This window comes from Aeromicrobium sp. UC242_57 (genome assembly GCF_044452305.1).
Classification (GTDB): domain Bacteria; phylum Actinomycetota; class Actinomycetes; order Propionibacteriales; family Nocardioidaceae; genus Aeromicrobium.
On record NZ_JBIOAM010000001.1, the window covers coordinates 276726 to 328677 of the forward strand.

The 51952-nt window shown below is 67.4% G+C and carries 58 protein-coding genes, 4 tRNA genes and 19 pseudogenes (1 of these 81 running past the window's edge); 52 read left to right on the forward strand and 29 right to left on the reverse strand.

Going from position 1 to position 51952, the window contains the following annotated elements; translation table 11 throughout:
• Together ACHMWU_RS01815 and ACHMWU_RS01820 are read left to right on the forward strand one after the other, a co-directional pair.
• Positions 1 to 146: pseudogene (locus tag ACHMWU_RS01815) on the forward strand (VOC family protein) (it extends 987 nt beyond the left edge of the window).
• Positions 49 to 288, forward strand: coding sequence for a 2-oxoadipate dioxygenase/decarboxylase family protein (locus ACHMWU_RS01820; protein ID WP_396041420.1), 240 nt, complete (start codon positions 49 to 51; stop codon positions 286 to 288). The pseudogene ACHMWU_RS01815 and the gene ACHMWU_RS01820 overlap by 98 nt, the downstream one beginning before the upstream one ends.
• Here the strand turns inward: ACHMWU_RS01820 and ACHMWU_RS01825 are convergent.
• Entirely contained in the window at positions 241 to 903 is a 663-nt protein-coding gene (locus tag ACHMWU_RS01825) for a DUF429 domain-containing protein (RefSeq protein ID WP_396041421.1), read from the reverse strand. The genes ACHMWU_RS01820 and ACHMWU_RS01825 overlap by 48 nt on opposite strands.
• 50 nt (positions 904 to 953) lie before the next feature.
• Here ACHMWU_RS01825 and ACHMWU_RS01830 point away from each other — a divergent pair.
• The 5 genes and pseudogenes from ACHMWU_RS01830 to ACHMWU_RS01850 form a co-directional block, all read left to right on the forward strand.
• Positions 954 to 1142 (forward strand): annotated as a pseudogene (locus tag ACHMWU_RS01830) (VOC family protein); the annotation flags it as partial.
• A pseudogene (locus ACHMWU_RS01835) lies at positions 1084 to 1389 on the forward strand (VOC family protein); the annotation flags it as partial. The pseudogenes ACHMWU_RS01830 and ACHMWU_RS01835, both read left to right, overlap by 59 nt.
• 235 nt (positions 1390 to 1624) lie before the next feature.
• Entirely contained in the window at positions 1625 to 1780 is a 156-nt protein-coding gene (locus ACHMWU_RS01840) for a hypothetical protein (protein WP_396041422.1), read from the forward strand.
• A gap of 140 nt (positions 1781 to 1920) precedes the next feature.
• A pseudogene (recO, locus tag ACHMWU_RS01845) lies at positions 1921 to 2575 on the forward strand (DNA repair protein RecO).
• 92 nt (positions 2576 to 2667) lie between these two features.
• A pseudogene (locus tag ACHMWU_RS01850) lies at positions 2668 to 3334 on the forward strand (isoprenyl transferase).
• On the opposite strand, the gene ACHMWU_RS01855 reads toward ACHMWU_RS01850, so the two are convergent.
• Entirely contained in the window at positions 3319 to 3753 is a 435-nt protein-coding gene (locus tag ACHMWU_RS01855) for a MerR family transcriptional regulator (RefSeq protein WP_396041423.1), read from the reverse strand. The pseudogene ACHMWU_RS01850 and the gene ACHMWU_RS01855 sit on opposite strands and share 16 nt — an antisense overlap.
• A 53-nt stretch (positions 3754 to 3806) precedes the next feature.
• Between ACHMWU_RS01855 and ACHMWU_RS01860 the strand changes: the two genes are divergently transcribed.
• Positions 3807 to 4667: an NAD(P)/FAD-dependent oxidoreductase gene (locus ACHMWU_RS01860; RefSeq protein WP_396041424.1), complete on the forward strand. Its 861-nt coding sequence runs from the start codon at positions 3807 to 3809 to the stop codon at positions 4665 to 4667.
• A 49-nt stretch (positions 4668 to 4716) separates the two neighbouring features.
• On the opposite strand, the gene ACHMWU_RS01865 is transcribed toward ACHMWU_RS01860, so the two are convergent.
• The gene (locus tag ACHMWU_RS01865) at positions 4717 to 4947 is read right to left on the reverse strand and encodes a hypothetical protein (RefSeq protein ID WP_396041425.1); all 231 of its coding nucleotides are present in this window, start codon (positions 4945 to 4947) and stop codon (positions 4717 to 4719) included.
• Between the two features lie 125 nt (positions 4948 to 5072).
• Here ACHMWU_RS01865 and ACHMWU_RS01870 point away from each other — a divergent pair, with 125 nt between their 5' ends.
• The 8 genes and pseudogenes from ACHMWU_RS01870 (at position 5073) to ACHMWU_RS01905 (ending at position 11468) form a co-directional block, all read left to right on the forward strand.
• Positions 5073 to 6425 carry a hypothetical protein gene (locus ACHMWU_RS01870; RefSeq protein WP_396041426.1) on the forward strand — a complete coding sequence of 451 codons (1353 nt, stop codon included), beginning with the start codon at positions 5073 to 5075 and terminating at the stop codon, positions 6423 to 6425.
• A 120-nt stretch (positions 6426 to 6545) separates the two neighbouring features.
• Positions 6546 to 7328, forward strand: coding sequence for a fumarylacetoacetate hydrolase family protein (locus tag ACHMWU_RS01875; protein WP_396041427.1), 783 nt, complete (start codon positions 6546 to 6548; stop codon positions 7326 to 7328).
• Positions 7321 to 8811 (forward strand): annotated as a pseudogene (gene gltX / locus ACHMWU_RS01880) (glutamate--tRNA ligase). The gene ACHMWU_RS01875 and the pseudogene gltX overlap by 8 nt, the downstream one beginning before the upstream one ends.
• A gap of 71 nt (positions 8812 to 8882) precedes the next feature.
• A tRNA-Gln gene (locus ACHMWU_RS01885) sits at positions 8883 to 8954 on the forward strand.
• 74 nt (positions 8955 to 9028) lie between these two features.
• Positions 9029 to 9104: transfer RNA gene (locus ACHMWU_RS01890), tRNA-Glu, on the forward strand.
• Positions 9105 to 9486: 382 nt separating this feature from the next.
• Positions 9487 to 10194, forward strand: a complete 708-nt coding sequence (locus tag ACHMWU_RS01895; protein WP_396041428.1) for a hypothetical protein — start codon at positions 9487 to 9489, stop codon at positions 10192 to 10194.
• Between the two features lies 1 nt (position 10195).
• On the forward strand, positions 10196 to 10933 hold the full coding sequence (locus tag ACHMWU_RS01900) for a hypothetical protein (RefSeq protein WP_396041429.1): 738 nt from the start codon (positions 10196 to 10198) through the stop codon (positions 10931 to 10933).
• Positions 10934 to 10964: 31 nt separating this feature from the next.
• A complete protein-coding gene (locus ACHMWU_RS01905; protein ID WP_396041430.1) occupies positions 10965 to 11468 on the forward strand; it encodes a hypothetical protein in 504 nt (167 codons plus the stop codon).
• Between the two features lie 20 nt (positions 11469 to 11488).
• On the opposite strand, the gene ACHMWU_RS01910 is transcribed toward ACHMWU_RS01905, so the two are convergent.
• Positions 11489 to 12244, reverse strand: coding sequence for a hypothetical protein (locus ACHMWU_RS01910; RefSeq protein WP_396041431.1), 756 nt, complete (start codon positions 12242 to 12244; stop codon positions 11489 to 11491).
• A 124-nt stretch (positions 12245 to 12368) separates the two neighbouring features.
• Here ACHMWU_RS01910 and ACHMWU_RS01915 point away from each other — a divergent pair, with 124 nt between their 5' ends.
• The 5 genes and pseudogenes from ACHMWU_RS01915 to ACHMWU_RS01935 all read left to right on the forward strand — a co-directional run bounded on the left by ACHMWU_RS01915 (position 12369) and on the right by ACHMWU_RS01935 (position 14264).
• Positions 12369 to 13097, forward strand: a complete 729-nt coding sequence (locus tag ACHMWU_RS01915; RefSeq protein ID WP_396041432.1) for a bifunctional transcriptional activator/DNA repair enzyme AdaA — start codon at positions 12369 to 12371, stop codon at positions 13095 to 13097.
• Positions 13025 to 13233 (forward strand): annotated as a pseudogene (locus ACHMWU_RS01920) (AlkA N-terminal domain-containing protein); the annotation flags it as partial. The gene ACHMWU_RS01915 and the pseudogene ACHMWU_RS01920, both read left to right, overlap by 73 nt.
• A 99-nt stretch (positions 13234 to 13332) precedes the next feature.
• Positions 13333 to 13806, forward strand: a complete 474-nt coding sequence (locus tag ACHMWU_RS01925) for a DNA-3-methyladenine glycosylase family protein (protein ID WP_396041824.1) — start codon at positions 13333 to 13335, stop codon at positions 13804 to 13806.
• Positions 13806 to 13934, forward strand: a complete 129-nt coding sequence (locus tag ACHMWU_RS01930; RefSeq protein ID WP_396041433.1) for a hypothetical protein — start codon at positions 13806 to 13808, stop codon at positions 13932 to 13934. The genes ACHMWU_RS01925 and ACHMWU_RS01930 overlap by 1 nt, the downstream gene beginning before the upstream one ends.
• Before the next feature lie 153 nt (positions 13935 to 14087).
• The gene (locus ACHMWU_RS01935; RefSeq protein WP_396041825.1) at positions 14088 to 14264 is read left to right on the forward strand and encodes a methylated-DNA--[protein]-cysteine S-methyltransferase; all 177 of its coding nucleotides are present in this window, start codon (positions 14088 to 14090) and stop codon (positions 14262 to 14264) included.
• 103 nt (positions 14265 to 14367) lie between these two features.
• On the opposite strand, the pseudogene ACHMWU_RS01940 reads toward ACHMWU_RS01935, so the two are convergent.
• Positions 14368 to 15084 (reverse strand): annotated as a pseudogene (locus ACHMWU_RS01940) (IclR family transcriptional regulator).
• 91 nt (positions 15085 to 15175) lie between these two features.
• Here ACHMWU_RS01940 and leuC point away from each other — a divergent pair.
• Positions 15176 to 16602: pseudogene (gene leuC, locus ACHMWU_RS01945) on the forward strand (3-isopropylmalate dehydratase large subunit).
• 1 nt (position 16603) lies between these two features.
• A complete protein-coding gene (gene leuD / locus ACHMWU_RS01950) occupies positions 16604 to 17203 on the forward strand; it encodes a 3-isopropylmalate dehydratase small subunit (RefSeq protein ID WP_396041434.1) in 600 nt (199 codons plus the stop codon).
• 91 nt (positions 17204 to 17294) lie between these two features.
• Here leuD and ACHMWU_RS01955 read toward each other — a convergent pair whose 3' ends face one another.
• A complete protein-coding gene (locus ACHMWU_RS01955) occupies positions 17295 to 17483 on the reverse strand; it encodes a hypothetical protein (protein WP_396041435.1) in 189 nt (62 codons plus the stop codon).
• 44 nt (positions 17484 to 17527) lie between these two features.
• Between ACHMWU_RS01955 and ACHMWU_RS01960 the strand changes: the two genes are divergently transcribed.
• The 3 genes from ACHMWU_RS01960 to ACHMWU_RS01970 are packed head-to-tail and all read left to right on the forward strand — an operon-like array spanning position 17528 to position 19228.
• The gene (locus tag ACHMWU_RS01960; RefSeq protein WP_396041436.1) at positions 17528 to 18256 is read left to right on the forward strand and encodes a lysophospholipid acyltransferase family protein; all 729 of its coding nucleotides are present in this window, start codon (positions 17528 to 17530) and stop codon (positions 18254 to 18256) included.
• 23 nt (positions 18257 to 18279) lie between these two features.
• Entirely contained in the window at positions 18280 to 18384 is a 105-nt protein-coding gene (locus ACHMWU_RS01965) for a 2-dehydropantoate 2-reductase N-terminal domain-containing protein (RefSeq protein ID WP_396041437.1), read from the forward strand.
• Positions 18344 to 19228 (forward strand): NAD(P)H-dependent glycerol-3-phosphate dehydrogenase, encoded by an 885-nt coding sequence (locus tag ACHMWU_RS01970; protein ID WP_396041438.1) that lies wholly within the window; start codon positions 18344 to 18346, stop codon positions 19226 to 19228. Before ACHMWU_RS01965 ends, ACHMWU_RS01970 begins: the two co-directional genes overlap by 41 nt.
• A 57-nt stretch (positions 19229 to 19285) precedes the next feature.
• Here the strand turns inward: ACHMWU_RS01970 and ACHMWU_RS01975 are convergent, their stop codons facing one another.
• The 9 genes and pseudogenes from ACHMWU_RS01975 to ACHMWU_RS02015 all read right to left on the reverse strand — a co-directional run bounded on the left by ACHMWU_RS01975 (position 19286) and on the right by ACHMWU_RS02015 (position 24639).
• On the reverse strand, positions 19286 to 20260 hold the full coding sequence (locus tag ACHMWU_RS01975) for a trans-sulfuration enzyme family protein (RefSeq protein WP_396041439.1): 975 nt from the start codon (positions 20258 to 20260) through the stop codon (positions 19286 to 19288).
• Positions 20261 to 20399: 139 nt separating this feature from the next.
• Complete coding sequence (locus tag ACHMWU_RS01980) at positions 20400 to 21074, reverse strand: hypothetical protein (RefSeq protein WP_396041440.1); 675 nt, start codon at positions 21072 to 21074, stop codon at positions 20400 to 20402.
• 27 nt (positions 21075 to 21101) lie between these two features.
• Positions 21102 to 21380: a hypothetical protein gene (locus ACHMWU_RS01985; protein ID WP_396041441.1), complete on the reverse strand. Its 279-nt coding sequence runs from the start codon at positions 21378 to 21380 to the stop codon at positions 21102 to 21104.
• A gap of 209 nt (positions 21381 to 21589) precedes the next feature.
• A complete protein-coding gene (locus tag ACHMWU_RS01990; protein WP_396041826.1) occupies positions 21590 to 22252 on the reverse strand; it encodes a glutamate ligase domain-containing protein in 663 nt (220 codons plus the stop codon).
• A 4-nt stretch (positions 22253 to 22256) separates the two neighbouring features.
• Positions 22257 to 23117 (reverse strand): annotated as a pseudogene (locus tag ACHMWU_RS01995) (Mur ligase family protein); the annotation flags it as partial.
• Positions 23114 to 23263, reverse strand: coding sequence for a hypothetical protein (locus ACHMWU_RS02000; RefSeq protein ID WP_396041442.1), 150 nt, complete (start codon positions 23261 to 23263; stop codon positions 23114 to 23116). The pseudogene ACHMWU_RS01995 and the gene ACHMWU_RS02000, both read right to left, overlap by 4 nt.
• A complete protein-coding gene (locus tag ACHMWU_RS02005) occupies positions 23239 to 23892 on the reverse strand; it encodes an alpha/beta fold hydrolase (protein WP_396041443.1) in 654 nt (217 codons plus the stop codon). The genes ACHMWU_RS02000 and ACHMWU_RS02005 overlap by 25 nt, the downstream gene beginning before the upstream one ends.
• 50 nt (positions 23893 to 23942) lie before the next feature.
• Entirely contained in the window at positions 23943 to 24338 is a 396-nt protein-coding gene (locus ACHMWU_RS02010; RefSeq protein WP_396041444.1) for a DUF3515 family protein, read from the reverse strand.
• Between the two features lie 64 nt (positions 24339 to 24402).
• Entirely contained in the window at positions 24403 to 24639 is a 237-nt protein-coding gene (locus ACHMWU_RS02015; protein ID WP_396041445.1) for an Lrp/AsnC family transcriptional regulator, read from the reverse strand.
• A gap of 97 nt (positions 24640 to 24736) precedes the next feature.
• Between ACHMWU_RS02015 and ACHMWU_RS02020 the strand changes: the two genes are divergently transcribed.
• Positions 24737 to 25693, forward strand: a complete 957-nt coding sequence (locus tag ACHMWU_RS02020; RefSeq protein ID WP_396041446.1) for a thiamine-phosphate kinase — start codon at positions 24737 to 24739, stop codon at positions 25691 to 25693.
• Positions 25694 to 25703: 10 nt separating this feature from the next.
• Here ACHMWU_RS02020 and ACHMWU_RS02025 read toward each other — a convergent pair whose 3' ends face one another.
• Positions 25704 to 27125, reverse strand: coding sequence for an amidase (locus ACHMWU_RS02025; RefSeq protein ID WP_396041447.1), 1422 nt, complete (start codon positions 27123 to 27125; stop codon positions 25704 to 25706).
• 67 nt (positions 27126 to 27192) lie between these two features.
• Positions 27193 to 27378, reverse strand: coding sequence for a 50S ribosomal protein L28 (gene rpmB, locus ACHMWU_RS02030; RefSeq protein ID WP_108577479.1), 186 nt, complete (start codon positions 27376 to 27378; stop codon positions 27193 to 27195).
• Between the two features lie 158 nt (positions 27379 to 27536).
• Between rpmB and ACHMWU_RS02035 the strand changes: the two are divergent.
• The 7 genes and pseudogenes from ACHMWU_RS02035 to coaD all read left to right on the forward strand — a co-directional run.
• Positions 27537 to 28388, forward strand: a pseudogene (locus ACHMWU_RS02035) (DAK2 domain-containing protein); the annotation flags it as partial.
• Positions 28389 to 28614: 226 nt separating this feature from the next.
• Entirely contained in the window at positions 28615 to 29121 is a 507-nt protein-coding gene (locus ACHMWU_RS02040; protein WP_396041448.1) for a hypothetical protein, read from the forward strand.
• The gene (locus tag ACHMWU_RS02045) at positions 29121 to 29774 is read left to right on the forward strand and encodes a hypothetical protein (RefSeq protein ID WP_396041449.1); all 654 of its coding nucleotides are present in this window, start codon (positions 29121 to 29123) and stop codon (positions 29772 to 29774) included. The genes ACHMWU_RS02040 and ACHMWU_RS02045 overlap by 1 nt, the downstream gene beginning before the upstream one ends.
• The gene (locus tag ACHMWU_RS02050) at positions 29683 to 30579 is read left to right on the forward strand and encodes a DEAD/DEAH box helicase (RefSeq protein ID WP_396041450.1); all 897 of its coding nucleotides are present in this window, start codon (positions 29683 to 29685) and stop codon (positions 30577 to 30579) included. Before ACHMWU_RS02045 ends, ACHMWU_RS02050 begins: the two co-directional genes overlap by 92 nt.
• Complete coding sequence (locus ACHMWU_RS02055) at positions 30521 to 31051, forward strand: helicase-related protein (RefSeq protein ID WP_396041451.1); 531 nt, start codon at positions 30521 to 30523, stop codon at positions 31049 to 31051. Before ACHMWU_RS02050 ends, ACHMWU_RS02055 begins: the two co-directional genes overlap by 59 nt.
• Before the next feature lie 203 nt (positions 31052 to 31254).
• Positions 31255 to 31800 carry a 16S rRNA (guanine(966)-N(2))-methyltransferase RsmD gene (gene rsmD / locus ACHMWU_RS02060; RefSeq protein ID WP_396041452.1) on the forward strand — a complete coding sequence of 182 codons (546 nt, stop codon included), beginning with the start codon at positions 31255 to 31257 and terminating at the stop codon, positions 31798 to 31800.
• 15 nt (positions 31801 to 31815) lie between these two features.
• Positions 31816 to 32289 carry a pantetheine-phosphate adenylyltransferase gene (gene coaD / locus ACHMWU_RS02065; RefSeq protein ID WP_396041453.1) on the forward strand — a complete coding sequence of 158 codons (474 nt, stop codon included), beginning with the start codon at positions 31816 to 31818 and terminating at the stop codon, positions 32287 to 32289.
• 171 nt (positions 32290 to 32460) lie between these two features.
• Here the strand turns inward: coaD and ACHMWU_RS02070 are convergent.
• The 4 genes and pseudogenes from ACHMWU_RS02070 to ACHMWU_RS02085 form a co-directional block, all read right to left on the reverse strand.
• Positions 32461 to 32616, reverse strand: a pseudogene (locus ACHMWU_RS02070) (DNA polymerase IV); the annotation flags it as partial.
• A gap of 26 nt (positions 32617 to 32642) precedes the next feature.
• Positions 32643 to 32822: a hypothetical protein gene (locus tag ACHMWU_RS02075; protein WP_396041454.1), complete on the reverse strand. Its 180-nt coding sequence runs from the start codon at positions 32820 to 32822 to the stop codon at positions 32643 to 32645.
• Between the two features lie 10 nt (positions 32823 to 32832).
• On the reverse strand, positions 32833 to 33111 hold the full coding sequence (locus ACHMWU_RS02080; protein WP_396041827.1) for a hypothetical protein: 279 nt from the start codon (positions 33109 to 33111) through the stop codon (positions 32833 to 32835).
• Positions 33080 to 33430 (reverse strand): annotated as a pseudogene (locus tag ACHMWU_RS02085) (DNA polymerase IV); the annotation flags it as partial. The pseudogene ACHMWU_RS02085 and the gene ACHMWU_RS02080, both read right to left, overlap by 32 nt.
• 53 nt (positions 33431 to 33483) lie before the next feature.
• On the opposite strand from ACHMWU_RS02085, the gene ACHMWU_RS02090 reads away from it, so the two are divergent.
• From ACHMWU_RS02090 to ACHMWU_RS02155, 14 genes and pseudogenes are all read left to right on the forward strand, one after another.
• Positions 33484 to 34149 (forward strand): YceD family protein, encoded by a 666-nt coding sequence (locus ACHMWU_RS02090; protein WP_396041455.1) that lies wholly within the window; start codon positions 33484 to 33486, stop codon positions 34147 to 34149.
• A 3-nt stretch (positions 34150 to 34152) separates the two neighbouring features.
• Positions 34153 to 34338 (forward strand): 50S ribosomal protein L32, encoded by a 186-nt coding sequence (gene rpmF, locus ACHMWU_RS02095; protein ID WP_396041456.1) that lies wholly within the window; start codon positions 34153 to 34155, stop codon positions 34336 to 34338.
• 10 nt (positions 34339 to 34348) lie between these two features.
• Positions 34349 to 35049 (forward strand): annotated as a pseudogene (gene rnc / locus ACHMWU_RS02100) (ribonuclease III).
• 8 nt (positions 35050 to 35057) lie between these two features.
• Positions 35058 to 35264 (forward strand): DNA-formamidopyrimidine glycosylase family protein, encoded by a 207-nt coding sequence (locus ACHMWU_RS02105; RefSeq protein WP_396041457.1) that lies wholly within the window; start codon positions 35058 to 35060, stop codon positions 35262 to 35264.
• Positions 35200 to 35334: pseudogene (locus ACHMWU_RS02110) on the forward strand (DNA-formamidopyrimidine glycosylase family protein); the annotation flags it as partial. The gene ACHMWU_RS02105 and the pseudogene ACHMWU_RS02110, both read left to right, overlap by 65 nt.
• 163 nt (positions 35335 to 35497) lie before the next feature.
• A complete protein-coding gene (locus ACHMWU_RS02115) occupies positions 35498 to 35929 on the forward strand; it encodes a hypothetical protein (RefSeq protein WP_396041458.1) in 432 nt (143 codons plus the stop codon).
• Between the two features lie 567 nt (positions 35930 to 36496).
• Entirely contained in the window at positions 36497 to 36889 is a 393-nt protein-coding gene (locus tag ACHMWU_RS02120) for a hypothetical protein (RefSeq protein WP_396041459.1), read from the forward strand.
• 47 nt (positions 36890 to 36936) lie between these two features.
• The gene (gene dgt / locus ACHMWU_RS02125; RefSeq protein ID WP_396041460.1) at positions 36937 to 38388 is read left to right on the forward strand and encodes a dGTP triphosphohydrolase; all 1452 of its coding nucleotides are present in this window, start codon (positions 36937 to 36939) and stop codon (positions 38386 to 38388) included.
• A 96-nt stretch (positions 38389 to 38484) separates the two neighbouring features.
• The gene (locus ACHMWU_RS02130; RefSeq protein ID WP_396041461.1) at positions 38485 to 38637 is read left to right on the forward strand and encodes a hypothetical protein; all 153 of its coding nucleotides are present in this window, start codon (positions 38485 to 38487) and stop codon (positions 38635 to 38637) included.
• Between the two features lie 22 nt (positions 38638 to 38659).
• Positions 38660 to 40474: pseudogene (locus tag ACHMWU_RS02135) on the forward strand (CHC2 zinc finger domain-containing protein); the annotation flags it as partial.
• 180 nt (positions 40475 to 40654) lie between these two features.
• On the forward strand, positions 40655 to 41017 hold the full coding sequence (locus tag ACHMWU_RS02140) for a sigma factor (protein ID WP_396041462.1): 363 nt from the start codon (positions 40655 to 40657) through the stop codon (positions 41015 to 41017).
• Positions 41010 to 41249, forward strand: coding sequence for a sigma factor-like helix-turn-helix DNA-binding protein (locus ACHMWU_RS02145; RefSeq protein ID WP_396041828.1), 240 nt, complete (start codon positions 41010 to 41012; stop codon positions 41247 to 41249). Before ACHMWU_RS02140 ends, ACHMWU_RS02145 begins: the two co-directional genes overlap by 8 nt.
• Positions 41240 to 41312 (forward strand) — tRNA-Asn (locus tag ACHMWU_RS02150). The genes ACHMWU_RS02145 and ACHMWU_RS02150 overlap by 10 nt, the downstream gene beginning before the upstream one ends.
• A gap of 190 nt (positions 41313 to 41502) precedes the next feature.
• Positions 41503 to 42447: pseudogene (locus ACHMWU_RS02155) on the forward strand (FAD-dependent monooxygenase); the annotation flags it as partial.
• A gap of 266 nt (positions 42448 to 42713) precedes the next feature.
• Here ACHMWU_RS02155 and ACHMWU_RS02160 read toward each other — a convergent pair.
• Both ACHMWU_RS02160 and ACHMWU_RS02165 read right to left on the reverse strand, forming a co-directional pair.
• The gene (locus ACHMWU_RS02160; RefSeq protein ID WP_396041829.1) at positions 42714 to 43454 is read right to left on the reverse strand and encodes a PIG-L deacetylase family protein; all 741 of its coding nucleotides are present in this window, start codon (positions 43452 to 43454) and stop codon (positions 42714 to 42716) included.
• A 45-nt stretch (positions 43455 to 43499) separates the two neighbouring features.
• A complete protein-coding gene (locus tag ACHMWU_RS02165) occupies positions 43500 to 44168 on the reverse strand; it encodes a pentapeptide repeat-containing protein (protein ID WP_396041463.1) in 669 nt (222 codons plus the stop codon).
• Between the two features lie 95 nt (positions 44169 to 44263).
• Here ACHMWU_RS02165 and ACHMWU_RS02170 point away from each other — a divergent pair.
• Positions 44264 to 44336, forward strand: a tRNA-Ile gene (locus ACHMWU_RS02170).
• On the opposite strand, the gene ACHMWU_RS02175 is transcribed toward ACHMWU_RS02170, so the two are convergent.
• The gene (locus ACHMWU_RS02175; protein WP_396041464.1) at positions 44334 to 44489 is read right to left on the reverse strand and encodes a hypothetical protein; all 156 of its coding nucleotides are present in this window, start codon (positions 44487 to 44489) and stop codon (positions 44334 to 44336) included. The two genes, ACHMWU_RS02170 and ACHMWU_RS02175, sit on opposite strands and share 3 nt — an antisense overlap.
• Positions 44490 to 44731: 242 nt before the next feature.
• On the opposite strand from ACHMWU_RS02175, the gene ACHMWU_RS02180 reads away from it, so the two are divergent.
• Positions 44732 to 45166 carry an HAD family acid phosphatase gene (locus ACHMWU_RS02180; protein WP_396041465.1) on the forward strand — a complete coding sequence of 145 codons (435 nt, stop codon included), beginning with the start codon at positions 44732 to 44734 and terminating at the stop codon, positions 45164 to 45166.
• Between the two features lie 13 nt (positions 45167 to 45179).
• Here the strand turns inward: ACHMWU_RS02180 and ACHMWU_RS02185 are convergent, their stop codons facing one another.
• Complete coding sequence (locus ACHMWU_RS02185; protein ID WP_396041466.1) at positions 45180 to 45362, reverse strand: GNAT family N-acetyltransferase; 183 nt, start codon at positions 45360 to 45362, stop codon at positions 45180 to 45182.
• Between the two features lie 250 nt (positions 45363 to 45612).
• Between ACHMWU_RS02185 and ACHMWU_RS02190 the strand changes: the two are divergent.
• A pseudogene (locus ACHMWU_RS02190) lies at positions 45613 to 46123 on the forward strand (DUF3145 domain-containing protein).
• A 3-nt stretch (positions 46124 to 46126) separates the two neighbouring features.
• Here the strand turns inward: ACHMWU_RS02190 and ACHMWU_RS02195 are convergent.
• Positions 46127 to 46900, reverse strand: coding sequence for a phosphopantetheine-binding protein (locus ACHMWU_RS02195; RefSeq protein WP_396041467.1), 774 nt, complete (start codon positions 46898 to 46900; stop codon positions 46127 to 46129).
• A 149-nt stretch (positions 46901 to 47049) separates the two neighbouring features.
• Between ACHMWU_RS02195 and ACHMWU_RS02200 the strand changes: the two genes are divergently transcribed.
• Positions 47050 to 48003, forward strand: a complete 954-nt coding sequence (locus ACHMWU_RS02200) for an alpha/beta fold hydrolase (RefSeq protein ID WP_396041468.1) — start codon at positions 47050 to 47052, stop codon at positions 48001 to 48003.
• Between the two features lie 4 nt (positions 48004 to 48007).
• Here the strand turns inward: ACHMWU_RS02200 and ACHMWU_RS02205 are convergent, their stop codons facing one another.
• The 3 genes and pseudogenes from ACHMWU_RS02205 to aceE all read right to left on the reverse strand — a co-directional run bounded on the left by ACHMWU_RS02205 (position 48008) and on the right by aceE (position 51913).
• Positions 48008 to 48805, reverse strand: a complete 798-nt coding sequence (locus ACHMWU_RS02205; protein WP_396041469.1) for a phosphatase PAP2 family protein — start codon at positions 48803 to 48805, stop codon at positions 48008 to 48010.
• A 125-nt stretch (positions 48806 to 48930) separates the two neighbouring features.
• On the reverse strand, positions 48931 to 49107 hold the full coding sequence (locus tag ACHMWU_RS02210) for a hypothetical protein (protein WP_396041470.1): 177 nt from the start codon (positions 49105 to 49107) through the stop codon (positions 48931 to 48933).
• A gap of 50 nt (positions 49108 to 49157) precedes the next feature.
• Positions 49158 to 51913, reverse strand: a pseudogene (gene aceE, locus ACHMWU_RS02215) (pyruvate dehydrogenase (acetyl-transferring), homodimeric type).
• Positions 51914 to 51952 lie beyond the last annotated feature (39 nt).

Consider the following 51952-nt stretch of genomic DNA (forward strand, 5'->3'; position numbering starts at 1 on the left):
TGCGATGCCGCCGACCTCGCCTACTTCATCCGCTCGTCCGACGGCACGTTGGCGCCGATCGTCTACGAGGACTTCCTGCCCAAGTCGGCAGCCGGCATCTTCGCCTCGAACCTCACGAGCGATGGCACGATCGACGCGACCCGTGAGGCGGCTGCGCGCGATGCCAGGTGGATGCAGGACGTCCTTGGACGGACGCTCCACGACCCGTATGCGCTCTACGAGGCCGAGCGTCTCGCCGGGTCAGGCCCAGATCGCGGGGCGGAGGACGTGACGGGGTTCCTCCGGTAGGCGGTCGGCGGCCCCATCGGCAAAACGGCGTGCCGTCCAGGCGACGGCTGCCGCGTCGAGGACGTCGTCGGTCGCGGCACCCAGGACCCTACGGGTTGGCACGTCGATGCCGACGTCGAGCAGCAACCGGCGCCGGATCGCGACGCCGGCAGTCGTCTTCTTGGGCTCCCGGACCACCGAGCCGTTCATGGTCGCGAAGCAGAGCTCCGGATGAGCCTCGATCACCGGGGGCGCCGGACCCGCGGAGACGTAGTCGTGGGCGTCGACGATCTTGGGCAGGAGCGAGTAGGCCTGTCGGCTGAGGCCCTTGCCAACGGACGTGCGGTTCATGGCATTGGCGACCTCGTACGACGGTGCGTGCAGGGCCGCGAGCGCGGGGGCGTTGAACACCGTCGACGCCCGACCCGGCAGGCGTGCGCGAGCGAGTGCCTCAGGACCTCGATCGGTGCCGTCGACGAGCCCGATCGGGATGTCGACCGCGACAGCGTCCACGTCGCCTGCCTGCGCGACGAGCGAACCGAGATCGAGCGCGACCAGCACCTCGACCGCATCGCGCCGCCACAGCACGCCGACCCAGCCGCCCTTGCACCCGTCCACACCGAGAACAGCACCCATGCCTCGATCCTGCCCTGGAAAATGTCAGCAGGCAGCGGCACCCTGGAATCATGAGCAAAGAGATACAGATCACCTTCGACTGCGCCGACCCCGGCGCCCTGGCCGAGTTCTGGGCAGCCGCGCTCGGCTACGGCTCCAGCACCCCCCGAAGGATTCGACTCGTGGGAGGCGGCCCTCGAAGCGTTCGGAGTGCCCCAGAGCGAGTGGAACTCCAAGTCGGCCATCCTGCCGACGGGCGGCTCAGGCCCACGCATCTTCTTCCAGCGGGTGCCCGAGGGCAAGACCGTCAAGAACCGCGTGCACCTCGACGTCCGCGCCGCTCCCGATGCGCAGGGCGACGACCGGATGGCGGCGCTGGAGGTCGAGGCCGACCGCTTGGGCGCGCTTGGCGCGACCGTTGCGTACCGGGTCGAGCCGCAGCCGCCGATGGAGCTCGGGTTCATCACGATGCGCGATCCCGAGGGCAATGAGTTCTGCCTTGACTGAGGATCTCTCGTATCCTGTCTCCCGTGATCGCACTCGTCCGACGGGCAGTCGTTGTCGCTGCCGCAGTGGTAGTTCTGACGGCATGCTCGGGCGGTGATGGTGTGGGTTCGGGGCGGCTCGCTCGGCCGTCCCTCTGCCGACGACATCGCCGAGGCGATGAAGGACGGCGTCTCCGGGCTGGGAGTGTCGCCGTCGCAGGCCGACTGTGCAGCCCAGCTCGCCCGTGGCCTCCGACATGTCCGACCAGGCAATCGGACGTTACCTGCCCGAAGATCACCCGCTCTACGTCGACGCCGACGACTACGCATTCACCGAGGCCGACGAGCAGGGCTTCGACGAGCTGTTGGCGGGCCTGAAGTCCGAGTGCGGCTACGTGCAGCCTGGAGGCTGAGTCTCCAGCGCGCCGCGCTGACGATTGCGCCGCAATCGTCAGTGCGGCACGGCACAATGGAGGCGTGAGCCTCTACCGCGACACCGGCATCGTGCTGCGGGTCCACAAGCCGCGGTGAAGCCGACCGCATCATCACGCTGCTGACCCGTCAACGCGGCATCGTCCGAGCCGTTGCCAAAGGGGTCCGCAAGACCACGTCACGGTTCGGCGGACGGCTCGAGCCGTTCATGCACGTCGACCTGCAGCTGGCCGAGGGGCGCTCGCTCGACATCATCACGCAGGCCGAGACGGTCAACGCCTTCTCCAAGAGCCTCGGTGCCGACTACGCGGCCTACACCGCTGGCACCGCGATGCTCGAGACGGCCGAACGGCTCGTGCAGGAAGACGGCGAACCGGCCGTCACCCAGTTCCAGCTGCTCACCGGTGCGTTGCGGGCGTTGACCGAGGGGCGCATGACTCCGAGCCTGATCCTCGACTCCTACCAGCTGCGAGCGCTGTCGATCGCCGGCTACGCGCCGACCTTCGACGGCTGCGCCCGGTGCGGCGAAGAGGGCCCGCACCGCAACTTCCACGCCGCCTCCGGGAGGGATGCTGTGCGACGACTGCCGGGTTCCCGGTTGCGCGGCCCCGTCACCGTTCACCGTGACGTTGCTGGCCGGCCTGCTCAGCGGCGACTGGCCGACCGTCGCGACGTCTGACGACCGTTCCCGCCGCGAGGCCAGCGGCATGGTCAGCGCCTACCTGTCCTGGCACCTCGAGCGCGGTCTCCGCTCCCTGAGCCACGTCGACCGGTGAAGCGCACCGTCCGCGCGCCGTTCCCGCACCCGTCGGGAGCCACCGCGCCGCAGATCCCCCTGGCGCAGGTCCCGCACCACGTCGCGATCGTCATGGACGGCAACGGCCGGTGGGCCAAGCAGCGCGGTCTTCCCCGCACAGCTGGCCACGAGATGGGTGAGGCCGCCCTGTTCGACGTCGTCGAGGGCGCCATCGAGATCGGGGTCAAGGCCATCTCGGCCTACGCCTTCTCGACCGAGAACTGGAAGCGTTCACCCGACGAGGTGCGCTTCCTGATGGGGTTCAACCGCGATGTCATCCGGCGACGCCGCGACGAGATGCACGGCTGGGCGTCCGGGTGCGCTGGGCGGGTCGACGTCCACGGCTGTGGCGCAGCGTCATCCGTGGCTGGAGGCCGCCGAGAAGCTCACCCAGAACAATGACGTCCTGACCCTCACGATGTGCGTCAACTACGGTGGCCGCGCCGAGATCGCCGATGCTGCGGCGGCACTGGCCCGCGACGTGGCCGCAGGCAAGGTCAATCCCGACAAGGTCACCGAGAAGCTGTTCGCGCGCTACCTCGACGAGCCCGACATGCACGACGTCGACCTGTTCTGGCGCACGTCAGGCGAGCAGCGCACCAGCAACTTCCTGCTGTGGCAGTCGGCCTACGCCGAGATGGTGTTCAGCGACATCGCCTGGCCAGACGTCGATCGTCGCGCCCTGTGGGCAGCGATCGAGACCTACGCCGAGCGCAACCGCCGCTACGGCAGCGCCTGAGCTGCATCGATCGACCAGGGGCGGGTGCCGTCCAGCATGTCCTGGATCGTGGCCCTGAATCCGGGGCACCGGGTGACGTCGTGCGCCTCGCAGTCGAAGGCGTGCTGAGTCATCTCGCGGGCCAGGTGCATCTCGGCCATCCGTCGGTCGAGCTCGGCGAGATGTTCCTGCAGGACGCGGTGCCGTTGCGGGCCGTGATCGTCGTCGAGCAGCACACCGATCTGCTCGAGAGTCATCCCAGCGGCCTTGCTGCGCAGGATCGTGGCAATTCGGACGATGTCGTCGTCGCCGTACAGGCGTCGGCCTGCCGGGTCGCGTTCGGGCCGCAGCAGCCCGCTGTCCTCCCAGTGCCGCAGCACGTGGGTGGCCAGCCCGAACTGTGCCGCCGTGTCGCCGATCGACCTCAGACTTGACTTCATGTTGACATGAACTCACACCATGGAGGCACATGCAAACAGCGAAAGGCCTCACCATGGATCACCCCACCACTTCAACCGTCAGAGCCACCTACGACGTCATCGTGATCGGCGCAGGTCCGGCCGGTCTGCAGGCCGCACTGACCCTCGGACGCATGCACCGAGACGTTCTCGTCCTCGACTCCGGCCAGTACCGCAACGGCACGGTCGAGCACGCGCACAACTACGCGACCCACGACGGCATCGCCCCGCAGGAGTTCCGGCGCCTCGCACACGTCGACCTGGCTGCCTACGACACCGTCGAGGTCCGTGAGGTCTCTGCCGAACGCGTCGAGCGTGACGGCGACGGGTTCATCGTCCACCTCGACACGAGCACCGAGAGGGCAGCAGCGCTGGTCCTCGCGACGGGAGTCCGCGACGCACTTCCGGACGTTCCCGGCCTGGCGGCCGCGTGGGGCAAGGAGATCGCCCACTGCCCGTTCTGCCACGGCCACGAGTTCGCGGGCCGCACTGTCGCGCTCGATGTCGAGGGTGCCCACGCCGAGCGCCTGACGGCGATGCTGGGTCGCATCGGCGCCGAGCTGGTGCCGGTCTTCGGTCGGGTCCAGCGCGTCGAGCGTCGCGACGGTGGACTCGACCTCACGCTCGACGACGGCATGATCCGGGTCGACGGGATGTTCATCGGTCCGTCCTTCAGCCAGTCGGCGCCGTTCGCCGAGCAGCTCGGGCTGGAGCTCAACGACTCCGGGTGCATGGTGGTCGATGCCTTCCAGAGCACCTCGCTGCCGGGCGTCTTCGCAGCCGGGGACGCTGCGCATGTGCGTGAGCTTGCCGATGCCGATGTCGTCGATCCTGACCTCGCAGGCAGCCGGCCTGGTGGCGGGCGCGGCCTGCCTGCAGTACCTGCTCATGGCTGACGGTCACGAGTACGTACTGCGAACTCAGTGGAGATGATCCGTGGTCGGTCTAGACTTCGTGGCGCGATTGTTCGAGCGGGCGTCTACCCGTGAGGCGCGAAGATCTGAGGGGACTCCTGCCAATGCGCGCAGCCACATCGATCACCACCTTGATCACCACACTGCGCGCCAAAGCTGTTGCGGCCACGACGGCCACCGTGCTGGTGATGGTCGGCAGCGTGGCCGTGGTGCCTGCGGTCGCGTCAGCGGAGAGCGGCGCGTCGGTCGCCGATGCCGCCATCGAGACCATCACCCTCGATGGAGGCCCCGGAAACGTGGGCGTGGACTTCGACCTGGAGGCGTACGAGGTGTACGCGGTGTCGGGGACCGCCTCCTGGAGCTTCCGGGTCGACCGGGACCTTCACGGTGTATGCGACGAAGGCAGGCGAGACCGAGCCCGTCAACGAAACCGTCAGCAACCCTTTCGGCCAGTACAGCATCAATCTGAGGCCGGGCGCCTACACCCTGACGTTCTGGGACAACATGGGGCGCGTCCTGGACAAGTCGTTGGACGTCGAGGTCGTGGACGCCGACCTTCCGGGCAAGGACATCGAGTTCGCTGAGCCGCCTGTATCCACTCCCGAGTGGGGCAAGGTCACGGGCACGTTGAGACACAACGGATTCCCCGCCAACGGGAGCAATGTGTTGCTGTTCGAGTACTCTCCCGAATGGTCCACCTGGATGCAGCGGGAGGGAGCCGTGGCGGACGACGACGGAAGGTTCGTGCTCGACGACGTCCAGGCGGGCAAGACCTACACACTGCAGGCGAAGTGGTACGACAACGGCAACCGGTACATGTACTACGGCGGCCAGACCAGTGGATCAGACGAACCGGGCGCGCTTGCGGCCACGAACCTGAACAGCTTCGTGGTACGCAAGGGACAGACGTTCGACGCCGGAGAGATGAACCTGACGGCAGACGGAGTGCCGTTCAGGTCGGCCGAGACGCCGACGATCACTGGCCGGGCCGCGGTGGGCTCGAAGCTGACGGCGACGACGAACACGTCGCTGTGGGACCCGACGTACCCCACGCTGACGTACCGGTGGCTGCGCAACGGGGCATCGATCCCGAACGCGACGACCTCGGCCTACGTCCTGGGTGCGGCCGATCTCGGCGCGACCATCAGCGTCATGGTGACAGCGACAGCGCCCTGGGGCGGTGAGACGTACCTGCCGGCCAGGGTGTTCAGCGCAGAGACTGCGCCGGTGGAGCCTGGGACCCTGACCGTGCCCACACCCACGGTCACGGGCACCGCAGCCGTAGGAAAGGCCTTGAGCGCCTCGACCGGCGGATGGACGCCGGGAACCGCACTGACGTACCAGTGGTACCGAGGATCATCCGTGATCTCGGGTGCCAGGTCGAGAACGTACTCCCTGGCTGCCTCCGACCTCGGCAAGACGCTCGCGGTCAGGGTCACGGGAAAGAAGGCCGGATACACCACGGCCTCGAAGATCTCGCGAGCGACCAGACCGGCCGTGGCAGGCAAGTTCAGCGCAGCGCCCACCCCGAAGATCACAGGCAAGGCAAAGGTCGGCAAGACTCTCAAGGTCTCCACCAAGGCATGGAGACCCTCCGGGACGAAGCTGAAATACCAATGGTTCGCCAACGGCAAGAAGATCGCCAGAGCGACGAAGGTGAAGTACAAGGTCTCGGCGAAGATGCGCGGCAAGAAGATCACGGTGAGAGTGACAGGCTCCCAACGTGGATACGCGGCTTGACCAAGAAGTCGAGGGCAACGAAGAGCGTGCAGTCCTAGCGAGATCTGTTCCACGCACGGCCGCGTCGCCGTCGAACGGGCGTGTGCGGGGATGCCGGAATCACCGATACTCTGGTGCCCTATGCGTATCGCCAGGTTTGCAGGGGACGACGATCCCCGTTTCGGAGTCATCGGGGACGACAACGGCGTCCCCACCATCGCCGTGCTGAACGGGGATCCGCTGTACGCGGGTCTCCACCTCACCGGCCAGAAGATCCCGCTCGCGGATGCGCGGCTGCTCGCGCCGGTCATCCCGCGCAGCAAGGTCGTGTGCGTCGGCAAGAACTACGCCGCGCACGCCGCCGAGATGGGTGGGGCAGTTCCAGAGGAGCCTCTGATCTTCCTCAAGCCCAACACCTCGGTGATCGGGCCCGGCGAGCCGATCTTCTATCCCGAGCAGAGCAACGACGTCCACTTCGAGGGCGAGCTCGCAGTCGTGATCGGGCGTATCTGCCGCGACATCTCCGCCGAAGACGCCTCCAAGGTCATCTTCGGCTACACGATCGCCAACGACGTCACGGCTCGCGACCTGCAGGCCAAGGACGGCCAGTGGGCTCGCGCGAAGGGCTTCGACACGTTCTGCCCCCTCGGCCCGTGGATCGAGACCGACTTCGATCCTTCGAACGTCCGCGTCACGACCCGCCTCGGCGACGATCTCAAGCAGGACGGGCAGACCTCCGACATGGTCTTCGACGTGCCGGCGATCATCGAGTACGTCTCATCCTTCATGACGTTGCTGCCTGGCGACGTCATCCTCACCGGCACTCCAGAGGGTGTTGGTCCCATGCAGGTCGGCGATCAGGTCAGCGTGACCGTCGAAGGCCTCGGAACCCTGACCAATCCCGTAGTGAGCGCGAATGACTGACCGTCCCGTAGTTGCCCGTTTCTGCCCCAGCCCGACCGGCAATCCGCACGTCGGCATGGCCCGCACGGCCCTGTTCAGCTGGGCATTTGCCCGCCACCACGGCGGCAAGTTCGTCTTCCGCATCGAGGACACCGACACCTCTCGTGACAACGAGGAGTCGTACCACCTGCTCGTCGAGGTCATGCGCTGGCTGGGCCTCGACTGGGACGAGGGCCCCGAGGTCGGTGGCCCGAACGGCCCCTACCGCCAGTCCGAGCGCATGGGCATCTACGCCGACGTCGCACAGCAGCTGCTCGACGCAGGGTTCGCCTACAAGGCGTACGACTCCGCCGAAGAGCTCGAGGCGCGTCGTAACGCCGCCCGGGCGGCCGGCAAGCCCAGCGGCTACGACGGGCTCCACCGAGACCTGACGCCCGAGCAGATCGCGGCCTACGAGGCCGAGGGGCGCCAGCCCGTCATCCGCTTCAAGATGCCCGACAAGGACTACACGTTCAACGACCTGGTCCGCGGCGAGATCACGTTCGGCTCAGAGAACGTCCAGGACTACGTGCTCGTGCGCGCCAACGGTCAGCCGCTGTACACGCTGACCAACCCCACCGACGACGCCATGATGGGCATCACCCACGTCCTGCGCGGCGAAGACCTGCTGAGCTCCACGCCGCGACAGATCGCCCTGTACGAGGCATTCGCCGAGATCGGCATCGGTGGCGGGTTCACGCCCGAGTTCGGTCACCTGCCGTTCGTGATGGGCGAGGGCAACCGCAGAGCTGTCCAAGCGTGATCCCGAGTCCAACCTGCTCGACTACAAGCCCAAGGGCTTCCTGCCCGAAGGGCTGCTCAACTACATGGCGTTGCTCGGCTGGTCGATCGCCGACGACCGCGACGTCTTCACGATCCCCGAGATGGTCGACGTGTTCGAGATCGGGCGGGTCAACCCCAACCCGGCTCGCTTCGACATCAAGAAGGCCGAGGCCATCAACGGCTCGCACGTGCGCCTGCTGTCCGAGAGCGGAGCCGCGTGACCGTCTGGTGCCCTACTTCCACGAGGCAGGTCTCATCGACGCTGAGCCGACCGAGACGCAGCTGGGCATCCTGGCGGCCGCGACCCCGCTGGTGCACGAACGCATGACACTTCTCACAGAAGCCGTCGACATGCTGCGCTTCCTCTTCGTCTCCGACGCCGAGTTCGTGGTCGACGAGGCCGATGCGGCCAAGAACCTCAACGAGGCGGGCCTCGAGGTCGTCAAGGCAGCGCGCGATGCGCTCGACGCGATCCCCGGCACCGCCGAGTGGACGACTGCGACGATCGAGGGGGCGCTGCGGGCGACGCTGATCGACGGCCTGGGGCTCAAGCCGAGGCTGGCATTTGGGCCGGTTCGCGTTGCGGTGACGGGAAGTCGTATCTCTCCCGCCGCTGTTCGAGTCGCTGGAGCTGCTGGGTCACCGCAAGACCATCGCCCGCCTGGATGCAGCCTTGGGGTGAACCCCGAGTTGGGAAGCTGCGGACCGGGTCAGGTAATGTTTGTTCTCGGTTCGGACCTCGTCCGCAGCCATTGGGATATGGTGTAATTGGCAACACAGCGGTTTCTGGTACCGCCATTCTAGGTTCGAGTCCTAGTATCCCAGCGAGACCCACCGATCGGCTTTCACCGGCAGTTTGGTAAGGTACTCAAGGCCGAAAGGCCAGCAAGAAGCGCCATGGCCCCGTTGTGTAGCGGCCTAGCACGTCGCCCTCTCAAGGCGGTAGCGCGGGTTCGAATCCCGTCGGGGCTACCATGGAAAAAGACCCTCTGATCTGCGGAAACGCGAGATCAGGGGGTCTTGCTGTTGGCGAAGAAGAAGCGAGATCAACGCCCTTCCATGTCCAAGGTATAGCGAACCTGGGGGCTTGCCGCAAGCCCCCCAGGGGTGCCTCAGAATGGCCGACCGTAGACAGATCCCACTGGAATGCGAGTCGCGCCATGCACCCACGAACTGACGACGTCGGCCGAGCAGACGGGTCGGCCTTCTCACTGCCCCGAGCACCTGGTCGCAAAGGCGGATCCGCGCCTGATCGGCGACGACGAGCTGCACTTCGCGCACATCACCCGAGCCGTCGAGAAGCTCGATCGCCTCGGCCGTCGGACGACTCGACTCCGCGCGCAGGGCGCCAGGCGGCATGGGACAGGACGCGATGGATCGCGACCTCGAGATCCACCGCCTGACGGCACGCTTGCGCACCCTGCGCCGGTTCGACCTCGACCTGTGCCTTGGACGCATCATCAGCGCTGACGGCGTCGAGCCGGTGTACATCGGACGGATCGGACTGACCGACGACGAAGGTAGGCGTCTGCTGGTCGACTGGCGCACCCCGGCAGCGGAGCCATTCTTCGCCGCGACCCACGCCCGCCCTGCTGGGCTCGTGAGCCGTCGCCGCTACCGCTGGACGGCAGGTCGGGTCAGTGACTACTGGGACGAGGTCTTCGATGCGGATGCACTCGACGGACATGCGGCACTCGATGACCAGTCGGCCTTCATCGCAAGCCTCGGCGCGGAGCGGTCCTCGCAGATGCGCGACGTGCTGGGCACGATCCAGGCCGACCAGGATGCGATCATCCGGGCCGGGTCACGCGGGGCGTTGGTCGTCGATGGGGGCCCAGGCACTGGCAAGACCGTCGTGGCGCTGCACCGCACGGCCTACCTGCTGTACTCCGACCCGCGTCTCGGCGACCGCCGCGGCGGAGTGCTGTTCGTGGGCCCTAGTCGTCCGTACCTGGCCTATGTGGCTGACGTCCTGCCGAGCCTGGGGGAGGACGGTGTGCAGACCTGCACGTTGCGTGATCTCGTGCCCGAGGGGAGCCGCGGCCGTCATCGGGCTCGATGCTGAGGTGGCGCGGCTGAAGGAGTCCGCAGCCCTGGTGGGGGCGATCGAGCCGGCGGTGCAGTCTACCGAGGAGCCTCCGACCGTCGGCATGTCGATCGACACCGACACGTCGGAGACCTGGCTGAGCGCTACCGACTGGGCCGAGGCATTCGACGCTGCTGCCACCGGCGTGCCGCACAACGAGGCACGCGACCTCGTCTGGGACGAGCTGATCGCGATCTTGGTCGACAAGCACGACGGCGAGACCGAGCCGCTCGAGCTGATCCGAAGCTCACTGCGCCGGCACGAGGGGCTGCGCGAGGCGTTCGCGCGCGCGTGGCCGTTGATCGAGCCCACCGACCTGGTCGCCGACCTGTGGACGGTTCCGGCCTATCTGCGCCGGTGCGCTCCATGGCTGAGTGCCGAGGAGGTCCGGCTGCTGCAGCGGGATCACGCCTACCGCTGGACCGACGCAGACCTGCCTCTCCTCGATGCAGCACGGCAACGGCTGGGTGACCCCGGGACATCTCGCCGGGAGCGCACCCGCGCCGAGGCGCTCGACGTCGAGCGGGAGCAGATGAATCGCGTCATCGACGGCTGGCACAGGCAGACGGCGACGCCTACGGCGTCGGGCTGGTCACGAGCCTGCGCCACGAAGATCTTCAGGCCGTCCTGGTCGACGAGGAGGTGCTGCCGGCCGTCACCCCTGACCTGCTGGCGGGACCCTTCGCGCACATCGTCGTCGACGAGGCGCAGGAGCTGACCGATGCGCAATGGCAGATGTTGGTGTCGCGGTGCCCGTCGCGGAGCTTCACGATCGTGGGGGACCGGGCCAGGCCCGGAGCGGATTCGCCGAGTCGTGGCAGGAGAGGCTCGCCCGAATCGGGCTCGACCAGGTCGTCGTGTCGTCCCTCGACGTCAACTACCGGACGCCGTCGGAGGTCATGGCGGAGGCGGCTCCGATCATCCGTGCGGTGCTGCCGGACGCGAACGTGCCGAGGTCGATCCGCGGCACCGGCGTACCGGTCCGCAGGGGAACCGTGGAGGAGTTGGCCGAGATCGTCCAGACCTGGCTGCTGGCGCATGCCGAGGGAGTGGCCTGCGTCATCTCCGTCGTCGAGGTCGACTCGGCTGAACTGACGTCCTCACGCATCCGCTGGCTGGCTCCGGAGCTCTCGAAAGGACTCGAGTTCGACCTGGTCGTCCTGGTCGATCCCGAGTCCTTCGGCAGCGGCACGTCCGGCGCCGTCGACCGCTACGTCGCGATGACTCGCGCGACCCAGCAGTCGTCATCCTGACGCGGTCGTGACGCGCTCGACTACGGAGCGTCGGTCGACGTATCGGGCGCCGGTGTGGGGGTGTCGAAACCGCACTGCTTGGTCTCCTGGGCGACCTGCAGCGTCAGCCGCTCCTTGCCCGCCGCATGCGCATCGGCGACCGTGCCGGAGTAGATCGTGTTGTCCTTCGACTTCAGGTTGACCGCCGAGACCTTCTCGCACAGGTGGAAGACCTTGCCGGACTTCGTCCAGTACACGAGGTCCTGGCCCACGATGTCAGTGACCTCGTTGGTCTCGGCGGAGTACTGCTCGGTCGACGGCGGGTTCCAGTCGATGCCGACCGCTGCGGCGGCCACCATGACGATCGCGCCGAGGCCGCCCGCGAGGGCCTTCTGCTGAGGGCTCATGTCCTTGTTGAGCAGGATCAGGACGATCAGCGGCAAGAAGGCGATGACCGTGATGATCGCGCCCAGCTGGTTCTGGACGAAGAAGCGGACCGTGTCGCTCTTGGAGGCGGGATCGAGCCGGTTCGCCTTCTTCCACAGCAGCGAACCGCCGACGGCCAGCAAGCCGATGACCACGATGAGGACGATCAGCAGGACCATGTTGACCGGGTCCTGGTTGAGCAGCCCGAAGATCGCGTACGCCTCGAGACCGATCGCGACGACCCACAGGGCTGCCGCGATGAGGCGGAACCGGGTCGACGTGCTCTTCGCCTCCGGCGTGGGCTTCCAGGTCGGATCGGACTCCTGCGCGGTGCCCGTGCTCTCGACGCGAACAACCTTCTTCTCAGCCATGGACGCCCCTTGGTAGTGATTTCGGCACGAGCATAGGGCAAAACCGTTGATGGGGGCTTCGTCATCGATTGTTCGTGTCTGATTCCCGCCAGTATCTGTCGCTGAGGCGCGTCATGATGGAGGCATGTACACCGATCACGAACGCTGCTACCGCGCCGTCCAGGCGCGCGAGGCGCGATTCGACGGGGTGTTCTACACCGGCGTCCGGACGACCGGCATCTACTGCCGTCCGTCCTGCCCTGCTGTGACGCCCAAGCCGCAGAACGTGACCTTCTACGCGACTGCGGCCGCCGCGCAGGACGCCGGGCTGCGGGCGTGTCGACGATGTCGACCCGACACGACCCCAGGCTCGCCGGAGTGGAATGTGCGCGCCGACGCGGTGGGTCGCGCGATGCTGCTGATCGCCGACGGAGTCGTCGAACGGGGCGGTGTCGAGGGACTGGCCGAACGACTCGGCTACAGCCAGCGACATGTTAGCCGGATGCTCGCCGACGAAGTGGGCGCCGGTCCGCTGGCGATCGCGCGGAGCAACCGGGCGCAGGCCGCCCGTGTGCTGATCGAGACGACCGAGCTGCCGATGTCCGACATCGCGTTCGCTGCCGGATTCGCCTCCATCCGGCAGTTCAACGACTCCGTGCGACAGGCCTACGCACTGACCCCGACGCAGATGCGCGGTCGGCGCGGCACCCCTACCGGACGCCTGACGTTGCGGCTGGCGGTGCGACAGCCGTTCCACGCCGACGGTCTCCTTCATTCTTGGCCGGACGTGCGATCACCGGTGTGGAGAAGGTCGAGGACCGTACCTACGTCCGGGTGTTGCGGCTTCCACATGGGTTGGGCGTCGTCCAGCTGACTCTGCACGACGATCACGTGGCCTGCGAGCTCGGCTGGCCGATCTGCGCGACACCGCAGTCGCGGTGCAACGCTCGCGCCGGTTGCTCGACCTCGATGCCGATCCGGTGGCGATCGCCGAGGTGCTGGGCGCCGACCCGTTCTTGGCGCCCCTTCTTGCAGCCGCACCCGGGCTGCGTGTCCCGAGCCAGGTCGACGGTTTCGAGGTCGCGGTGCGCGCGATCGTCGGGCAGCAGGTGTCGGTCGCCGGAGCCCGCACGATCCTGGGCCGCTTCGCGCAGGCCTTCGGAGACCCCGTGTCGTTCGACCTGGCTGCGGCGCATGGCTTGACGCACGCCTTCGCCACGGCCGAGGCGCTTGCCGCAGCCGACGACACGTCACTCAGCATGCCGCGGGCTCGGGCGCGCGCCTTGATCGGCGTCGCTCGAGCGATGGCCGAGGGCACGCTGCGGCTCGACTCGGGGACCGACCGTGAGGAGGCGCGCGCGATGCTTGTGGCGATGCCGGGCATCGGACCCTGGACCGCCGACTACATCTGCATGCGGGCGCTGGCGCATCCCGACGTGATGCTCGAGACCGACCTGATCATCCGGCGGATGCTGCAGCGTCACGGCATCGACGCAGCACGGACCGAGACCTGGAAGCCGTGGCGTTCGTACGCGGCGATGTACCTGTGGCGCGCGAGCGCCGACGACGAGAGGACGCAGTGATGGCAACACGTTGGATGGACTCACCGATCGGTGGGCTGCGACTGCACTCGTCGGCCGGACTGATCACGGCGATCGACTTCGGGGCCACCCCACGAGGTCGTCGGCGCCTGATGCGCTTCTTGACGTGACCGAGCAACAGCTCGGCAGTACTTCGCGGGGACGCGCACCGATTTCGACGTCCCGCTGGCCAACGGCGGCACGGAGTTCCAGCAGAAGGTCTGGGCCGAGCGAGACGCATCCCGTACGGCGAGACGGCGAGCCATGGGGACGTCGCGAGGCGGCTGGGCTACGAGCCGGTCATCTCGCGGGCGGTGGGTGCGGCCAACGGGGCCAATCCGATCCCGATCATCGTGCCGTGCCACCGCGTCATCGGTGCCGACGGAACGCTGACGGGCTACGCCGGTGGCATCGAGCGCAAGCGGACGCTCCTCGACCTCGAACGCCCCGGCCTCTTCTAACCCTCCCCGCTGAGGAGGTAGTCCCGCCCCTTGAGGAGGTAGTTGTCGTCCTTGAGGAGGGCGACACTACCTGCGCCGCGGGGCGACAACTACCTCGTCAGGGTCAGGTGGCGCGGCGCAGGCTTTGCGAGAGGCGTTCTGCGGCAGCGACGACCGCAGGAGCGTGCATGCGTCCGGGCTGACGGGTCAGTCGTTCGAGCGGGCCCGACACCGACACCGCTGCGACGACTTTGCCGGAGGGGGAGCGGACGGGGGCAGAGACCGAGCCGACACCGTTCTCGCGCTCGCCGACGCTCTGCGCCCATCCGCGGCGACGAACCGCCGAGAGCCTCGGCGGCCGAGAAGGTGGCCTTGAGCAGCCCCTTGTTCATCCGTTCGGGGTCCTCCACGACAGCAGCACCTGCGCGGCAGACCCGGCAGCCATCGTGAGCTGTCCGCCGACGGGGATCGAGTCGCGCAGACCCGTCGGCCGGTCGGCGGCCGCGACGCACACGCGGAAGTCGCCCTGGCGGCGGAAGAGCTGGGCCGACTCACCGGTGATGTCCCGCAGGCGGGCCAGGACCGGGCCGGCAGCTGCCAGCAGACGATCCTCGCCGGCAGCCGCGGCGAGCTCGCCGAGCCGGGGGCCGAGGATGAAGCGGCCTTGCATGTCGCGTGCGACGAGCCGATGATGTTCAAGGGCGACGGCCAGGCGGTGCGCAGTAGGGCGTGCAAGCCCTGTGCTGGCTACGAGACCGGCCAGCGTGGCAGGGCCAGGTTCGAGTGCGGCGAGCACCATGGCGGCTTTGTCGAGAACCCCGACTCCGCTAGAGTTGTCCATGTCTTGATACTGCCGTATCGATAGTGAGACGCAAGTATCTGGGACAGCCACCACAAGGTCCTGCGACAGCAGGAGAGTCGAGGAGTGCATCATGGGCAAGACTCTTGCCGAGAAGATCTGGGAAGAACACGTCGTTCGCCGCCACGAAGGCGAGCCCGACCTTCTCTACATCGATCTCCACCTCATCCACGAGGTCACAAGCCCGCAGGCGTTCGACGGCCTGCGCATCGCCGGGCGCAGCGTGCGTCGGCCCGACCTGACTCTGGCGACCGAAGACCACAACATCCCCACGACCGATCTCGACAAGCCGATCGCCGACCCGGTGTCGCGCACGCAGGTCGAGACGCTGCGCCGCAACTGCAAGGAGTTCGGTGTCCGCCTGCACCCCATGGGCGACATCGACCAGGGCATCGTCCACGTCGTCGGCCCCCAGCTGGGTCTGACCCAGCCCCGGCATGACGATCGTGTGCGGCGACTCGCACACGTCGACGCACGGCGCCTTCGGCTCGATCGCCTTCGGCATCGGCACGTCCCGAGGTCGAGCACGTCCTCGCGACGCAGTCGCTGTCGCAGGCCAAGCCCAAGATGATGGCCGTCGACGTCGTCGGAGAAGCTGCCCGTCGGCTCGACCGCGAAGGATCTCGTGCTCGCCCTCATCACGCAGGAGACCACGGGCGGTGGACAGGGCTACATCGTGGAGTACCGCGGTGAGGCCATCCGCAAGCTTGTCGATGGAAGCTCGCATGACGGTCTGCAACATGTCGATCGAGTGGGGCGCCAAGGCGGGCCTCATCGCCCCCGACCAGACGACGTACGACTACCTCAAGGGACGTCCCAGCGCGCCGACCGGCGCCGACTGGGATGCTGCCGTCGCGCACTGGGACAGCCTGGTCACCGACGACGACGCCGAGTTCGACAAGGTCATCACGATCGACGCCTCGACCATCACGCCGTTCGTCACCTGGGGCACCAACCCCGGGCAGGGCGTCGCCCTGTCGGGCAACGTTCCCGATCCGGCCTCGTTCGAGGACGAGAACGAGCGCATCGCCGCCGAGAACGCCCTGGCCTACATGGGACTCACCGCCGGCACACCGATGAAGGAGATCGACGTCGACACGGTCTTCATCGGCTCGTGCACGAACGGTCGTATCGAGGACCTGCGCGTCGCCGCCGAGCTCATCAAGGGGCACAAGGTCGCCGAGAACACGCGCATCCTCGTGGTTCCTGGCTCGGTGCGGGTGCGCCTGCAGGCCGAGCAGGAGGGCCTTGACGTGATCTTCAAGGACGCTGGCGCCGAATGGCGCGGAGCGGGCTGCTCGATGTGCCTGGGCATGAACCCCGACACCCTGCAGCCCGGCGAGCGCAGCGCGTCGACGTCCAACCGCAACTTCGAGGGCCGCCAGGGCAAGGGAGGCCGAGACGCACCTCGTGTCGCCCGACGTCGCCATCGCCACGGGCGTCCTCGGTCACCTCGCCGGTCCCGCCGACCTGGCTGAGCTCGAGAAGGCAGGAGCCTGATATGGAAAAGTTTTCTAGCCACACTGGTGTCGGCGCTCCGTTGCGCCGCAGCAATGTCGACACCGATCAGATCATCCCCGCCGTGTGGCTCAAGAAGGTCACTCGTGACGGATTCGAAGAGGGGCTGTTCTCGGGCTGGCGCACCGATCCGGAGTTCGTCCTGAACCAGGACGGCTTCAAGGACGCCACAGTGCTCGTGGCCGGTCCCGACTTCGGCACGGGCTCGTCGCGTGAGCATGCCGTCTGGGCGCTGCAGAACTACGGGTTCAAGGTCGTCATCTCGCCGCGGTTCGGTGACATCTTCCGGGGCAACTCGGGCAAGGCCGGTCTGCTGGCGGCGCAGGTCGACGAGAAGGTCGTCCAGCGGCTGTGGGACTACCTCGACGCGAACCCTGGTGCCTCGATCACGATCGATCTGGAGTCGCGCACGGTCAAGGCCGGCGAGGGGCCGGACGCGATCGAGGACTCGTTCACGATCGACGACTACACACGCTGGCGCCTGCTCGAGGGCCTGGACGATGTCGGCATCACGCTGAGCCATGAGGAAGACATCGTGGCGTACGAGTCGAAGCGCCCGTCGTACAAGCCCGCCACCCTCTGACGCTGACGAGGTAGTTGTCGCCCCTTGAGGAGGGGGTTGTCGTCCCGCGAAGGGGCGGTAACCCCCTCGCGAAGGGGCCACAAGGGCCTCGTCAGGGTTGCCAGATGGCGACGGACGTGATGCCGTCGGGACCGGCTTCGAGGAAGACCCGTTGCCCCAGCCGCAGATGGCGGATGTGATCGGCCAAGGCGTCGGCGGTGTAGTCGAGCTGCTCGCCCTGGTCGGTCAGGACGTGCCCTGAGCGGGTCGTCTCGTCGAAGGTCGCGACAGTGGCCTGCATGTTCATCAGCCTAGTGGAGGGCGACAGCGATTAGGCTCGACCTCATGCAGCGTCGCCACTACTCACGAACCCTGCGGGCCATCGTGTTCTTCCTGCGGCCGATCCTGATGGTGCTGACCAAGCGCGACTGGCAGGGCCAGGACAAGCTGCCCGACGGCGGCTACGTCATCGCGCCCAACCACATCTCGCACCTCGACCCGTTCATGATCTCGCACTTCATGGTCGACAACGGCATCCCGCCGCGGTTCCTGGCCAAGACAAGCTTGATGAATGTCGCAGTGCTGGGGCGGATCCTGCGCAACGCCGAGCAGATCCCGGTCTACCGCAACAGCGCCTCGGCCGCCGACTCGCTGGTTGCTGCGATCGCTGCGGTCGAGGCTGGCAACGTCGTCTCGATCTACCCCGAAGGCACTATTACCCGTGATCCGGCTGCCTGGCCGATGACTGGTCGTACCGGGGCAGTGCGGGTCGCCCTCGCGACCGGCAAGCCACTCGTGCCGATGATGCAGTGGGGCGCGCAGGAGATCTTGTGGCCGTACACCAAGCGTCCGCGGTTCTTCCCGCGCAAGACGATGCATGTGCACGTCGGCGACCCGATCGACCTGTCGGACTTCGAGGGCCGTGAGATCACCGAGCAGGTGCTGCGTGACGCGACCGCCCGCCTCATGGACACCCTGACTGCCATGATGGTCGAGGTACGAGGCGAAGCTCCCTCGACACCGCGCATCGATGTGCATACCTTGAGCAAGTCAAACCGTACGTACAAGCACTGATTCACCACAGATGGGATTGTTGAATGGCGCAGACTGCCGTGATGGGCGCAGGCTCCTGGGGAACGGCCTTCGCGTTGGTGCTGGCCGATGCCGGCAACGACGTCCGTCTGTGGGGGACGCCGCCCTGAGCTGTGCGCCACGATCAACGACAAGCATGAGAACTCCGACTACCTGCCCGGGGTCGAGCTGCCGGAGGCCATCTCGGCGACGACCGATCCGCGCGAGGCGTTGGCTGATGCCGAGGTCGTGATCCTGGCGATCCCCTCGCAGCAGCTGCGCTCCAACCTCGAGTCGTGGGCCGAGCACATCCCGGCCGGGGCGATCCTGGTCAGCCTGATGAAGGGCATCGAGCTCGGCACCCATCTGCGGATGAGCGAGGTCATCGCCGAGCTGACGGGCGCCACCGCCGACCGGATCGCCGTGGTGTCGGGCCCCAACCTGGCGCGCGAGATCGCCGACCGCGAGCCGGCCGCCAGCGTCGTCGCCTGCGCCGACCAAGGGGTCGCCGAACGCCTGCAGAAGCTGTGCCACACGCCCGCGTTCCGGCCGTACTCGACGACCGATGTCATCGGTTGCGAGCTGGCTGGCACGGCCAAGAACATCATCGGCCTGGCCGTCGGCGTGTGCGTCGGACTCGGCTTCGGTGACAACACGAAGGCTTCGGTCATCACGCGGGGCCTGGCCGAGACCGCACGCCTCGGCGTCGCGATCGGGGCCGATCCGGTCACGTTCATGGGGCTCGCTGGCATGGGCGACCTGGTCGCCACGTGCTCGTCACCGCTGTCGCGCAACCGGACGTTCGGCGAGAAGCTCGGCACGGGCATGACGGTCGAGGAGATCATGGGCCAGACCCGGCAGGTCGCCGAGGGGGTCAAGTCGTGCCAGTCGGTCAGCGAGCTGGCCAAGCCGACGGGGTCGAGATGCCGCTGGTCGAGCACGTTGCCGCGCTGGTGGCCGGCGGCTGAGCCCTGACGAGCCGTCCTGCGTCTGATCGCGCGTCAGGCCAAGCCCGAGACGCTCTGACCGAGCTCAGTCGAAGGCGGCGAGCACGGTCTGGATGTCGGTCCAGAGGTCTTCTACGTCTTCGATGCCGACCGAGAAACGGATCAGCGCATCGGGGACGCTGTCGGGCTCGCCGGCGTGGCGACGGCGGCGCTCCCAGGTCGACTCGACCCCGCCGAGACTCGTCGCGTAGGCGATGACGTCGCTCTGCTCGGTCATCTTCTGGGCCACGGCAGCACCGCCGACGGGCTCGAAGCCGATGATCGTGCCGAAGCCCGGGTAGCGGCTGTAGACGACCCGTGGTGAGGCGTCGAGCCGGCGGTGCAGCTCGCGGGCGTTGGCCTCGGCGCGGTCGAGGCGCACGTGCAGCGTCCGGATGCCGCGCACAGCCAGCCAGGTCTCCATCGCGCCGGGGATCGCCCCGAGCATCGTGCGTCGGCCCTGCAGGGCGCTGTGGGCGCGATCGTCATTGGTCACGATCGCGCCGAGGATGACGTCGCTGTGCCCCGACAACAGCTTGGAGGCGGAGTGCACCACGAAGTCGGCGCCGAGGTCGAGCGGACGCTGCCGCAGCGGGGTCGCGAACGTGTTGTCGACGGCCACGGCGGCTCCGGCGGCGGTGGCTGCTGGGGCGATCGTGGCGATGTCGGCGATCTCGAGGGACGGATTGGTCGGCGACTCGATCCAGAGCAGTGCCGCGCCCTCACAGGCCGCAATGACCTGCGGGGTGTTGTCGATGTCGACGAGCCGCAGCTCGATCAGGCCACGGCGTTCGCGTTCGGCGAGCTGCGCGATCGTGCCGTAGTAGGCGTGACGGGGCGCCACGACGGCTGCCCGCACCGGGACGAGGTCGAACAGCGCCGTGGTGGCCGCGATGCCTGACGCGAAGGCCAGCGCTCGGCCGCCCTCCAGTGCACCGAGCGCCACCTCGAACGAGTCCCAGGTGGGGTTGCCGTGACGCCCGTACTCGGAATCGCCGCCTGGCACGAGGGCGCTGGCCATCGTGATCGGTGCGTTGAGCGGCCCCCCAGGGACACGACTCGGACGACCGGCGCTGACTGCGAGAGTCGAGGGCGAGAGTTCGCGTTGATGCATGAATTCCATCATGCCTTGCGGCTACGACACATGCTCGTCTCCGTGGTCAACATCTCACCATCGAGCCTGCAATCACGGCTGATTCAGGGATGCCAGCTTTTCCTGAGATACCGCCCGCAGCACGCAGGGCAGCGCCTTCGTCGAAGGAGGTTGTCGCCGAGGTGCCGAAGTAGCGCTGGGCCTCCGCGATCGCGTCGAGGAGGATCTTCTCGGCCGGCACGTCAGGCCACAGGTACAGGGCCATCGCGCCGGGGATGCTGTTGACCTCGTTGACGAAGACCTGCTCGCCGTCGGACAGGAAGTCGATGCGCAGGACGCCTCGCAGGCCCGTCAGGCTGGCGACGCTCTCGGCGAGCTCGGCGATCTGCGCGGCGAGGGTGTCGGAGATCTGGGCGGGCATCTCGCGCGGGGCGTTGGACAGGCCGCTGGTCTGGATGTACTTCTCGGTGAACGAGTAGATGCCGTCGCCGGGCCGCAGCGGACGCTCGATCAGCGACGTCGCGAACTCGGGGTAGGTGCGGCACGAGATGTTCAGGTCGAACAGGTCGTTGCGGTAGGGCTCGAGGACGGCGCCCGACCGCAGGTGCGGGCTGACTCCGAGCAGCGACAGCGCGGTGGCGTGGTCGGGGGACGACCTCGATGCCGATGCTGGAACCGCCGAACCGGGGCTTGACGATGTAGGGGCCGTCGAACGTCGGGGCGACCGGTCCCAGGTGCTCACGGTTCAGCGACGGCAGGCCGGCGCTGGTCATGACGGCGCCGAAGGCGGCTTGTCCATGCCGAGCGCCGCGGCGGCCATCGTGCCGCCAGTGGAGGGGACGCCGAGCAACTCGAACAGCGCCTGCGCGCCGCCGCCCTCGCCTGCGCCGCCGTGCAGGCAGTTGAGCACCGTGCCGAGCTCGAGGTTCTTGGTCCGCAGGCCCTGCTTGACCGACACACCGGCGTTGGCGCCGAGCGTGACCGTGAGGGGTGCCGACTTGTCGGGTGCTCCGGCGAGGTAGTCGCGCGCCTCGGTGTTGGCGGGCACGAGATGCCACTGGCCGCCTCGCGCCCAGTAGATGCACTGGACGGTGGTTCCGGCTCGGAGAGGACGCGTTCGCTCTGCAGGCCGGTGAGGATGCTCACGTCGTGCTCGGGCGAAGGGCCACCGAACAGGACTGTGACGAGTTCAGGCATGTGGAGAAAGCACCTTTGCTGGGGGATGGGTCGCTGTGACGACTTTACGGATACCCGACTCTACGGATAGTGGTCGGGCAAGTCATTTTCGTAGACGACGACGTCGCCGGCGCGCACCTGCGGCATGACCGAGGCGGTGGCGGACGTGCGGTCGGGGAAGGTCAGGAACTGGTCTCCGGCGCCGGAGAGCAACGCCGACCGGTTGGTCAGGCCCGTGACGACGAGTGTCATGCGGGGTGCGGCGGTCGCCGCCTGTGCCAGCGCACGGTTGCTCTCGACCTGGGTGCGGCCCAGCTCGATCATGCCGGGCGTGATGGTGAAGATCTGTCCGCCGTCGGCGACGGCTGCCCGCGCAGCGCGGATGGCGGCGGCGGCGCCGACCGGGTTGGCGTTGTAGGTGTCGTCGATGATCGTGACTCCGTTGGCGTCGACCTGGATCTCGGCGCGGTTGGAGGCGATCGGCAGCTGACCGAGGCGGGACGAGACGGCCTCGATCGGTACGTCGAGCCCGATGACGATGCCGGCCGCGATGGCCAGGTTGATCGGATGTCCGCCCGGAGGGGCAGCGATGACGGCCCCCTCGTGGCCGTCGACCGACAGGGTCCAACGGTTGTCGGTCTCGACGACGTGGACACGGGCGTCGGTCTCGGCGACGGTCGAGCAGCGCACGACGGTCTTGGAGCTGGCCAGCTCGCGGGCCAGCCGGTCGAAGCTCGGGGACATCGACGTTGAGCACGACGATGTCGGCGTTCTCGGTGATCTCGGACTTGGCCGCGACGATCGTCTCGCGGTTCTTCATCCGTTCGAGGTGCGCTTCGCCGATCGTGGTGATCGCCGCGACCTTGGGGGTGAAGATGCTCGACAGCTTGCGGATCTCGCCGGGGCCGTAGGTGCCCATCTCGGCGATGAAGACGTCGGTCCCGGGGGTCAGGCGATCGTTGACGGCCTTGGACAGGCCCATCAGGTTGTTGAAGCTGGCTGGGCTGGCGACCGTGGTGCGGGCGGCCGACAGCAGGTGCGCGGCATACGCCTTGGTCGATGTCTTGCCGTAGGAGCCGGTGATGGCGACGACGTCGGGACGCACCCGGGCCAGCTTGGCCTTGGCGTCGACGACGAACTTCTGCGACAGCTTGGCCTCGACCGGACGCAGTGCGAGCAGTGCGATCTCGACCGGGAGCCACATCAACGGGGCGAGGATCGCAGCCCAGCGTCCCGGCTCGTCGAGCAGGAGGGTCAGGCCCAGCACGACGAGCTGGAGGACGACCGTGACGATCGCGACGCGCCGCAGGCGAGGGGTGAAGACCAGACGGCTCGTGGTCGGTCGGACGCCGAGACCGACGGGCCACAGGCACAGGATCGCCGCTGCAGCCGCTGACAGCCAGGTGTTCGCCCAGCCTGTCGCGACGCATAGGAGGCCGGCCACGAAGATCGCCAGGTTGGCCGGGACGACTCGGCACCACAGCACGCCGATCGCCAGGACGCGCCCGGGCTCGTAGTGCTCGCGCTGGGCGACCCGCCACCAGCGCAGGTTGCTCAGGACCGCCAGGACGACGAGCAGCAGGTAGGTCGCGACATCGGCGGCGTTCATGAGGCGGTCCCGTCGTTGCTGGACGTCAAGAGGTCGAGTGCGTCGTTGATCGCTTCGGTGAGCGCTGCGTCGATGAGGTGGGCAGAACCGGGCACGATCGTCAGCTCTGCGGTGGAGCCGATCAGGTCGCGGGCGCGGCGTGCCATCTCGACGGGCGCCGCGGTGTCGTGCTCGCCCCACACCATCTGGGTCGGCACACCGAGCTCGTCCATGCGGACCAGCTGGTCGCGGTAGTCCTCGTTGACGGCGTTGACCAGGATGCCGCGCAGCACGCCGGTCGCAGCCTTGTAGTCGGCCGATCCGTAGTGCTGGCGCAGCTGTCCATGCGGTCGTCGCTGAGGATCCCGCGACGGTTGAGCCACCGGGCCGAGCGATAGCGGAAGGCGGGCTTGCCCGAGGGGGCCTCGTTGCGGAGCAGGGGAACACCGGTCAGGAGCACCCCGCCTAGGAGGCCGGGATGACGGGCGGCCACCTGCACGGCGACCCGTCCGCCGAACGAGTGCCCGACCAGCACGGGTGAGGTGTAGGCGGCCAGCACGGGTGCCAGCGCATCGGCGTACTCAGCGGTGGTCCACGCGGTGTCGGGGGCCGGACTGGCACCGAATCCGGGCAGGTCGACGGCCAGGGCGTTGCGATGGGGGAGGACGGGAGACCAGTCGTGGCGCGAGCGGCCCCAACCATGCAGGGCGATGATCGACGGCTCGCCGTCACCGTAGCGATCGGCCCAGATTCGTCCGTCCGCGAGGGAGGTCAGCACCTCGCAAGAATAGCCCACGGGCGGTCGTCAACCCTGACATGACCCGCTGCCAGGAGCCCGATGGCGGGCTACACGCAGGGCTTGACCTCAGGATCGTGCTTCTTGACCGTCTCGGCCAGCTCGATGAGCGTGTCGGCGGCCGGCTCGTAGTCGTCGGGAACCTCGACGCTGACGTGGAACTCGCGGCCGATCGTGGTGAAGAGGTAGCCGCCGGCGATCGTCTCGACGAACCAGCCGACGTCCTCGACGGGGAAGCACTCGGCCGTCACTGTCAGGTCGGCCGGTCGCTCGACTCCGCAGCGCAGGACGATCGCGGGGGCGCCCCAGGCGACCGCGTTGTCGTCCTTGACCGCGATAGCGTCCTCGCCGCGCAGCGTGCGGGAGCATCGGCGAACATCGCCTTGCAGTCGACGTCTGTGCCGGGCTGGGTCGGGTAGGAGTCGACCCGGAGCCCGGGCGCGCACGCAGCGGTCAGCAGCAGCGCGCCGAGCACGCAGGCAAGCCGCGGCGCCCGCTTCTTCACCTTGGTCAGATGCGGACGATGGGGCACGTCAGCGTGCGCGTGATGCCGTCGACGGTCTGGATCTGCGAGACGACCAGTGCGCCCAGCTCGTCCATCGAGGTGCCCTCGACCCGGACGATGACGTCATAGGGTCCGGTGACGTCTTCGGCGAGGGTCACGCCGGGGAGGGCGCTGATCGCACCGGTGACGTCTGCTGCCTTGCCGACCTCGGTCTGGACGAGGATATATGCCTGCACGGACATCGGGTGCTCCTTGCGCGCTGATGGACTGAGTGGGACTGTGCCACGTTACTCGATACCGTCGCGCGGCGGGGGAACTCGTCTGCGCGAAGATGGTGCCATGAACTCCAGCGCTGCAGACGGGTCCACGATCAAGGACATCGGGGAGTTCGGCCTGATCGACCAGCTGCGCACGCACATAGGGGCCAACCCGCAGGTGCTGATGGGTTCGGGCGACGATGCGGCGCACGTCGCCACCAAGGACGGGACGTACGTCGTGTCGACCGATCTACTGGTCGAAGGACGGCACTTCCGTCGTGACTGGTCGACGGCCCACGACATCGGTCGCAAGGCGGCTGCCTGCAACCTGTCCGACATCAACGCGATGGGCGGTGTCGCGACGGCCCTGACCGTGGGGTTCGCCGCTCCGGCCGATCTTCCGGTCGCGTGGGCGCTCGACATGATCCGCGGGTTCGAGGTCGAGTGCGCGCACGTCGGTGCCCACATCGTCGGCGGTGACGTCACCGAGTCCGACAAGATCGTCATCGCTGTCACGGCGATCGGCGACGCCCCGCGCCCGGTACCGCGGTCCGGTGCGCTGCCCGGCGACGTCGTGGCGTACGCGGGCGACCTCGGCCTGGCCGGAGCCGGCTTCGCCGCGTTGAGCCGCGGGTTCAGGTCGCCGAAGAAGGCGGTCGACGCACACCGCACGCCACATCCGCCCTATGCTGCCGGCCCGCAGGCTGCCGGCGCCGGTGCCACGTCGATGACCGACATCAGCGACGGGCTGCTGGCCGACCTGGCTCACATCGCGTCGGCGAGCGGCGTCGCGATCGATCTCGATCGTGCGACGTTCGCGATCCCGGAGCCGGTCATGACGGTCGCCGAGGCGCTGGGGCGAGATGCCCTCGACTTCGTGCTGACCGGTGGCGACGACTACGCCCTCGTGGCGACGTTCAGCTCGGAGACGACGCTCCCCGAAGGGTGGACCCGCATCGGCCTGGTCTCGGACGGATCAGGTGTCACGGTCGATGGTGCGCCGTTCGAGGGCGTGACGGGGCACGAGCACTTCCGCTGAGCGGCTGGCGTCAGTCCTGGATACGGGCGAACGGACGTGCGGCCTCGAGCTCGTAGGCGAGCTCTAGCAGGGTCTGCTCGTCGCCGTGGTCGGCCGAGAAGTGGACGCCGACCGGCATGTCGGCCGACGAGCGTCCCAGGGGCAGCGAGATCGCCGGCCCGCCGGCCGCATTGTTCAGCGGCGTGAACGCGGCGTACTGGACGAGCCGGTCGAACATCAGGTTGAACGGTTCGACAGCGGGGGACAGGTAGCCCAGCTCGGGGGTCGTGTACGCGAGCGTCGGCGACACGATCAGGTCGACGTGGTCGAACGCGGCCCGGTACTGCTTGGTCGACCGCTTGAGACCGGAGATCGTCAGCGGGGTGCGCCACATGCTCCGGGCGAACCGTCGGGCCAGACCACGCGTCAGCGGGTCGGTCAGGGTCTTGTCGAAGTCGGGACTCATGACCTTGCGGCCGAAGTGCTGGGTCGAGAACGCCAGCATGCCCCAGTAGTGCTTGAAGTCCTCCATGAACCGGCGGTCGACCGGCAGCTCGACCTCGATCAGGTCGTGCCCGAGCGAGCTGAGCATGTCGGCGGTCGCGAGGACAGCCTTGCGGGTGTCGTCGTCGGTCGGCACTCCTGTCACGGAGTCGAGGATCAGGCCGATCCGGAGACGGCGCGTCGAGGGCCCCTCGACGAGGCCGAGGGGCTTGAGCCCGACGGCCGGCTGGTGCACCTGGGTCGCGGCGAGGAAGTGCGCCGTGTCGCGCACGGTGCGGGTCACGACACCGTTGGAGATGATGTCGACCGGCAGCTGGGCTGCTTCGGCGGCCGCCACGACTCGGCCGCGGGTCGGCTTGAGGCCGACGAGACCGCAGGCCGCCGCAGGGATCCGGATCGATCCGCCGCCGTCGTTGGCGTGCGCGATGGGGACCACGCCGGAGGCCACGAGAGCGGCCGATCCGCCTGAGGACGCGCCCGCCGAGTAGCCCGTGTTCCACGGGTTGCGGGTCGGCGGCAGAGTCGCGTACTCGGTCGTGGCGTTGAAGCCGAACTCGGGCATCGTCGACTTGCCGAGCACCGTGAACCCGGCCGACAAGAACTGGTCGGTGAACGGCGCGTTGGCGACGGCGGGTCGTGACTTGACGGCCAGCGAGCCCTGGTCGGACGGCAGGCCGGCGACGTCGGTGTTGTCCTTGACGAACGTCGGGACGCCCGAGAACGTCCCGGCAGCCGGCCGATTGGCGGCGGCGAGGGCGCGGTCGAAGTCGGGGTGCTGGATGGCGTTGAGGGCCGGATTCACCTTCTGGGCTCGCGCGATTGCAGCCTCGGCTGCTTCGCGTGCGCTGATGGTGCCGGCAGCAATGGCAGCGGCGACCCCGACAGAGTCGAGGTCGCCGAGTGCATCGTCGCCAAATGCGTGGACGCGGGTGGTCTTCTCGTGGGTCACGAGAATGACTCTAGGGTCAATTCACTCCGGAGGGAATGAAATCGCCAAAGTCAGATAGCGCCGTTATTTAGCGGCTGACCTTGCCGGCCTTGAGGCACGAGGTGCAGACGTTGACGCGCTGCGGGGTGCCGTTGATGACGGCGCGCACGCGCTGGATGTTGGGATCGAAACGACGCTTCGTGCGTCGGTGCGAGTGGGAGACGTTGTGGCCGAAACCAGGTCCCTTGGCACACACATCACAGACCGCAGCCATGGCGAACTCCTGAAACTTGAAGACTTCTGGAAAATGGGGGCGCCTTCTGACCAGATGGCCACAAGACAACCGCTCAAGAATAGCCGATGACCTTGGGCCGACGCGAATCAGCACCATGGGTCCCTCATCACGTGGGTGCTGAGCGATAGCCTCGGGCCATGAGTCTGACCCTCAACGCCGCGGCCTTCCGGGCCTGGACGCCGCTGTGTGCGGGGGCACTCTCGACCGCGCGGGCCGAGATCGACGCGCTCAACGTCTTCCCGGTGCCTGACAGCGACACCGGCACCAACGCCTATCTGACGTTCGTCTCCGGCGCGGATGCGGTCTCCGCCCGGGGGGCCGAGGCGGGCCTGGAGCAGCTCGTCAAGGCCTATGTCGACGGCTTGTTGACGGGGGCAAAGGGCAATACCGGCGTGATCCTGTCGCAGCTGGTCCGCGCCTGCTTCAGGGACCTCTCTCTTGATCGGGGTGTCAGTGCCGCTGACGTCGCGCACGCGTTCGAGGCTGCCTCTGAGGCGGCCTGGGCAGCGGTCGGTGCGCCGGTGGAAGGCACGATCCTCTCGGTGGCCAAGGCCGCAGCAGTCGGTGCGAGGGACGCCGCCGGAGCAGGTGTCGACGGGCGGACGGTCTTCGGCAAGGCCGCCGACGCGGCGCGTGAGGCACTGGCCCGCACGCCGGAACAGATGGAGATCCTCGCCCGCGCGGGGGTCGTCGATGCCGGTGGTCGGGCTCTGGTCGTGGTGCTCGACGCGACCGAGCAGGCGTTGACCGGCCGGGTCCCGGCGCAGGTGACGGCGCACGTGCCGCAACCCGTGCTCACCCCCGGCGACGACCTGAGCGCCGACGGGCCGTCCTACGAGGTCATGTACCTGCTCGAAGCAGATGACGACCGCATCCCTGAGCTGCGCGCCGCCCTGCTCGGCCTCGGTGACTCCCTCGTCGTGGTCGGCGGCGAGCGGCTGTGGAACGTCCACGTGCACGTCGACGACGTCGGCGCCGCGATCGAGGTCGGCATCGCTGCGGGACGGCCCTACCGCATTGCCGTGACGCACTTCGCCGACCAGGTCGCCAGCCGTCCCGCGCACGGCCGGGTCGTCATCGCGGCAACGACCGGATCCGGGCTGACCGCACTGTGCCGTGAGGCCGGCGCGACGACGCTGGAGTTCACGCGTGAGCAGCCGCTGACGGTTGCCGACATGAGCGCCTCGCTCCAGAGGCGGTGCGAGCGAGATCATCGTGCTGCCCAACAACAACCGTTACATCCGCCAGTTCGAGGCGGCCGCCCAGGCGGCGCGTCGCGATGGCGTCCGGGTCGCCGTGATCCCGACACATGCGCAGGTGCAGGGGCTGGCGGCACTCGCTGTGCACGATCCCGGGCTGGGCTTCGACGAGGTCGTGGTCGCGATGTCGAGCGCCGCCGCCCACACGCAGCACGGTGCCGTCACGATCGCCACCGAGCCCGGCATGACGATGGTCGGGCCGGTGCAGGCGGGCGACGTCCTTGGAGTCGTGACCGGCGACTTCGCGGTGATCGGCGACGAGGTCCTCGCCGTGGCGTTCGAGGTTCTCGAACGGATCTTGTCCCCGGCAGCTGAGATGGTGACGGTAGTCGTGGGCGAGGGGGCGCAGGGATTGATCGAAGAACCGATGTCGCAGTATCTGCGGGCGGCGCGGCCCGATGTCGACCTCGTGGTCTACGACGGCGGCCAGGAGAACTATCCGCTGTTCATCGCGGTGGAGTGATGGTCGATCTCACGACCAAGCTCGTCAACGTCCTGGGCGACAAGACCACCAAGCCGTTGACCAAGGCCTTCGACATGGTCGTCGTCGGCGACCTGCTGCGGCACTATCCGCGCCGCTACGTCGAGCTCGGCAAGGCCAGCAACCTGGCAGATCTGCGGGTCGGCCAGCACGCCACGGTGCTCGCCACGATCGTCGAGGCCAAGAACTACTCGTTCGGGCCAGGAGGACGACGCACGCGCACCGAGGTCGTCGTCACCGACGACTCCGGTGCACGGTTGTCGTTGACGTTCTTCCAGCAGCGGTGGCTGCAAGAGCAGATGAAGCCAGGCAAGATGTGCCTGTTCTCCGGCGAGGTCGGCCAGTTCAACGGTCGGTTGCAGCTGACGCATCCCGACTACGACCTGTTCGACCAAGAGGGCGACACTGCGACGTCGCGGCTGTCCCGCGGTGTCCTGCCGATCTACCGCGCCACCGCGAAGGTGCCGACCTGGAAGATCGAGAAGCTTCATCGGGCTGTGCCTCGACAGCCTCGACCCGCTCGACGACGTCCTGCCTGCAGCATTGCGCAGCAGCCGTGGCTTCGCCGACCTGCGGGCCGCACTCGAGTCGATCCACCGGCCGCACGGCATGGGCGAGGCGATGAAGGCCCGTGACCGGTTCCGGTTCGAGGAGGCGTTCGTCGTGCAGACGGTCTTCGCGCAGCGGCGCCGCGTCATGGAGACCGATCGCGCTGCCGCTCGGCCTGCGATCGACGGTGGCCTCCGCACCCGTTTCGAGCAGCAGCTGCCGTTCACGCTCACGGCCGGGCAGTCCGATGTCGTCGACGAGATCTCGTCCGACCTGGCACGCACCCATCCCATGCACCGCCTGCTGCAGGGCGAGGTTGGCTCGGGCAAGACCGTCGTGGCGTTGATGGCGATGCTCCAGGTCGTCGACGCCGGGGGGCAGGCGGCTCTGCTCGCTCCGACTGAGGTGCTCGCATCCCAGCACTATCGCGGCATCACGGCGCTGCTGGGCGATCTCGCCAGGGGCGGGATGCTGGGTGGCGCCGACGGAGCCACTCGGGTGCGGCTGCTGACCGGGTCGATGGGTGCCAAGGCCCGCAAGGAGTCGCTGCTCGACGCGGCATCAGGCGAGGCCGGCATCGTGATCGGCACCCACGCGCTGATCCAGGACCATGTGCAGTTCGCTGAGCTGGGACTGTTGGTCGTCGACGAGCAGCATCGGTTCGGGGTCGAGCAGCGGGCCGCCCTGGTCGACCGGTCCGATGTCACGCCGCACGTGCTGGTGATGACGGCGACCCCCATCCCGCGCACGATCGCGATGACGGTGTTCGGCGACCTCGAGACCTCGACGTTGCGGGAGCTTGCCGGCCGGACGCCAGCCGATCCAGACGACGGTGGTTCCGGTCGCCGAGCGTCCCGGCTGGCTGGAGCGTGGCTGGGAACGCGTCCGTGAAGAGGTCGGCAAGGGACGGCAGGCGTACGTCGTGGTGTCGCGTATCGGCGACGAGGCATCAGAAAGCGAGACCAGCTCTCTGGTGGAGCTTCAGGAAGAGCTCGTCGGCGGGGCCCTGCACGGTCTGAGGGTCGGCGCCCTGCACGGTCGCATGGCGCCAGACGAGAAGGACGCCGCGATGAACGCCTTCGCCGCCGGCGAGATCGACGTGCTGGTCGCGACGACGGTCGTCGAGGTCGGGGTCGACGTCCCGAACGCAACCGTCATGGTCATCATGGACGCCGACCGGTTCGGCATGTCGCAGCTGCAGCCGGCGCGGCCGAGTGGGACGCGGGGCGCATGCGGGGCTGTGCCTGCTCGTCACCGGCGCCGAGGTCGACTCCCCGGCGCGCGAGCGGCTCGACGCGGTGGCCTCGACGACCGACGGATTCGAGCTGTCGCGGCTCGACGTCGAGCTTCGTCGCGAGGGTGACGTGCTCGGTGCCCGGCAGTCGGGGCTGCGGTCGAGCCTGAGACTGTTGTCGGTGGTCAAGGACGAGGACGTCATCGACGACGCCCGCGGGGCCGCCACTACGAGCTGGTGTCCGCCGATCCGACGCTCACGGCCCATCCAGCGCTCGCAGCTGCGGTCCACGATCTTGAACACTCCGAGCAAGCCGACTACCTGGAGCGCACATGACCCGCATCATCGCCGGAGCCTATGGCGGGCGTCGTATCCAGACGCCGAAGGGCGACGGCACCCGGCCGACGTCCGACCGGGTGCGCGAGGCGCTGTTCTCGTCGCTGGAGTCCGAGCTGGGGGGCTTTGACGGTGTGCGGGTCCTCGACCTGTTCGCCGGATCAGGCGCGCTCGGACTCGAGGCGCTGTCGCGGGGGGCCGACCACGCGACGTTCGTGGAGTCCGATGCGCGTGCTGCTGCGGTGGTCAAGGGCAATGTGCGCGATCTGGGCGCTTCGGCGACGGTGCAGCGCACGACGGCCGAACGATTCGTCGAGACCGGCGAGCCCGGTCCGTTCGACCTGGTCTTCGTCGACCCGCCCTACGCGATGGCGACCGAGAAGGTCGCCGGGCTCGTGGCGGCTCTTGCGGGGGTTGCCGGCGAGCACGACATCTTGTTCGTCGTCGAGCGGTCTTCCCGCGATCCGTTCGAGTGGCCTGACGGCGTCGAGGGCATCCGGAGCAAGAAGTACGGGGAGACGACACTTTTGTATGGGCGCTGAGGTACGGTCGCTGACATGACGAAGGTCGTGTGTCCCGGTTCCTTCGACCCTGTGACCAACGGTCACCTCGACATCATCGAACGGTCGGCGCGTCTCTTCGACGAGGTCGTCGTCGCGGTGCTGGTCAACGAGAACAAGCAGGGTCTGTTCACGATCGCCGAACGGCTCGAGCTGCTTGCCGAGGCGACCAAGCACCTGCCCAACGTCACGACGGCGTCCTTCGGGGGCCTGCTGGTTGACTTCTGCACCAGCAACGGTGTCGACGCGATCGTCAAGGGCCTGCGGGCGGTGACCGACTTCGACTACGAGCTGCAGATGGCGCAGATGAACGGCAGCCTCACCGAGGTCGACACGATCTTCATCCCGACGTCGCCGGAGTACTCGTTCTTGGCGTCGAGCCTGGTCAAGGAGGTCGCCAAGCACGGCGGAGACGTGACGGGGCTGATCCCTGACTTCGTCAACACCGAGCTCGAGAAGAAGTTCACCTGAGCTGAGTCGCCCGCCGCAGCGACGTCGACCCGAACTTGTCGCGCACGGCGTCGATCGCCGTGTCGAGCTCTGCCCCGCTGGTGGCGTCGAACGGCAGTGCCAGCTGGCTGGATGGTCGTCGAGCGAGCCGACGCTGACCCCGATCAGGGTGATGCCGCGCTCTTTGATCGTGCCGGCGCGGGAGGCCAGCAGCTGACGGGTCACGTCGAGGACGGTCTGGGTGTGGGCGGTCGGACGGCCGAGGGTGTGCGAGGACGTCGACCGGGTGAAGTCGCCGAATCGCAACCGCAACGTGACAGTGCGTCCGGTGCGACCGGCCGTGCGCATGCGACGGGTCAGTCGGTCGACGAGGGTCAGCAGCGCGAGGTCGAGCCGGCAGGGGAGTGCGCGCCGCGCCCGATGGCGTGCTGGGCGCCCATCGAGCTGTTGCGGCGGCCGACCTGCACGGGGCGCGGATCGCGGTTGTGGGCCAGTGCGTACAGGTGGTGACCGGCGCCGGCGCCGAGGAGCTGGGTCAGCTCGCTCTCGAACATCTCGGCGACGTCACCGACCGTGTGGATGCGGGCGCCTCGCAAGCTTGGCGGCAGTCACCTTGCCGACGCCCCAGAGGCGTTCGACGGGCAGCGCGTGCAGAAAGCTCGCTGCGTCCTCGATCGGCACGACCAGCAGCCCCTCGGGCTTCGAGACCGCAGAGGCGACCTTGGCCAGGTACTTGGTGCGGGCGACCCCGACCGAGATCGGCAGACCCACCTTCTCGCGCACGTCGATGCGCAGCTGGGGCGGCGATCGACGAGGGCAGCCCCCGGATGCGGCGGAGACCACCGACCTCGAGGAAGGCCTCGTCGATCGAGAGGCCCTCGACCAGGGGAGTCGTGTCGCCGAAGATCTCGAAGACCGCCCGACTTGCCTCGGTGTAGGCCGAGAACCGCGGCGGCACGACGATCGCGTCGGGGCATGCGCGCAGCGCCTGCCGTCCGCCCATCGCGGTGCGGACCCCTCGGGCCTTCGCCTCGTAGCTGGCAGCCAGCACGACCCCTCCGCCGACGATGACCGGGCGTCCGCGGAGCGCGGGATCGTCGCGCTGCTCGACCGAGGCGTAGAAGGCGTCGAGGTCGGCGTGCAGCACGGAGCCTTCAGTCATGTCACCACTGTGACACCCGCCACCGACACTCCAGGGGTGGCCGATTGGCCTCGGTGAGTGCCCGCGGGTTAAGATTCATCTGGCCTGTTTTTCAGGTTGGTCTTTGTCGTGCTCTTTGGGATGGATGGTTCAACGTGCTGTCCGGACCCCTGGTGATCGATACCCACGAACTGGGTCGTCAGCCGGGCTCCGAACGTACCTACACCCGTTCGGTCCAGGCGCCGGCAGAGATGGGTTACGACGTCAACGCCGTGCCCGAGGGCTCCACGATCGAGCTCGAGTTCCGACTCGAGGTCATCATGGAGGGGATCCTGGTGACAGGTTCTTTCTCGGCACGGGCCGTGGGCGAGTGTGTGAGGTGCCTGGACCCGATCGACAAGCGTATCGTCGCCGGATTCCAGGAGATGTACCTCTTCGAGACCCCCTCCAACCCGGAGGAAGGTGACGAGGAGGATCATGTCCTCGAAGGAGAGTCGATCGATCTCGAGCCCGTTCTGCGGGACGCGGTCGTGCTGGCACTCCCGCACAACCCGTTGTGTGGTCCGGACTGTCCGGGACTGTGCCCCGAGTGTGGGGCACGGATTGCGGATGATCCCGATCACACACACGGTGAAGCGATTGACCCCCGGTGGGCGTCGCTGAGCCAGCTGGCGGAGCAACCGGTCCCGTCAGCCGACCAGTCAAAGTCGGACACCTCGTCCGACGACAGCAAGGAGTAGATCGTGGCAGTCCCGAAGAGGAAGATGTCGCGCAGCAACACGCGTCACCGTCGTTCGCAGTGGAAGACCACTGCAACCGTGATCGTGGACTGCGCGAACCCTGCGTGTGACTCCAAGGTGCAGCCGCACCACGCATGCACCAAGTGCGGACAGTACGGAGCTCGCGGCGAGCGTCGCCAGGTCCTCTGACCAGGATCAGCTGATCTCCTCCGCAGCTGTTGAAGCGCTCCGGGAGGTCCTGGGAGTCCAGGACCTCGACCCGGAGCTGCTTCAGCATGCGCTGACCCACCGCTCGTTCGCCTACGAGAACGGCGGGGTGCCCGACAACGAGCGCCTCGAGTTCCTGGGCGACTCCGTGCTGGGTCTGGTGGTCACCGATGCGCTGTTCACGGGGCATCCCGACCTGCCGGAAGGGCAGCCGCGAAGCTTCCGTGCGGCCGTCGTCAGCGCCAAGGGCCTGTCGGTCGTGGCCAGGACGCTGGGTGTCGGCGAGTGCGTGCGTCTGGGCCGTGGCGAAGAGGCCACCGGTGGTCGCGACAAGCCGTCGATCCTGTCCGACACGGTCGAGGCAATTCTGGGCGCGATCTATGTCCAGTTCGGCATCAACGTGCCTCTGAGGTGATTCACCGCGTCTTCGACCCGGTCATCGCCTCGGCGGCTGAGCTCGGCGCGGGCCTCGACTGGAAGACGTCCTTGCAGGAGATCTCCGCCAACAACGGCATGGGCGTGCCGCACTACGTCCTGGTCGGGACAGGTCCTGACCACAACAAGGCTTCACCGCCGAGGTCGTCGTGGGTGAGACGTGACCCCGGCGGTATCGGTCGTTCCAAGAAAGAAGCCGAGCAGATGGTCGCCGAGATCGCCTGGCGTGCCATCACCGCCTCCCTCGAAGTCTCCTAGGCCATTGCGTGCCAGAGCTTCCTGAGGTCGAGGTCGTTCGACTCGGTCTGCTCGACCATGTCGTCGGCAGGACGATCACTGGTGTCATGGTGCACGACGCCCGCTCGTTGCGTCGGCACCTGCCGGGGCCTGCCCGACTTCGTCGATCGTCTGGCCGGTCGCACGGTCGTCGGCGCCCAGCGCAGAGGCAAGTACCTGTGGATGCAGCTTGCTGATCCCGACGGTGGGGCCAGTGATGCTGTGCTCTGCCACCTGGGCATGAGTGGGCAGTTCCTGGTATCCGACGCCGGTGCGCCTGCGCCCCGGCACCTGCGTATCGCTATCGACCTCGACGACGGCCAACAGCCCGGTTCGTCGACCAGCGGATCTTCGGCGGCATGTCGTTCAGCGAGGACGGCGCCGCAGCCCGCCGAGATCGCGCAGCATAGCCCGCGACCCGCTCGACCCGTTGTTCGATCCGGCCGAGTTCACGGCCCGCATCCGCAAGCGCCAGACCGGCGTCAAACGTGCGATCCTCGACCAGACCCTGATCTCTGGTGTCGGCAACATCTACGCCGACGAGTCGTTGTGGCGCACCCCGCTGCACTACGCCCGCAGCACCCGGCTCCTGCGACCACGCGAGGTCGAGTCGCTGCTCGTCCACATCGGCGATGTCATGCGCGAGGCACTCGCGCAGGGTGGCACGTCCTTCGACGCCCTCTACGTCAACGTCAACGGCAACAGCGGCTACTTCGACCGATCGCTCAAGGTCTACGGCCAGCAGGGCAAGCCCTGCCCGCGGTGTGGCACCGAGGTCGTGCGCGAAGCTCATGAACCGCGGCTCGCACTTTCTGCCCGCGCTGTCAGCGATCGCCGAGGTGAAGTCGCAAAGCTGATCTGACGTGGAAGAGAGCGTGGGCCGGTGTTCGGTTTCGGGCGGAAGAGACAACGTGTCGACGACATCGTGGGCGCGTCGAGACCTGCGCTGAGTCGCGAATCGCTCGGGGTCGGCCCAGACTTCCCGGGGTGGCCCCGAATCCCTTGCTCAGCCGCGAGGCGAGGAGACGCAACGACGAGCGCCGAGCTGGCGCGCTCGCGATCGGCACGCTGGTCGACTGGCGCGAGGTGAGCAGCGACGGGTTCCCGCGGGTCGTGCTGATGCTGGATGTCACCACACCGGACGGCCATTCGTTTTCGAGGAATTGCCGACGAGAGCCTCACGATCACCGAGCTCACGCGCCTCGACCCGGGACAGACATCCCCGTGCGCTACCGACCTGCCCACCTGGACCACTACGTCGCGCTCGCCCGTGACGCCGACCCTGCTGACGTGCAGCAGGTCGTCGACCAGATCCGTCGCGGCGAGAGCGTCTGACGGCCGACGTGTCAGCCACTGCGATAGCCAAGCTCGTCGACGCTGGCTGGTCGTTAGATCCGACGACTCCGCCCACGTCGCCTTGCCTCCCGCGTTGCAGGGCACGTCAGAGACGCTCGTGGCCTGGATGTCGTCATTCTCCGAGCTCTCCAGCCCTGACGATGCGGTGTGGTTCCTCGGACGAGGTGATTTTGATGCCCGGTCGGGAGAAGGGTTCGCCTGGAACACCTTCGAGATGATCAGTGCCGAGGCCGCTGACACCAAGCAGGAAGCCGCTGACGTCGCCGACTTCTGGAGCGCGCACTGTCCGATCCTGCTGAGTGTGCGTGGTGGGTACTCGTATCTGGCGGTGCGTAGCGACGAGCGATCGTTCACGGGCAAGAGCCTGAGTTCGAGGAGGTCACGGTCGTTGCTTCGAGCTTTGAGGTTCTGCTCGACTCCATTGCTCGAGGGACAGCGGACGGTCAAGATCCCGTGGGGCGGCTAGTTTTCGGCCCTGGCGGCTCGACGCCTGGCGGTGACTAGGCTGGGGCCATGTCGTTGACCCTGGAGCCCATGACGCCCGAACGGTTCGTGTCGTGGAACGAGCACCAGATCACGGCTTTCGCGCAGGACAAGATCGATGCCGGCAACTGGCCTGAGGACGGGGCGCTCGAGCGTTCCGCCCGCGAGAACGCGGTGCTGCTGCCGCAGGGGCTCGACACGCCAGGACACGACCTCTTCGTCGGCACGGTCGACGGCCGCGAGGTCGGCACGTTGTGGCTGTTCACCGATCCGGCCCTGACACCGCCCGAGACGTTCATCTACGACATCGAGGTCGACCCGAGCCGACGGGGCGAAGGCCTGGGTCGTCGAGCTGCTGGAAGCGGCGGAGGGGTGGTGCGCCGATCACAGCATCGGGGTGCTGCGGCTGCACGTGTTCGGCTTCAACGACGTCGCCATCAGCCTGTACGAGTCGGCCGGGTTCGAGACCACGAACATCAACATGGCCAAGCAGATCCGATGACGGTCGCACAGTACGGGCCTGAGTCGTTCGAGCGGTTCGTCGACGAGCCCCCGAAACGCTGCGGGCGCACGTCGTTCGAACGTGATCGGGCCCGTGTCGTGCACTCTGCGGCCCTGCGCCGGCTCTCGGCCAAGACGCAGGTCATGGGTGCGAGCTTCGACGACTTCGTCCGCAACCGGCTGACTCACTCGCTGGAGGTGGCGCAGGTCGCCCGCGAGCTCGGCAAGGCGCTGGGCTGCGATCCCGACATCGTCGACTCGGCGGCGCTGGCGCACGACCTGGGGCATCCGCCGTTCGGTCACAACGGCGAGACAGCCCTCGACCAAGCGGCGCAGTCGTGCGGCGGGTTCGAGGGCAACGCCCAGACGTTGCGGATCTTGAGCCGGCTGGAGTCCAAGACGTTTGCCGCCGACGGCCGGAGCGTCGGCCTCAACCTGACTCGCGCGACCCTGTCAGCCTGCGTCAAGTATCCGTGGGCGCGTGAGGACGCGGCTGATGGCAGCGGCAAGTTCGGTGCCTACGAGGACGACCTTCCGGTGTTCGTCTGGCTCCGCAAGGGTGCCCCGACCGGCGGCGTCCCATCGAGGCGCAGGTCATGGACCTGGCCGACGACATCGCCTACTCGGTGCACGACGTCGAGGACGGTGTGGTCGGCGGCTGGTTCGGACTGCGGCGTGGCGAGCTCGACATCGCCTCGATCCACGACGTCGCCCGCGACTGGTACGACTCGGGCGCCACCGACGACCGTCTCGATGCTGCGCTCGACCGGCTGCAGGAGCTGCCCGAGTGGCCGACGACCGTCTTCGACGGCAGCCGGGGCCGCCCCGAGCGATCCTCAAGAGCCTGACGAGCGGGTTGATCGGCCGGTTCGCGAGCGCCGCCGAGCATGCCACGGTCGAGGTGTGGGGACTGGTCCGCTGATCCGGTTCGGGCAGATCTCGAGGTACCCGTCGAGACCAGGGACGAGATCACGGTGCTGAAGTCGATCGCGGCGCACTACGTCATGCGGTCCACTGACCGCGCTGAGCCGCTCGCGCAGCAACGTGATCTTCTGCTCGCGCTGGTCGACGCGCTCGATGCAACGGAGGGACGCGCAGCTGGAGACGGAGTTCGCCGAAGATTTCGCGAAAGCAGCCGACGACAGCGCCCGGCGCCGCGTCATCATCGACCAGGTTGCGAGCCTGACTGACGTCTCCGCCAGGGCCTGGGCAGACCGACTGCTCCACTAGTCGCCCACTAGTCGCCCTGATGGTGGAGGGGCCGACTACGATCACCACATGGCCGGGCGCATCAAGGACGAGGACATCCAGGCGTCCGCGAACGCACGCGCATCGACGAGGTCGTCGAGCAGTACGTCACGCTCAAGAACGCCGGCGGAGGTTCCCGCAAGGGGCTGTGCCCGTTCCACGACGAGAAGTCCCCCTCGTTCAACGTCCGGCCCTCGGTCGGCTCGTATCACTGCTTCGGCTGCGGGGCCGGGGGCGACGTCTTCAAGTTCGTCATGGAGATCGAGGGCCTGAGCTTCGTCGAGACTGTCGAACGCCTCGCCGCGAAGTCGGGCATCACGCTGCGCTACGACGAGGGTGGCACCCCCGGACCGCGCCGCGACCCCAACCAGCGACCCCGGCTGCTGGCCGCCCACCGTGAGGCTGGCGAGTTCTACGCCCAGGTGCTGCTGTCCGCACCCGATGCCCAGGCGGGGCGGCAGTTCGTCCAGGACCGCGGGTTCAGCCAGGCCGCCGCCGAGAAGTTCGGCATGGGCTTCGCCCCGCGTGGCGGCGAACAGCTCGTCGCCCACCTGCGAGGCAAGGGATTCACCGAGGACGGCTGCTGATCGGCGGACTCGCATCACGCGGCACGCGCGGCCTCTACGACCGCTTCCGGGGACGCTTGCTGTGGCCGATCCGCGAGATGACCGGCGAGATCATCGGCTTCGGTGCCCGGCGCATGTTCGACGACGACCGGGTCGAGGCCAAGTACCTCAACACGTCCGAGACACCGATCTACAAGAAGTCGCAGGTGCTGTACGGCCTCGACCTGGCACGCCGGTCGATCTCGTCGTCGAGCCAGGCGGTCATCGTCGAGGGGTACACCGACGTCATGGCCTGTCACGAGGCCGGTGTCACGACCGCGGTCGCGACGTGCGGCACGGCCTTCGGCGAAGACCACGCCCGCGTGATGCGCCGGCTGATGCTCGACGACCAGGCCTTCCACGGCGAGGTCATCTTCACCTTCGACGGCGACGAGGCAGGCCAGCGCGCGGCGCTCAAGACATTCAACGGCGATCAGCAGTTCGTCGCCCAGACCTATGTCGCGGTCGAGCCTCGCGGCATGGACCCGTGCGACCTGCGCCTCGCCGATGGTGATGCGGCGGTCCGTGAGCTGGTCGCCGGTCGCATCCCGCTGTACCGGTTCGTCCTCGACAACCTGCTCGGCAAGTACGACCTCGATCGGGGTGACCAACGGGTCGACGCCGTGCGCGAGGCCGTCGGGCTGGCGTCGGCGATCCGCGACAAGTCGAAGGTCGACGAGCTGTTGCGCGAGATCGCCGGACGGGTCGGCGTCGACGTCGACCAGGTCCGCACGGCGCACCGTCGTCGGGTGGCCAACCCGCCCAAGGTCAACCAGCCCAGGGGCGCGCAGCCAGCCGCTGAGGAGCCGGCCGCGCCGGCCGTGCCCACTCCGGCGGTCAACTTCGGTCTTCCGCAGTTCGCCGACGAGCGTGAGGCGCTCAAGGTCATCGTGCAGTACCCGCACCTGACGGCCAAGTACGCCGACAACATCGGCGACAACGACTTCATGCACCCGATCTCGAAGGTCATCTGGTCGCACGTCGAGGCGATGCAGTGGCCCGAGTCGACCGATCCGACCTGGCTCCCCAGACTGGCCGACACCTTGCCCGACGAGGACACCAAGAGGATCTTGTCGATCGCCGCGGTGCAACCGATGCGAGCGCGTGAGGGCAACACCGAGGCCGTCGTCGCGGCGGTGCTGATGCGCCTGGCTGTTGACTTTGGGGCGGCGCATCGCCGACATCAAGTCCAAGCTGCAGCGCACCAACCCCATTGATGAGGCCGAGGCGTACAACCGCATGTTCGGTGAGCTCATCGCCTTCGAGCAGCAGTTCCGCGATCTGCGCGACCGGTCGCTCGGAGCCGACGTCCCCAGCTGATCTCGCGCGGCCGTCCGTCCACAGATCGTTCTGAGACTCGTGATTCTGCACGGTGCGCAGCCAAGGCTGGGTTCATGGATCGATTCGTCCAGAACCTGTTGTCGCAACCGACGTTGTCAGCTAGCGAGGAGCGGGTGCTTGCCTGCCGTGCGCGTGGGGGAGACCCAGATGCCCGCAGCGCCCTCATCACGTCAGGGATGAGGGCGGTGGCCATGCGAGCGATCCTGCTCGGTCTACGGGGCGAAGAGCTGCGTGATGCGGTGCAGTCTGGCGCCGTGGGCCTCATCCGTGCGGTCGACCGTTTCGACCCCGACCGCGGGGCCCGTCTCGCGACGTACGCCTGGCAGTGGATCGGGGCCGAGATGCGTCGACGAGACCGTCCCGACGTCCCCCTCGACGACGTCGATCGGAGCTCCCTCGTCGTCCGATCTGCGTGAGAACGATCTCCTCGACGGTCTCTCCGAGCTCGAGGCCGACGTGCTTCGCCTGAGGTTCGGAATCGGAGATTCCAGTGCTTTTCCGATGTCCCGTCGAGCAGTCGCCGACCGGCTCGATGTCACCATCAGCAAGGTTCGGACGATAGAGGGGCAGGCGGTGCGACAAGTGCGTCGAAGGCTTGCTAAAGTTCTCTACTGTGTTCCTCCGCAGCGAGGGACCAATCCCCAATAGCTCAATTGGCAGAGCATTCGACTGTTAATCGGAGGGTTCTTGGTTCGAGTCCAAGTTGGGGAGCATCACCCAGCAAGACCCCCGCTCCGGCGGGGGTCTTGCTGTTTTGGGCTGCTCGCAGACGTTGATCAGCCAGGAACTTCCGCTGGGCTTCGACCAGGGTCTGTCCGTTGGGACCGCTGATCTCTGACTTCCGAGCGATCTTTCTCGTAGGCTCGGAATGCCGCCGGGCGGCAGAGGAGAAGGAGACACGATGAGCATCAGGGTCTTGGTGTCAGGGGCGAGCATCGCGGGTCCCGCGTTGGCCCACTGGCTGCATCGCAGGGGTGCCGAGGTCACGGTGGTCGAGCAGGCGCCCGGCCTTCGACCAGGCGGGCAGGCAGTGGACGCCCGCGGGGTGGCGAAGGAGGTGATCCGGCGGATGGGGCTCGATGGGGCGGTGCGAGCAGCGTGCACCGACACGGCGGGTGCCTACACGGTCGATGCCGCCGGCAACGTGTTGGAGACCTTCAGCGCCGAGGACGATGACGGCGACGGGTACATCTCGGAGATCGAGATCCTGCGTGGAGACTTCGCGCAGATTCTCTACGACGACACCTGCGACAGCGTCGAGTATCTGTTCGGTGACCGCATCGCCGACCTCACCCAGGATGGTGACGGGGTCGATGTCACCTTCGCCAGCGGTCTCCAGCGTCGTTTCGAGCTCGTGATCGGCGCCGACGGACTGCACTCGTCGCTGCGGGGGATGGTCTTCGGCCCGCGCGAGCAGTTCATCCACCACCTCGGACTGGTGCTGGCGTTCTACACCGTGCCCAACGAGTTCGGGCTCGACAGCTGGATGCTCGACTACAAGGAGGGCGGACGGTGGGTCGGGCTGCGGCCCGTCGGCGACGCCGACCACGCAATCGCGATGCTGTCTTTCCCATCAGCTGACTTCGTCGTCGACCACCGCGACGTCGAGGCGCAGAAGCGCCTGCTGCGCGAGCAGATGGCAGGCTTCGGCTGGGAGACCCCGCGCATCCTCGCGCACCTGGACGACACTCCCGACTTCTACCTCGATCAGGTCGCGCAGGTGAAGATGGACAGCTGGTCGAGCGGACGAGTGGCGTTGATCGGAGACGCGGCGTTCAGTGCCTCGCCGATGTCGGGCGGCGGAACGGGGATGGCCCTGGTCGGCGCGTACCTGCTGGCTGGCGAGCTCGCCGCTGCCGACTGGGACCCGGCGACTGGTTTCGCGCGTTACGAGGAGCGGATGCGTGGCTACGTCGAGGCCAACCAGGAGATGGGCCGTATGCACGTCGAGATGCTGACCGCGCCGACGCTGGCCGCTGACGCCGAGCCGGGTCCAGAGCCCGACATGGAGGCGCTGATGCCGCTGGTCGAGCGTGCCGTCAACGGCCCTGGCTGCCCGACTACGCAGGCGTGCCGGACTCCGGCCCACGGTCGGAGACGTGACCTGAGTGGTCAGTCGCCCCACGTCAGGGAGAACACCTCGAACGCCGCTGCGTGGGTGACGCCGAGCCGGGAGCCCGTGGGTCGCGACATGCCCTCGAGCATCTCGGCGGCGTCGAAGTTCTCCCAGCCGAGGCCGTCGATGTACGCCGCGTGCGCCTTCAGCGACTCGACGCCGCGGTCGAAGGTGTCTGTCGTGTCGACGGCGTGCGCGGCATCGGGTGAGCCGGCCGCCCAGACCTGCTTGACGCCGCCCCACGGTTCGAGTCCCTCGATGATCTGCTCGGTGAAGACCCATCGGTTGCCTGCGTCGCCGGCAGCGTTGAGGCTCGCACGTCCGACGGCCATGTGGTCGGGCTGGTTGGGTGCCGACCCGCCCCAGGTCTCGCGGAAGTTGTTGGTGATGATGATCTCGGGCTGGTGCTCACGCACCGCGCGGGTGATGGCTCGCCGCAGCGACACGCCGTACTCGAGCACCCCGTCGGGCAGGCCCAAGAAGTCGACCTTCTCGACACCGACGATCTTGGCCGAGGCGATCTGCTCGTCCATGCGCACGCGTCGGCACTCTTCGGGCGGCAGGCTGTCGATGCCCGCTTCGCCGCTCGTCACCATGCAGTAGACGATGGTCTTGCCTTGGTCGGTCCAGCGGGCGATGGCAGCAGCTGCGCCGAACTCGACGTCATCGGGGTGCGCCACGACCACGAGGGCGCGTTCCCAGGACTCGTCTACCGGCTCAAGCGGTGTGGGCTTCATGAGGTCAGACTAGGCCCGTCACGCCGTGCTGGACAGGTGAAACCGTTACGTCTCGACGTTGATGCCGAGATGTCCCGCGAAGAGGGGAGCCAGCAGTGACAGCTGAAGATCGCTGATCGTGGCTCCTTTGAGTGAGTCGATCCCGTCGACCTGCTGCAGCTGCAGTCCTGTCAGGTCGACGTTGGACAGCGATGCGCCGGTCAGGCTCAGCACGCCGACGCGACAGTCGACGAACTGCACCCGTTCGAGCTTGGCCGACGCGATGTCGAGCTCGTCGATCGAGCACGACTCGAACCTGACGTCGATCAGCTCGGATCCGCGCAGGTTGACGAAGCCCAGCTTGGAATGAGCGATCGCGACAGACCGCCACCGGGTGTCGTAGAGATCGGCTGATCCCAGGCGGGAGCTCGAGATCGACACATCAGTCAGACGGGTGCGGGGTGCGGTGAGCACCGGGGCGTTCAGCTGTTCGATCGTCGTGTCGGTGATGCTGGCCGACCGGAGGCTCGTCTCGTGAGCTGACAGGCCGTCGAATGCACACTCGGTGATCGTGATGGCCGACAGGTTGAGGCCGTCGAGCGTCAACGACGTGAAGCTCAGGCCCTCTGCCAGGGCACCGGGTGCGAGGTCGTCGGCCGAGCCCGGTGAGAGATCGGTCAGCGTGACGGGATCGATGCGCGGGGCACGAGCTCGTGGGGAGGCGGCGGAGGGCATGGACCCGACTGTAGGCGTGCCCCACGACAGATCGGCAGGCCGTGTCACCGCTATGCTCGTCGCGCGGGAGGCCTCGTGATCGGCTCTCTCGTCGCGGGGCGGTAGCTCGCTGGTTAGAGCACGGGACTCATAATCCCTTGGTCGCGGGTTCGAGCCCCGCCCGCCCTACAACTGCAGCAGGTCAGGCTGTTCGACTGGCCGTCCAGGCGAGTGATCGTCCTCCTCGTCACGGCACTCCCGGATGTAGCGGATCAGCAGTGCCAGCACCAGCAGCACGTTGACGGCCAGAACGGCCAGCACCACCACGACGACTGCGGTCATGTTCCTCACCACCTCGTGTCAAGCATCCGACGATCGAGGGGTGGAAGGGCGTTGCTCGCCAGGATCGTGCGGTCACCGCAACGAGGTCTGCGGATCGTCCGGCGTGGCGACTGGCGCTCTCGCCGCGGACAGGGTCCTGAGAAACAAGCACGGCCGCCACCGTGGAAGGGTGACGACCGCTGTTTCGGCCTAGAAAGGGGCCGACCTGGTCCCAGCCTACCGTCACAGGTCACACTGGTGCCATGCGCGATGCAGTGATCTTCGACATGGATGGAACGCTCTGCGACACGACGAGCATCCAGCACCACATCGAGGGGGAGGACCGTGACTTCGCCGCCTTCCACGCGGCCTCGGCAGGCTGCCCGCCACACGCGGACGTCGTCGCAGCGGCCAAGGAGCAGCACGACCAGGGGCGGGCGGTGCTCGTCGTGACCTCACGCGAGTTCATCTGGCGTGACCTGACCCTCGACTGGCTGGTCCGCCACGGCATCGCCTACGACGGCCTCTACATGCGCATCGTCGGCGACTACCGCAAGGACGTCGTGATCAAGTCCGAGATCCTCAAGCAGATCACCGACGACGGCTTCACCGTGGTGGAGGCCTGGGACGACAAGCCGGCGATCGTCGAGCTGTGGAAGGACAACGGCATCCAGACGTACGTCGTCGGCAGCTCCTGAGGCAGCCGCAAGGCTAGAGGTCGAACGTCGGCCGTTGCTCCACCTCGACGAGCTCCAAGAACTCGGGGTGGTCGCGGATGACCTTGGGCACGAAAGGGCAGAACGGCAGGACAGTTCCGCCGCGGGCGGCGATCTCGGTCAACGTGCCGACGATGAGCTCGCTGCCGACACCGCGTCCTTCGAACTGCGGAAACACCCCGGGTGTGGGGGAGGGCGTACTCGTCGTCGTGCTTTCGGTAGTCGACGTAGCCGGCGAGCTCGTCGTCGATCGTGATCTCGAAGCGGGATTCGGCCGGATTGTCGTGCACGGTCGTCGTCATGCGACATTCTCCTGACGTGAGATGTTGTCCGCGAACACCAACGTACGACACAATGGTCTCAGGTGCCCCCGAGACGCTGGGGAAGGCGACACTAGGGAGGCACCGATGGCTGTAACAAGTAGAGACATGTCTTCGCCGACGACCCCGACGCGGGGAGTGCTGTTCGTGCACTCCTCCGTGTCTGCGCTGTGCCCTCATGTCGAATGGGCCGTGGCTGGTGTGCTCGGTGGCACCCCCGACTTCGCGTGGGTTCCTCAGCCGGCCGAGCCCGGAACCTACCGGGCCGAGCTGTCGTGGCAGGCCGGTTCTGGCACAGCAGCGATGCTCGCCTCCGCCCTGCGCGGATGGGAGCAGCTACGGTTCGAGGTCTCCGAGGAGCCGACCGCGTCCAGCGAAGGCGCCCGCTACTCCTACACGCCGAAGCTCGGCATCTTCCATGCCATGACCGGGCTGCACGGTGATGTGCTGATCCCAGAAGACCGGATCAAGGCCTTCCGGGTGAAGGCTGCCACGGGCGAGGTCGACCTCGAGACGGCACTCGACGGACTTCTCGGGGGTGGCGTGGGACGCCGAGCTGGAGCCGTTCAGGCATGCGGGTGAAGGCGCACCGGTGCGGTGGCTGCACCAGGTGATCTGACGCTCAGCCGATCGTGACCTTGACCGATGGAGTCGAGGTGTTGGTCGTCTTGTTGGTCACCCTGAACTCTCGCTGACCGGTACGCGACGTGTAGAGCTCGGTCTTGAAGGCGCCGCCGTCACGCGTCGTGGTCTCGATCGGGAAGTCGTCCCAGCCCTCGCCGGACTCGCGAACCTCGACCTGCAGCTTCTCGCCGGTAGCGCTGTTGGGGAACGTGCCCGACAGGATGAAGCGTTGGCCCGGGGACACCTGGGTGTCGGAGGCGTCGATCGTCGGTTTCGGCGCCTCTGTCTTCGAGGTCGGCTCGGGCGAAGGCGTCTCGGTAGGAGTTGGTGTCGTCGCCGTGGCCGTCGGTGCGGCGATGGGCGGCAGGTCGACGGAGTTGATGCCGCTGGCGCTCACGAGGGCGGCGCCGCCGAGCCCGAGCAGCCCGCCGATGACCAGCCCCATGAACCCGAACTTCGCCACGAACCCGGTGGCGCGGGTGCGCTTCTCGTGGACCTGCGCGGGTGTCAGGCTCTTGACGATCCGGTCGTTGGTGGGCTTGGTGGGGCTGGTGGGCTTGCCGGCAGCGACTGCCGCGGCGACCGGCTTGGCGCCGTCGTGCTGGACGATCGCGTCGATGGCGTCCTGCACCGTGCGCAGCGAGTCGATCGTGTCGTCGGACAGGTAGACGTTGAATCGGCGGCCGAGCTCTTCGCCGATCTCGACGATCGTCAGTGAATCGGTGCCGAGCTTTTGAACGTCGCTTGCGGTGTCACGGCGTCGGCGCGGCACGCGACGACTCGGACGAGGATGTCGGTCAGCTGTTCATGGACTGATGACGAGGAGGGCACGAGGTCATTCTAGCGACGTGTCGTGACGGACCGCGGCACTGAAGTCACGTCGCCTCAAGCAGGTGCACCCCGCACCTCTAGAATGGGTCGATGGAAAGCGCCGAGGACGTCCAGTACGTCGTGGTTCACGGATATCGTCGGGCATTCCGCATCGCTGGGTCCGGTCCGGCGCTGCTGCTCCTGCACGGTCTCGCCTGTGACTCGTCGACCTGGTCTGAGGTCATGCCGGGCCTGGCTGAGCACTTCACGGTGATCGCCCCCGACCTGCTGGGGCATGGCGAGTCCGACAAGCCCAACGCCGACTACTCTCTGGGCGGCTACGCCAACGGCATGCGCGACCTGTTGACGGTGCTCGGCATCGAGAAGGTCACAGTGATCGGTCACAGCTTCGGCGGCGGCGTCGCGATGCAGTTCGCCTACCAGTTCCCCGACCGCACCGAACGCGTCGTCCTGGTCTCGACCGGCGGCCTCGGAAAAGAAGTCAGCCCGTTGATCCGCCTTTTGACAGTTCCGGGCAGCAGCATGGCGATCGCGGCGGCGACGGCTCTTCCGTGGCGTCCGCTGGTCAGCGGCGGACTGCGCTCGCTGGCACGCCTGCCGCTGAGCGCGACCCGCGACCTGGGTGAGGTGGCCCGCATCTATGAGTCGCTGGCCGATCCGGCGCAGCGGACTGCGGTGCAACGCGTCACGAGCCACGTCCTCGACTGGCGTGGCCAGTTCGTCACGATGACCGATCGCAGCTACCTGGCCCGGTTGATGCCGGTGCTGGTGATCTGGGGGCGTGACGACATGGTCATCCCGGCCGCGCACGCCGACCTGGCACCTACGGAGATCTCGGACGTCCACGTGCTGGCCGACTCGGGGCACTTCCCGCACAAGGACCATCCCGATCGGTTCATCCAGATCGTCACGGAGTTCATCGCCGCGCGCGGCCCGGCCACGTATCACCGGGGCAAGTGGCGGACGCTGCTGCGCAGGGGCGACCAGTTCGAGCTCGAGAGCGTCCCGGAGCAACCGCTGGCGGCTGCTCCGGCGATCCGCTGACGAGTCAGACCGACGGCTCGGCGACAGCCGAGGCTGCGACGGGCACCGACGGCTCGATCTCTTCTTCGGACTCCGCCAGACGCGCGGCCTTCTTGCGCTTCTGACGGCGGGTATTGCCCGTGACGAGCGCACCGATCCACACCGCGAGGGCACCGATGACCAGGCCACCGATGTCGTCGGCGATGTAGTGCCAGCCGAGGTACAGGGTCGCGAGGATCGTGAACCCGAGGTAGATCCAGGCGATGTAGCGGATCGTGCGCGCGATGCCTGCGAAGTGCAGGAACAGCGCGAGGGTGAAGACGACCGACACGTGCAGGGATGCGAACGCGGCGATGCCGTAGATCTTGTCGCCTTGAGGGTCTGCGATGAACTTGGCCCCGTTGCTGAACAACGAGTACTGCAAGGCCGTGGCACCGGTGTCGGGGAGGTCAGCGAACATCCGGCTCTGCGCGAACGCAGGCCCGGTCGACGGCAGCATGTAGTAGCTGATCGTGCCGAGCACCCAGTTGAGGCTCACCGCGGTTGCGTACCAGGCGCCGACGGTGACGTCGCGGTGCAGGACGAGCACCGCGGCGACCGTGATCGGCACGACCGGCAGGTACAGCACGTACAGGGCGGCCAAGATCTGCGACATGACATCGGTGCCGAAGAAGTTGTGCAGCACGTCAGCCGGGTTGTTGCCGAAGAACAACCAGTGATCCATCGTCAGCAGGTCGTGGTCGTACTTGGTGTGATCAGTCAGCAAGGGCAGATCAGCTTTGAGATTGCGGTAGCTGACGTAGCAGATGTAGAACACGAGCATGCCGGTCGTGACATACCCGATGCGCTTGAGGTCCCACTCGTTCTTGATGATCGACTTCAGGCCCGAGAACGTGTTCTTGAACCCGTACCGGTAGGCCGCCTGTGGTCCGATGACGGCCGAGAAGATCAGCAGGCCCAGTAGCGGAAGACGGATGTACGCGGCCCGAGGAACCCCTCAGGGTCCTTCAGGCCCACGTTCAGGTCCTGTGAGAAGTAGATCGCCGTGGCGCCGACCGCGATGGACAAGCAGACACCGAAGGCGTACGGCCATCTCAAGAAGGCAGCAAAGGACCGTTGAAGCATAGAGGTCATCCTAAACTGCCGTACTGAGAGTTTCTTGTGAGGCTACGAAGTCAGGCGTCTCCGCCCACCTGCTCGACGCCTGCAACGGCAGTCGGATCGTCGATCCGGAACCGCAGGAATGCCTCGCGCACTGTGTCGGGCGACACAGAACCTTGCTGAGCAAGGCTCTGCAAGACGCTGACGACGATCGACTCGGTGTCGATCTGGAACTTGCGACGGGCAGCCGCACGAGTGTCGGCGAAACCGAATCCGTCGGCGCCCAGCGACTGCCACGGACCGGGCACCCAGCGAGCGATCTGGTCGGGGACGGCTCGCATGTAGTCGCTGACGGCGACCGTGACCGCGTTGGAGTCCATGAGCTTGACCGTGATGTACGGCATGCGGCTGTACTCGCCCGGGTGGTTGAGGTTCCACTGCTCGGCTGCGACGGCGTCGCGGGCGAGCTCGTTCCACGACGTCACGGACCAGACGTCAGCGGCGACGTCGTAGTCGTTGGCGAGGATCTCCTGGGCTTCGAGCGCCCACGGCACCGAGATGCCCGAGGCCATGATGCGAGCAGGCAGGGTGCCGCCGCTGGCCTTGCGGTAGATGTAGGCGCCCTTCAGGAGGCCCTCGACGTCGATGTCGTCGGGCTCAGCCGGCTGGTTCAACGCCTCGTTGTAGACCGTCAGGTAGAAGATGATGTCTTCGCCGTGCGGGAACGTGTCGGTCGAGCCGTACATGCGCTCGAGGCCGTACTTGACGATGTGGCTGATCTCGAAGCTGAACGCCGGGTCGTAGTGGACGACGGCCGGGTTGGTCTGGGCGATCAGCGGCGAGTGGCCGTCAGCGTGCTGCAGACCCTCACCGGTCAGCGTCGTACGACCGGCCGTGGCGCCGATCAGGAAGCCGCGGGCCAGCTGGTCGGCCATGGCCCAGATCGAGTCGGCGGTCCGCTGGAAGCCGAACATCGAGTAGAACATGTAGACCGGGATCATCGGCTCGCCGTGTGTCGCGTAGGCGCTGCCGGCAGCCGTGGCCGACGCCGTGGCGCCAGCCTCGCTGATGCCTTCGTGCAGCAGCTGTCCCTGTGCCGACTCCTTGTAGGCCAGGAGCAGCTTGCGGTCGACCGACTCGTACGTCTGGCCGGCCGGGTTGTAGATCTTGGCCGACGGGAACATCGAGTCCATGCCGAACGTGCGGTACTCGTCGGGGGCGATCGGGACGATGCGCTTGCCGATCTCGGGGTCCTTCATCAGGTCGCGGAGCAACCGGACGAACGCCATCGTCGTGGCGATCTGCTGCTTGCCCGAGCCCTTCTTGAGCTCGTCGAAGACCGAGTCGGCCGGCAGCTTGATCGGCGTGGGGTTGACGACCCGCTTGGGCAGCGAACCTCCGAGCGCCTCACGCCGGGCCTTCATGTACTGGATCTCTTCGCTGTCCGCACCGGGGTGGTAGTACGGCGGCAGCGCGTCGCCGTCGATCTGCTCGTCGGTGATCGGGATGTTGAGCCGGTCGCGGAAGCCCTTGAGGTCGTCCTTGGTCAGCTTCTTCATCTGGTGGGTCGCGTTGCGTCCCGCGAACGACTCGAGCAGCCAGCCCTTGACGGTGTGCGCCAGGATGACGGTCGGCTGTCCGGTGTGCTTCTGCGCGGCCTCGAACGCTGCGTAGACCTTGCGGTAGTCGTGGCCGCCGCGGGGGAGGCGCTCGATGTCGGTGTCGCTGAGGTGCTCGACCATGGCCCGCAGGCGCGGGTCGGGGCCGAAGAAGTTCTCGCGGTTGTAGGCGCCGGTCTCGACCGACAACGTCTGGAACTGTCCGTCGGGCGTGCGGTTCATCTGGTTGACGAGTGTTCCGTCGGTGTCGCGGGCGAGCAGGTCGTCCCACTCGCGGCCCCAGACGACCTTGATGACGTTCCAGCCAGCGCCGCGGAAGTACGACTCAAGCCTTGGATGACCTTGCCGTTGCCGCGCACCGGGCCGTCGAGCTGCTGCAGGTTGCAGTTGATGACCCAGGTCAGGTTGTCGAGCTCTTCGCGGGCAGCCAGGCCGATCGCGCCGAGCGACTCGGGCTCGCCCATCTCGCCGTCACCGAGGAACGTCCAGACGTGCTGCTGGCTCGTGTCCTTGATGCCGCGGTTCTGCAGGTAGCGGTTGAACCGTGCCTGGTAGATCGAGTTGATGCCGCCGAGGCCCATCGAGACCGTGGGGAACTCCCAGTAGTCCTGCATGAGACGTGGGTGCGGGTACGACGACAGGCCGTTGCCCGCGCCGTGCGAGTGCTCTTGACGGAAGCGGTCGAGGCGCTGCTCGTCGAGCCCGCCCTCGAGGAACGAGCGGGCGTAGATGCCGGGGGCAGCGTGCCCCTGGAAGTAGATCTGGTCGCCGCCGCCGGGGTGGTTCTTGCCACGGAAGAAGTGGTTGAAGCCGACTTCATAGAGGCTCGCAGCCGACTGGTACGAGGCGATGTGGCCACCGACGCCGAGGCCGGGGCGGTTGGCGCGCGACACCATGACGGCGGCGTTCCAACGGATGTACGAACGGATGCGACGTTCGATCGCTTCGTTGCCCGGGAACCAGGGTTCACGCTCGGGCGGGATCGTGTTGATGAAGTCGGTGCTGCGCAGGCCGGGGACGCCGACATTCTGCTCACGTGCGCGTTCGAGCAGCTTCAGCATGACGTAGCGTGCGCGGCTGCGGCCGCGACTGTCGACCATCTCGTCGAGCGAGCTGATCCATTCCGCCGTCTCGTCAGGGTCGATGTCGGGCAGCTGCGTAGGCAGGCCTTCATGAATGACGGGCGGACGTTCCTGACCGGATTGCGGCATCTTTACTCCCAGTTGTCTTGTGGACGTGTCCATCATCCC

Excerpts from the sequence above, each read along its gene's own strand:
- ACHMWU_RS01910 (WP_396041431.1), bottom strand. The coding sequence starts at position 12,244 with ATGGCTGAGAAGAAGGTTGTTCGCGTCGAGAGCACGGGCACCGCGCAG.
- ACHMWU_RS01930 (WP_396041433.1), top strand. The coding sequence starts at position 13,806 with ATGGCAACACGTTGGATGGACTCACCGATCGGTGGGCTGCGACTGCAC.
- ACHMWU_RS02205 (WP_396041469.1), bottom strand. The coding sequence starts at position 48,805 with ATGCTCGTGTTCTACATCTGCTACGTCAGCTACCGCAATCTCAAAGCT.
- ACHMWU_RS02175 (WP_396041464.1), bottom strand. The coding sequence starts at position 44,489 with ATGACCGCAGTCGTCGTGGTGGTGCTGGCCGTTCTGGCCGTCAACGTG.
- coaD (WP_396041453.1), top strand. The coding sequence starts at position 31,816 with ATGACGAAGGTCGTGTGTCCCGGTTCCTTCGACCCTGTGACCAACGGT.
- ACHMWU_RS01915 (WP_396041432.1), top strand. The coding sequence starts at position 12,369 with ATGTACACCGATCACGAACGCTGCTACCGCGCCGTCCAGGCGCGCGAG.
- ACHMWU_RS01860 (WP_396041424.1), top strand. The coding sequence starts at position 3,807 with ATGGATCACCCCACCACTTCAACCGTCAGAGCCACCTACGACGTCATC.
- ACHMWU_RS01960 (WP_396041436.1), top strand. The coding sequence starts at position 17,528 with ATGCAGCGTCGCCACTACTCACGAACCCTGCGGGCCATCGTGTTCTTC.
- dgt (WP_396041460.1), top strand. The coding sequence starts at position 36,937 with ATGTCGTTGACCCTGGAGCCCATGACGCCCGAACGGTTCGTGTCGTGG.
- ACHMWU_RS02140 (WP_396041462.1), top strand. The coding sequence starts at position 40,655 with ATGGATCGATTCGTCCAGAACCTGTTGTCGCAACCGACGTTGTCAGCT.
- ACHMWU_RS01875 (WP_396041427.1), top strand. The coding sequence starts at position 6,546 with ATGCGTATCGCCAGGTTTGCAGGGGACGACGATCCCCGTTTCGGAGTC.
- ACHMWU_RS02015 (WP_396041445.1), bottom strand. The coding sequence starts at position 24,639 with ATGTCCGTGCAGGCATATATCCTCGTCCAGACCGAGGTCGGCAAGGCA.
- ACHMWU_RS02165 (WP_396041463.1), bottom strand. The coding sequence starts at position 44,168 with ATGCCCTCCGCCGCCTCCCCACGAGCTCGTGCCCCGCGCATCGATCCC.
- ACHMWU_RS01865 (WP_396041425.1), bottom strand. The coding sequence starts at position 4,947 with ATGGCGGCATCGGCGACCGACGCGCCGCTCTCCGCTGACGCGACCGCA.
- leuD (WP_396041434.1), top strand. The coding sequence starts at position 16,604 with ATGGAAAAGTTTTCTAGCCACACTGGTGTCGGCGCTCCGTTGCGCCGC.
- ACHMWU_RS02210 (WP_396041470.1), bottom strand. The coding sequence starts at position 49,107 with ATGCTTCAACGGTCCTTTGCTGCCTTCTTGAGATGGCCGTACGCCTTC.
- rsmD (WP_396041452.1), top strand. The coding sequence starts at position 31,255 with ATGACCCGCATCATCGCCGGAGCCTATGGCGGGCGTCGTATCCAGACG.
- rpmB (WP_108577479.1), bottom strand. The coding sequence starts at position 27,378 with ATGGCTGCGGTCTGTGATGTGTGTGCCAAGGGACCTGGTTTCGGCCAC.
- ACHMWU_RS01975 (WP_396041439.1), bottom strand. The coding sequence starts at position 20,260 with ATGGCCAGCGCCCTCGTGCCAGGCGGCGATTCCGAGTACGGGCGTCAC.
- ACHMWU_RS01855 (WP_396041423.1), bottom strand. The coding sequence starts at position 3,753 with ATGAAGTCAAGTCTGAGGTCGATCGGCGACACGGCGGCACAGTTCGGG.
- ACHMWU_RS01895 (WP_396041428.1), top strand. The coding sequence starts at position 9,487 with ATGGGACAGGACGCGATGGATCGCGACCTCGAGATCCACCGCCTGACG.
- ACHMWU_RS01965 (WP_396041437.1), top strand. The coding sequence starts at position 18,280 with ATGGCGCAGACTGCCGTGATGGGCGCAGGCTCCTGGGGAACGGCCTTC.
- ACHMWU_RS01825 (WP_396041421.1), bottom strand. The coding sequence starts at position 903 with ATGGGTGCTGTTCTCGGTGTGGACGGGTGCAAGGGCGGCTGGGTCGGC.
- ACHMWU_RS01970 (WP_396041438.1), top strand. The coding sequence starts at position 18,344 with ATGCCGGCAACGACGTCCGTCTGTGGGGGACGCCGCCCTGAGCTGTGC.
- ACHMWU_RS02075 (WP_396041454.1), bottom strand. The coding sequence starts at position 32,822 with ATGTTCGAGAGCGAGCTGACCCAGCTCCTCGGCGCCGGCGCCGGTCAC.
- ACHMWU_RS02130 (WP_396041461.1), top strand. The coding sequence starts at position 38,485 with ATGCAACGGAGGGACGCGCAGCTGGAGACGGAGTTCGCCGAAGATTTC.
- ACHMWU_RS02200 (WP_396041468.1), top strand. The coding sequence starts at position 47,050 with ATGGAAAGCGCCGAGGACGTCCAGTACGTCGTGGTTCACGGATATCGT.
- ACHMWU_RS02020 (WP_396041446.1), top strand. The coding sequence starts at position 24,737 with ATGAACTCCAGCGCTGCAGACGGGTCCACGATCAAGGACATCGGGGAG.
- ACHMWU_RS02000 (WP_396041442.1), bottom strand. The coding sequence starts at position 23,263 with ATGGCACGCCGCGCCCGCGACCTGATCGGCTCCACCGCAGAGCTGACG.
- ACHMWU_RS01840 (WP_396041422.1), top strand. The coding sequence starts at position 1,625 with ATGTCCGACCAGGCAATCGGACGTTACCTGCCCGAAGATCACCCGCTC.
- ACHMWU_RS02180 (WP_396041465.1), top strand. The coding sequence starts at position 44,732 with ATGCGCGATGCAGTGATCTTCGACATGGATGGAACGCTCTGCGACACG.
- ACHMWU_RS01990 (WP_396041826.1), bottom strand. The coding sequence starts at position 22,252 with ATGTCCCCGAGCTTCGACCGGCTGGCCCGCGAGCTGGCCAGCTCCAAG.
- ACHMWU_RS02045 (WP_396041449.1), top strand. The coding sequence starts at position 29,121 with ATGGTCGATCTCACGACCAAGCTCGTCAACGTCCTGGGCGACAAGACC.
- ACHMWU_RS02160 (WP_396041829.1), bottom strand. The coding sequence starts at position 43,454 with ATGAAGCCCACACCGCTTGAGCCGGTAGACGAGTCCTGGGAACGCGCC.
- ACHMWU_RS01955 (WP_396041435.1), bottom strand. The coding sequence starts at position 17,483 with ATGCAGGCCACTGTCGCGACCTTCGACGAGACGACCCGCTCAGGGCAC.